The sequence below is a fragment of the Streptococcus sp. 2021WUSS126 genome (assembly GCF_044427255.1).
Taxonomy (GTDB): Bacteria; Bacillota; Bacilli; order Lactobacillales; family Streptococcaceae; genus Streptococcus; species Streptococcus hashimotonensis.
The window spans coordinates 1-53,324 of record NZ_JAOTGI010000013.1 but is presented as its reverse complement, the minus strand read 5'-3'; the positions used below and the strand labels follow the sequence as shown (position 1 = coordinate 53,324).

Sequence of the window (53,324 nt, the reverse complement as noted above, 5' to 3'; positions counted from 1 at the left end):
GACTCAGTAGTTAAGTGACGATAGCCTAGGAGATACACCTGTACCCATGCCGAACACAGTAGTTAAGCCCTAGAACGCCTGAAGTAGTTGGGGGTTGCCCCCTGTTAGATACGGTAGTCGCTTAGCAAGTTGGAGAGAGATCTCCATTTGGGAGTTTAGCTCAGCTGGGAGAGCATCTGCCTTACAAGCAGAGGGTCAGCGGTTCGATCCCGTTAACTCCCATAGGTCCCGTAGTGTAGCGGTTATCACGTCGCCCTGTCACGGCGAAGATCGCGGGTTCGATTCCCGTCGGGACCGTTCGAGATGTCTAGTAGACATTTTGAAGTTTATATGAAGTAAGCGTAGCTTACGTCCTCTTAGAAAAGAGAGAAGACTCGTTAGCTCAGTTGGTAGAGCAATTGACTTTTAATCAATGGGTCGCTGGTTCGAGCCCAGCACGAGTCATATGCGGGTTTGGCGGAATTGGCAGACGCACCAGATTTAGGATCTGGCGCTTTCGGGCGTGGGGGTTCAAGTCCCTTAACCCGCATAGAATAGAAATAGGCCGGCTTAGCTCAGTTGGTAGAGCATCTGATTTGTAATCAGAGGGTCGCGTGTTCAAGTCATGTAGCCGGCATTAGGAAAGATTGCGAACGTAGTTCAGTGGTAGAACACCACCTTGCCAAGGTGGGGGTCGCGGGTTCGAATCCCGTCGTTCGCTTTGAGAGGCCGGGGTGGCGGAACTGGCAGACGCACAGGACTTAAAATCCTGCGATGGCAACATCGTACCGGTTCGATTCCGGTCCTCGGCATGAAGGAATTATCATATAAGCACCCTTAGCTCAACTGGATAGAGTACCTGACTACGAATCAGGCGGTTAGAGGTTCGAATCCTCTAGGGTGCATCACTCGCTTAATGGAGACGTTAGGGGAGCTTTATTTTTAATAGTATCGGGAAGTAGCTCAGCTTGGTAGAGTACTTGGTTTGGGACCAAGGTGTCGCAGGTTCGAATCCTGTCTTCCCGATTATTGGGCTCTTTGTCAACTGTAGTGGGTAGATGAAAAGCTAAGACCTAGAGAGGACGAACTTCGTTCTCTCTTTCTTTATCTCTTTCTTATTTTCAGGAGATAAGCTGAAAAGGGCTATTCCCAGCCCTTTTCACTGTTCAAAGCAATCAAAATCCGTTTTTCTAGTTTTCATCTTCCTGAAACCAAAGGCATTTCTTTTAATGACTTTGATGAGATTATTGGTAGCTTCCAGTTTGGCGTTGGAATAAGGCAATTCCATGGCGTTTAAAACCTTGTCTTTATCCTTTAGAAATGTCTTAAATACCGTCTGGAAAATAGGATTAACAGTGGCCATTTCCTGTTCGATGAGACTGAAGAAATGATCTGAATTTTTCTCTTGGAAATGGAACAAGAGAAATTGATAGAGTTCATAGTGCTGTCGGAGTTCATCTGAGTAGGATAGGAGTTTTTCTAGAATTTCCTTGTTGGTTAAATGCATCCGAAACATAGGGCGATAAAATCGTTTATCGCTGAGTTTACGACTATCCTGTTGAATCAATTTCCAGTAGCGTTTCAAAGCTCGGTATTCCTGCGATTTTCTATCAAGTTGGTTCATAATTTGAATACGGACACGGTTCATAGCACGACTAAGGTGTTGCACGATATGAAAGCGATCCAGAACAATCTTTGCGTTTGGGAGTGAAACAGTCTGGGAATAGACTGTTTCAGCCTGAGCTTAGAAATTGGAGAGCGAAGGGGTTAGCCAATTTGTAGTAGGGACTAAACATATCCATGGTAATGACTTTGACCTGATTTCTAACCTTTCTAGGATAGCGTAGAAAGTGGTTTCGGATGGTTGCTTGAGTTCTTCCGTCCAGAATAGCAATGACGTTTAGGGAGTTGAAATCTTGAGCGATAAAGCTCATCTTCCCTTTCTTAAAGGCATACTCATCCCAGCTCAACACCTCAGGTAAGGTGTTCCAATCTGTTTCAAACTTGAACTCATTGAGCTTTCTGATAACTGATGATGTTGAGATGGATAGCCTGTGTGCAATATGTGTCATTGCTTGATTTTCGATGAGTAATTGGGCGATCTTCTGGTTAACAGCGACGGAGATTTGGTGGTTCTTCTTGACAAGAGGAGCTTCAGCGACAGCCATTTTCGCACATTCTTTGCACTTGAAACGACGCTTTCTAAGACGGATAAGTAAGGGATAGCCAGCTGTTTCTAGATAGGGAATTTTGGAGGCTTTTTGGAAATCGTATTTTGCCATTTGTCCCTTGCAGGAAGGGCATTTAGGGGCTGTGTAATCCAAGTGACCGTGGAGTTCTAAGTGAGTTCCCATATCATATTCATCAGTGATAACGATATTTTTGTCTTTAATTCTGAGAAAATTTGTGATAAGATTTAGTTGTTCCATATGAGTCTTTCTAATGTGAGTTTCGTCGCTTTTCATTATAGGTCATATGGGACTTTTTTTCTATACTCAAAAATGGCTCCATAATCTCCACAGTGGTTTTACCCACTACAGAAATTATAGAGCCCCTTTTCACTGTTCAAAGTAATCAAAATCCGTTTTTCTAGTTTTCATCTTCCTGAATCCAAAGGTATTTCTTTTAATGACTTTGATGAGATTGTTGGTAGCTTCCAGTATGGCGTTTGAAAATGTGAGTTTTGTTGTTTTCCAGTGTAGGTCATATGGGACTTTTTTCTACACTCAAAAAGGCTCTGTATGACCAGAGTGGGTTTACCCGTCATAGTCTTACAGTGCCTTTCATTTTTTGCTTAGTTTAACAACCGCCTCGGTCCGTGCTGTGTGGGGAAACATGTCGACAGATTGAATGTATTCTACCTTGTAGGCTTTGCTTAGCTCAACAAGGTCCCTTGCAAGAGTGGAGACGTTGCAGGATACGTAAACCATTTTAGCTGGTTTGTAATCCAAAATGGTTTTGAGGAGCTTTTCATCGAGTCCAGTTCGTGGAGGATCAACTACCAAGGCATCGGCCCTGTAGCCTTCTTGGTACCACTTTGGAATGATTTCTTCTGCTTTACCTGCTTCATAGTGGGTATTGGATAGTCCCATTCGCTTAGCGTTTGCTTTAGCATCCTCGATGGCTTCTGGAATAATGTCCATACCTCGAACAGATTTGACCTTTTTAGCAAAGGCGAAGCCGATTGTGCCCACGCCACAGTAGGCATCAATCAAGTTTTCATTTCCTGAAATGTCCAAAGCTTTGACGGCCTCGCCGTAGAGAATTTCTGTTTGTTGGGGATTTAGTTGGTAAAATGCCCGTGGAGATAGTGAGAATTCGTAATCTAAAACAGCCTCATCGATAGCTTGTTCTCCCCATAAAATTTCTGTTTTTTCACCATAAATATCACTCGTTTTTTGTCTATTCCAGTTTAGAGCAATAGTGATTATACTTGGAAATTGACTGGTGAGTTCATCAATTAATTTAAGAAGATTAACCTGACAAGAGGTGATAAAGATTACTTGAACTTGACCTGTTTTTCGAGCCTTGCGGACCATAACCGTGCGGATTCCATGTTGCTTGCGCTCATTATAAATAGGAATGCGGTGCTTGGTGAGTAGCTTTGCGATTCCGTTGATAATCTCTTGTGTTTCGGCATCTTGGACGTAACAATTCGTAATTCCAATCAAGCGATGGGAATTTTCTGCATAGAGACCGGCCTTGACTTGATCTTTGAAAGATCGAGTCTGGAACTGTAATTTGGCACGATAGTGGCTAGGCTTATCCATACCGATTGTTGGATAAATAGTGTAGTTTTCGTAGCCAGCTGGTTTGAACTTTTTTAGGGCCTGCTGCAAGAGATCTTGTTTGAAGTCTAATTGTTTATCATAGCGGAGGTGCATGATTTGACAACCACCACAGGCTTGATAGATGCCACAGGCAGGCTTGACTCGGAATTTTGATTCCTTGTTGATTTTTAACAATTTTGCTTCAACGAAATTTCGTTTGACTGAGGTAATTTGACAAAAAATTTCTTCCCCCTTAAGGGCACCAGGGACAAAGACTAGCGTTTTTTGATAAAATCCGATGCCTTCTCCGTTGATGCCCATTCGTTTGATTTTTAAGGGGATTCGTTGGTTTACTTGTAGATTCATATTATTATTTTACCGAAAAATCCTGTATAATGAAAGAATGAGAATTACAAAAATTGAAAAGAAGAAACGTCTTTATTTACTTGAAGTGGATGGTCAGGATAGTTTGTATATTACGGAAGACACAATTGTTCGCTTCATGCTTAGTAAGGGAAAGGAAATCACGGAGCAGGAGTTTCGTGAGCTTCGTGATTTTGCTCAGTTTTCTTATGGGAAAAATCTAGCACTTTATTACCTTTCTTTCAAGCAACGTACCAAAAAAGAAGTTAGTGATTATCTAAAAAAATATGAAATTGAAGAAAACAATATTGTCAAGATAGTGACGGTATTAGAAGAGGAAAAATGGCTGGACGATGGGAATTATGTTGATAGCTATGTTCGTCAGAATGCTCTAAATGGAGATAAAGGTCCAGCTATGATTCGTCAGAAGTTGATGCAGAAAGGAATTCCTAAACCGCTGATTGATAAAAGGCTGGCTGAGGAAGATTTTTCAGAGCTTGCTGGGAAGATTGGGGAGAAATTGGTGGGTAGATACCAAAGAAGATTGCCTCTTCGAGCTTTGCAAGATAAAGTTGTACAGGGATTGATGGGTAAGGGGTTTTCTTATGAGACGGCCAAACAAAGCCTCGGTCAGTTGGAACTTGTGGCTGATGAGGAAAATGAAGATGATTTAATCGCCAAGGAATTGGATAAGCAGTATAGAAAATATAGTCGTAAATATGAAGGCTATGAATTGAAGCAAGGGTTGATACAGGCTTTAGCTCGAAAGGGTTATGACTTTGATCGGATTCAGACTGTCCTTCGTGATTATCTGTGAAAAAATTTAGCCTAGGTTAGAAAAATATGATATAATAGTCAAGATAAATTGTAATTGTAGAAAGTTGGTAACAAAGTGAAATTACCAAAGGAAGGCGACTTTATTACAATTCAAAGTTATAAGCATGACGGTGAAATTCATCGCACTTGGCGTGACACCATGGTATTAAAAACAACGGAAAATGCTATTATTGGAGTCAATAATCATACCTTAGTGACTGAAAATGATGGTAGGCGTTGGGTAACAAGAGAGCCAGCAATCGTTTATTTTCATAAAAAATACTGGTTCAATATCATTGCAATGATTCGTGAAAACGGAGTTTCCTATTATTGTAACCTTGCTAGTCCATATGTTCTCGACAATGAGGCACTCAAATACATTGATTATGACCTAGATGTTAAGGTCTTTGCTGATGGTGAAAAGAGACTACTGGATGTGGATGAATATGAGCGTCATCGTAAGGCGATGAAGTATTCGGATGATATTGATTTTATTTTGAAGGAAAATGTCAAGATACTGGTTGATTGGATTAATAACCAGCGCGGACCATTCTCTCCAGCCTACGTTAATATCTGGTACAAACGCTATTTAGAACTGAGAAGTAGATAAAGTTAGAAAAGAAAATCCTGTTTTACAGGCTTTTTTCTTATTGTAAAGGAGGGGCTTATGGCCTTTGAACAAACAAATGGGCGCTATGCAAGTTTTGGAGTTGTGACCTCGCTTCCCGGGGAAGTGATTGATAGTTTCTGGTATGTTATTGATCACTACTTAAAAGGAGTTATTCCTTTGAAAAATGTAATCCGTTTTTCTATCAAAAATCGTCGTGGTAAGATTACGCTGGTCTTTTCGCAGGAAGGTTATAAAAATGTACTGGCTGTAGATTTAAGTAGTCGTTTTGATCCATTTTATCCCTCAACAATCTTGGTAATGGACAAGCAGGGAAAAGAGACCATTACTTTGCCAGATGAGGTGACCTTGCTTTAGCTTGAAGAGCTGGTATTTTATCACCTAAGATATTGTTAATATATGAAATTTGGTGTAAAATAGATTTGTAAGCTTATGTGGGTTAGAAAGGAGGAGTCTATGGTTAGTCAAACTGTTGAGAAACCTCTCTATTTGCAGTTGGTTGATGAATTGGAAGTTGCAATTCGTGAGAGGATGGCTCCGAATGACAAGTTATTTTCAGAGCGTGAGTTGACACAGGTTTATGGTGTCAGTCGTATTACAGTTCGTTTGGCTTTGCAAGAATTGGAAAAACGTGGCTTAGTCTATAAGAAGCATGGTAAGGGAACCTATGTATCTGAGATTTCAGATACTGCAGTTGATTTGTCTCAGGCCTATAGTTTTACTGAGCAAATGAAAAAAATTGGGAAAGTACCGAGGACATCTATTTTATCCTTTGAATTGGTTAAGGCGTCGGACTATATTGCGCAACATCTACAACTTAGTCAGGGTGAGGAAGTGTTTGAAGTTGAACGTTTGAGACTTGCCGATGAGATTCCGATGATGCTGGAAAGGACATATGTTCCTGCCTCGCTATTTCCTGGATTAGCTGCTCAGCGAATGAAGTCAACTCCCTTGTATGAAATTTTTTCAGAGGATTATCATCAGGTGATTCGTTTGGCAGAAGAAGAGTTCTATGCAAGTATTGCTTTGGATAATGAAGCTAAGATACTCGGAATTCCAAGCAATAGTCCAGTGCTTCATTTGGTAAGAAAAACCTATAATGATAAGAATAGAATTATCGAGTTTACGTTTAGTATTGCTAGAGCGGACCAGTTTCGTTACAAGATTACCCATCAACGGGGATATTAGAATTAATACTCTTCGAAAATCAAAATTATTCGTTGTCAACTTGCCTTGATGAAATCCAGTTCTATTTTTGGTTTCGTTTCCTAGACTACTTTTGATTGTTATTGGATATGAAAAAACGCGGACGTTAGTCTGCGTTTTTTTAGCGATGATTGGCTGTAATTTCAAATTTGTAATACTTCCAGTGTTTGTAAGTTTCAGTATATTCCATCACTTCACCGCTAGTACTGTTAGTAGTTGTTTTGTTTTGTAGTACAGCTGGTTCAGTCGCTTTTAATTTCAAATGAGTGGCAACCTCTTTTGGACATGGGCTGACAATTTCATTCGTTTCTACAAATGGTTCCTCGGACATGTGGATATTGTAGTCCAGTTTGAAGCGTTGATAGATTGATTGATAGTGCTCGAGTGGAGCATCTGGATTTTGGATATATCGTTGAGGGATGTATGAATTGTGGAAGATGTATGGAGTGTCTTCTGCTGCGCGGACGCGTACAATTTTATAGTAAAACTCATTCTTGTCAAGATTTAGTTTTTCAAGGATATCGGGTTTATTGCCTTTTTCGCACGAGAGAACAGTAACCTTATCCTTATCCATAGGAAAAATCTCAATATCAGAAAATTCTACAAGACGCCCTTTGCGTGAACGAGATACAAAGGTTCCTTTACCTTGTTGGCGAACGAGGTAGCCGTCTTTAACTAGTTCGTTTACTGCACGGATAACGGTAATGGAGCTAACATTAAATAGTTTTGTTAATTCAGATTCTGTGTAAAATTTGTCGCCATTTTCAAATTTGCCAGAAACAATCTGTTGGCGTAAGTCGTTTTGTATAAGTTGGTACTTCGGTACTTTCATACTTATTTCCTTCCTTTCCACAGCTTATTATACTAAATTAGTTGATGAAAATCAAAAAATATAGCTAAAATACCCACAAAAATATACTTTTTCACTTTATAAAGGTGATAAAAAATGGTAAAAAATTTTTTAAAAAGTACTGGACATAACCACAAAGAAGTGTTAGTATATTAATAGAAAAGTAAGCGGTTGCATCGGAGGAAGAAATGAAAGAATTTTATATTGGAGACCAATTTTATTTGGACGGTGAACCCTTTAAGATTTTATCAGGCGCGATTCATTATTTTCGTGTCCATCCTGATGATTGGTACCATTCTTTGTATAACTTAAAGGCCCTTGGTTTTAATACAGTTGAAACCTATGTCCCTTGGAATATGCATGAACCTCGAAAGGGTGAGTTTTGTTACGAGGGTATATTGGATATTGAGCGATTTTTGAAATTGGCTCAAGAATTAGGGCTTTATGCAATTGTACGTCCTTCTCCTTATATTTGTGCGGAGTGGGAATGGGGTGGCCTCCCTGCTTGGTTGATGAAGGAAGAGCTTAGAGTACGTTCGAGTGATTCGGTGTACTTGCAGCACTTAGATGAATATTACGCTTCTCTTATTCCTAAATTGGCCAAGCTCCAACTCGCACAGGGTGGAAATGTACTTATGTTCCAAGTGGAAAATGAGTATGGCTCTTATGGCGAGGAGAAGGAGTATCTAAGATCGGTGGCTGGCTTGATGCGTAAACATGGTCTAACTGCTCCCTTGTTTACCTCGGATGGTTCTTGGCGAGCAACATTACGTGCAGGAACACTGATAGAGGATGATGTATTTGTAACAGGAAACTTTGGTTCTAAAGCTAGAGAGAATTTTGCAAATATGACGGCATTCTTTAATGAACATCAGAAGAATTGGCCACTCATGTGTATGGAATTTTGGGATGGTTGGTTCAATCGTTGGGGCGATGAAATTATTCGTAGAGAGCCGGAGGAAATGGTTGATTCGGTTATGGAATGTATCGAATTGGGCTCCTTGAATCTGTACATGTTCCATGGTGGAACAAATTTTGGTTTCATGAATGGTTGCTCTGCTCGTGGTCAAATTGATTTGCCTCAGGTAACTTCTTATGATTATGATGCTATATTGGATGAAGCTGGAAATCCTACTAAGAAGTTTTATCTTTTGCAACAACGTTTGAAAGAAGTCTATCCTGAATTAGAGTATGCAGAACCGCTTGTAAAAGAGGCAAAAGCTTTTTCAGATGTGTCGCTTCATGGTAAGGTGAGTTTATTTGCTACTCTAAAAAATGTAAGCGGTTGCGTGAAAGGGTTTTATCCTAAGAATATGGAAGAACTTGATCAGTCAACAGGTTATATTTTATATAGAACAGAGCTGGAGCGGGATAAGACAGAAGCGGAACGTTTCCGAGTGGTTGATGCGCGTGACCGTATCCAAATTTATGCAGATGGAAAATTCGTTGCAACTCAGTATCAGACTGAGATTGGTGACGATGTTGAATTGGATTTTAAAGATGACAAGCTAAAATTAGATATTTTGGTAGAAAATATGGGACGTGTCAACTATGGGCACAAACTAACGGCTCCTACCCAGTCTAAAGGGCTTGGTCGAGGTGCGATGGCTGATTTACATTTTATTGGTCATTGGGAAACCTATCCTTTGCATCTTGAGTCAGTTGAGGACTTGGATTTTAGTAAGGGTTGGGAGGAAGGTCAAGCTGCTTTCTATCGTTATCAGTTTGAACTGGGTGAACTTGCGGATACTTACTTAGACATGACAGGTTTTGGTAAGGGAGTTGTTTTCGTTAATAATGTAAATATTGGACGTTTTTGGGAAAAAGGGCCAATCCTCTATCTCTATATTCCAAAAGGATACTTAAAGAAAGGAGCGAATGAAATAATTGTCTTCGAGACAGAAGGAAAATATAGAGAGAAGATTCATTTTTCACAAAGACCCGTTATAAAAGATTTATGAAGAAAAGGAGAACACTGTATGGCAATTATTGCTACACGTATTGATGGTCGTTTGATCCACGGTCAGGTTGCTAACTTATGGACGACGAAATTGAACATCGGTCGTATCATGGTTATCGATGATGCTGTTGCTCAAAATGACATTGAAAAACAAGGACTGAAATTAGCATGTCCTCCAGGTGTAAAATTATCGATTTTACCGATTGAAAAGGCTGCTAATAATATTAAGGAGGGCAAGTATGATAGTCAACGTCTCTTGATTGTTGCTCGTCGTCCAGAAAACTTCCTTCGCTTGGTAGAGTACGGGGTTGAGCTCCCTGAGTTGAACGTAGGGAATATGTCTCAAACTCCGGAAACTCGTTCTGTAACTCGTTCTATTAACGTTGTAGATAAGGATATTGCAGATTTTGATGCCTTGGCGGCTAAGGGTGTAAAATTATTTGCACAAATGGTACCTGGCGATTCACCAAAAGACTTTATGCCATTATTGGATAAGGTTAGATAACATTCGGATATTTTTGAAAAATTTAAAGGAGGATCACTATTATGCAATGGTGGCAAATATTACTTCTAACGCTCTACTCTGCTTATCAGATTTGTGACGAGCTGACAATTGTATCGTCAGCAGGTTCACCAGTCTTTGCAGGGTTTATCACTGGTTTAATCATGGGGAACATGGAAGTTGGCTTGCTAATTGGTGCAAGTTTGCAGTTAGTTGTCTTGGGAGTTGGTACTTTCGGTGGTGCGTCACGTATTGATGCAACATCTGGTGCGGTTCTTGCAACAGCTTTCTCTATTTCACAAGGTTTAGATCCAGAAATTGCCATTTCCACTATTGGCGTACCAGTTGCAGGGTTGTTGGTTTATACAGATATTTTGGGTCGTTTCACTACTACTTTCTTTGCCCATCGTGTAGATGCAGCAATTGAACGTTTTGACTATGCTGGTATTGAACGCAACTACCTTCTTGGTGCAATTCCTTGGGCACTTTCTCGTGCACTTCCAGTTTTTCTTGCCCTTGCTTTTGGTGGTGGTCTTGTAGAAACTCTTGTCACTACGATTGAGTTGCCTGAATACAAATGGATTGCAGCAGGCTTAACTCTTGCAGCTCGTATGCTTCCAGGTCTTGGATTTGCAATCTTACTTCACTATCTTCCACTTAAACGCAACCTTCACTACTTGGCATTCGGTTTCGCCCTTACAGCGATGTTGACTGTTCTTTACGGTAACGTATCAGCTTTGGGTGGTGCAGTTGCTGGTATCGTTGGCACTCTTCCTGAAGATGCAGGCGTAAGCTTTGTCAATAACTTCAAAGGTTTGTCAATGATTGGTATCGCTATTGTGGGTGCATTCCTTTCAGTGCTTCACTTCAAAAATAGCCAAAAAGTAACTGTAGTTGCTCCATCAAATTCAGAAAGTGGGGAAATTGAAGATGACGAAATCTAATTACAAATTAACAAAAGAAGATTTTAATCAAATCAACAAACGTAGCTTGTTCACTTTCCAACTTGGTTGGAACTATGAGCGGATGCAGGCATCTGGCTACCTCTACATGATTTTGCCACAATTGCGTAAAATGTATGGAGATGGTACTCCTGAGTTGAAGGAAATGATGAAATTGCATACTCAGTTCTTCAATACTTCACCATTCTTCCATACCATCATTACAGGTATTGACTTGGCACTTGAAGAAAGTGATGGCGTCGCTTCTAAAGATGCGGTTAACGGTGTTAAGACAGGTTTGATGGGACCATTTGCCCCAATTGGTGACTCAATATTTGGTTCTCTTGTTCCAGCGATTATGGGGACTGTGGCTGCTACTATGGGTAAAGAGGGATCTCCAGTTGGTATCTTCCTTTGGGTAGCAGTAGCCATTGCCTATGATATTTTCCGTTGGAAACAGTTGGAAGTTGCCTACAAAGAAGGTACTAAGTTGATTACAACCATGCGCGATCGCTTGACAGCTCTCGTTGATGCAGCATCTGTAATGGGTGTCTTCATGATGGGTGCCTTGATTGCAACTATGATTAACTTTGAAGTAACTTGGGCTCCAGCTATTGGAGAAAAAGTGATTGATATTCAAGACATTCTGAATACTATCTTCCCACGTCTAGTACCTGCAATCTTTACAGGATTTGTCTTCTGGCTTCTTGGTCGTCGTGGCATGACTTCGACTAAAGCTATCTTGATTATTATTGTGCTCGCACTTGGCTTGTCAGCAATCGGTCACTTCCTATTTGGTATGGTATAATGGTTAGAAGTTTAGTATTAGTAAGTCATGGTATCTTCTGCGAGGAGTTGAAAAAATCTACTGAAATGATTATGGGTCCTCAAGAGGACATCTACACAGTAGCTTTATTACCAGAAGAAGGTCCAGAAGACTTCCAGAAAAAATTTGAAGAAACAATTGCAGGATTGGAAGATTTCGTTGTCTTCGCAGACTTGTTGGGTGGTACACCAGCCAACGTCGTATCACGAAAATTGATTGAAGGTGGGCAGTTTGACCTCTATGCAGGTATGAATATGCCAATGGTTATCGGATTCTTGAACGGCGTCCTGCTGGGAGAGGCTGTGGATTATGTAGAATTTGGGACAAGCAACCTAGTTCATGTCAATAGTCTATTAACAAGTGATGAAGATGACGATGAGTGAGACAGTCAGGGAAGTTGAAACAGTTTGGGGAACTGTTTCAACTGGTCACCTTGAAATGAAAGAGTGACCAAAGACAGCCTGAGCCTAGAAACGGGAGAGCGAGGTAACTCCAGTGGAGTTTTTCAGCCCGAGCCTAGAAATAAGAGAGCGAGGCTAACTCAGCCTATTGTTACAGACGGATTTGATTTTCGTTAATTATAAAATGTTCTATAGTTGATAGGCTTTAAGTATCCTGAGGCTGGGCAGAAAGTCCAGCCTCGCTTCTCAGAGTTCGAGTCAACAACTAGAAATAAAGACTTGTTGACGAACTCTTTTTAGACTGGTCGAGTTCTTTCCCACTCCCATTTGGCTTATGAGGAAAAGAAATGATTGAAGTAAAAACATTTGGTGAAAAAGCAAAACTGTATTACTTGGAAAACAAGAATGGCATGCAGGTAACCTTGACAGATTTTGGTGCCAGAGTGGTGGGAGTGTTCCTTCCTGTGGAAGAGAATGGCGGTTTACGAAATGTCAGTTTGGCGGCTAAGTCGGATGAAGATTACCGCAAGACAGATTTGTATCCTGGTTCAACAATTATCCCAGTAGCGGGGCGTATTTCAGGAGCCCAAGCTGAGATAAAGGGAACAAGCTACCATTTTACAGAAAATGAACCTGGTAGGACTCTACACGGTGGGGTTGACACGGCAAATGAGCAGTACTGGGACGTTGAGCTAGACCATGAGAGAAATCAAGTGACCTTTGCTATGGTCCTAAAAGATGGTTTTAATGGCTTTCCTGGTGATGTGAGGGTCAAGGCTATTTATTGTTTGACGGATAAAAATGAATTGACAGTTGACTACCAGGCTGTATCGGATAAGGATACGATTTTTAATCCGACCAACCATATCTATTTCAACTTGACTGGTGATTTTCAACGGTCAGTTGCCGAGCACCGTATTAAAATTGCTGCGAATCACTATGCTCCGCTTGGGGAGGATAACCTGCCAACGGGTGTCTTAGAAGATGTGACAGGGACGCCGTTTGATTTTAGAGATTTTGCGCCTTTTGCTCAGGGATTTGATAGCCAATATCCTCAAAATGTATTGGTAAAAGGCTATGACCACCCATGGTTATTGGAAGAGGTGGATATTCCGGTAGAAGTTTTGAGTCCAGATGGGAAAATTGGACTCAGTGTCAAAACCAACCAGCCTGCGGTCGTTATTTATACATATAATTTTCCTGTTGAAGCTTTGACCTGTTACCACGGTGTCTTTAGTTTAGAGTGTCAGGCCTTGCCGAATGCGTGCAATGTCGATGGATTTGGTTCGATTTTGTTAGAGCAAGGAGAAGAATTTCTGTCTAAAACGACCTATCGTTTTACTTGGTAAAAAAATGGGGACTCTAACTGTGTTGCAGTTAGGGTTTTCTTGTGTTTTCTAGAAAATATGGTATAATAAACCGGTGTGTTTCAATCGAAGCAGGCGAAAGAGGAAAATAATGACAAAAGAACAAGAATTTTTAAAAGAATTTGAAGCTTGGGTCAACACTCAGGTCATGGTAAACGAGATGGCGGTTGAAGAAAGTCGTCGTGTCTTGGAAGAAGACAAAGATGAGCGTGCAGCGGATGCTTATATTCGTTATGAGAGCAAGCTGGATGCCTATCGATTCATTCAAGGGAAATTTGCCAACTACCATGCTGGCAAAGGTTTTCATGATTTACCAGATGAGTTGTTTGGTCAAAGGCATTATTAATCAGACGGGAGAGAGATGAAAAATGGGAAAAAAGAAAGTAAATCGAAAAAAACAATTGAAAAAACAATTAGCAGACTTGAAACGTGCAGGTCGTGTAGGTCTTGAAACTGCTCGCGGAGCTGTTGAGACAGTCGCACATCAGGCTGAAACTTTCGTAGAACATTCTGTGGAACAAGTGAAAGAAGTTGTAGCAGAGGTGATTTCTTCAGCGACTTCATTGGAAGACTTTTTGGCACTTCCTGAGTTGGAAGGCATTGCGGCAGCACGTTTGGAAACCTTCTACGAAGCAGGTATTCAATCTGTGGCTGATTTTGCAAACCATACAGAAAAAGAGCTCTTGGCTCTTAAAGGCATCGGTCCTGCAACCATCAAGCAGTTGAAAGAAAAAGGGATTGAGTTGAAAGCCTAATATGGTGTAAACCAACTGAATGGAGTTGGTTTTTTCGTTCTTCTTGCTATAATAGAATTAGAATATTCAAGGAGAAAAGCTGATGGCAAAGAAGAAAAATCGGAAGAAAGAGATGAGACACGCTAAACATAATGGAGATAATATTATACAGTTTAGTGATTTTCAATCTCCTAATTCTCTAAGCCAATTGTCGCAAACAGATATGCGTAAAGCATTGGAGTTGACTAGAGGATTTTTTGTAACAGATGATGAGTTTTATATTGATGAACTAAGGGAGCTGTTGTATTCGGCAGGAAGTAAGGATGCGGAAACGGAGTGGTTCGAGGAGATTATGGAAATATCCCAGAAAAAGCACCGCATTCGAGAGTTAAAAAAACTGCTTGCAACTTATCCCAATTATCTGGAGGCAAAATTTCAATTATTGTTGGAAACTGGGGATGGAGTGATTGATCGAGCATATTTAGAGAAAATGCTGGTGATACAGGATGAAATAGTTGAACAATGGGCAGAACTAGATTACTCCGATTGGTTTTCCGTTGAGGCTAGGTCAGTCTTGCAAATGATTGGTTTTTTAACAGAAATTTACCTGCTCAACGGTTTTTCAAATTTAGCTTTAAAACTGGTTGAACTTCTTCGTTCCAAAATTGAGGAAGGATTTCCACCGGGCTATTTTCATACCATGTTAGCTACCTATCTTCATTTGTATCAATTTGATGAAATTGAAAGTCTTTATCGGTGGTCACTTGAGAAGGACTGGGAGGACGATGGCGTTTTGGTTTATCAGATTATGGCCCAGTTATTACAAGGAAAATTTACAAAGGCGGAAGAGTTGTTTAAGCGATTAGCTGACTTAAATAGCAAAGCGGTTGAGGCCTTTCAATCAGACAGTTGGCTGGATCTTGTGACTGTATCCACGCAACTGTCTTATTACAAACCATACACGGTTCACTCTATCTATATTGCTTTAAATACCGCAACCATGTTCTTAGAAACAAAACCGTTTTTAGTTGAGGGAATGGTAGCCTTGGCGGAATCCTATGCGAATACATTGCCAAATTCTCCTAAGAAATTTAGAAAATTTTTGGATTTAGAAGGGTTAGGACATTCAAGAGCAATAAATCTCTTTTACGGAGGGATACATAGCAAGGCTGATTTTAAGAAAAGGACAGAGCAGGAAATATTGTCCATAAAAGGAATCGGTCCAGGAACAATCAAAAAATTAAAGGAAAATGGTGTTGTTTTCAAAAAAGAGAGTTGATTGCTTTTTTCTAAATATTTTGATAGAATAAAGCCAATCAGAGGTGTTTTGGGCTCCATTTGTTACAGGAAGCGGTGGTACTGAGAAATCCGCACAAATGTCAAAACTGGTTGCTGATGGTGTGAATCGAATAAGCAAAGTGCAGATAATGTATCTGAACAAGGGTGGTACCGCGGAATAATTTCGTCCCTGTCTAGCAAGTCTAGGCGGGGATTTTCATTTGTAAAGGAGAAATATGCTACATCATGTTGAAATTTATGTTTCTGACTTGGAAACTTCGCGTGCATTTTACGATTTTCTTCTGACCAAGCTGGGCTACTCGCTCTATCAGGAGTGGGAGGAAGGGTTGTCTTATAAAAAAGCAGAGCAATACCTGGTCTTTGTCCAAACGCCACAGGATTTCCTAGAGGCAGGTTATCACCGGTGCCGTACAGGTCTCAATCATCTAGCCTTTCATGCAGGCACACCTGATGAGATTGACCAATGGCGGAAGGAATTTTTGACCAGACGAGTCAAACTGCTCTACGACGACCGTTATCCCCACGCAGGAGGGCCAAATCACTATGCCCTCTATTTGGAAGACCCAGATGGGATTAAGATAGAGTTGGTGGGGGAGGAAAGATGAATCTAATTATTATTGGAGCACAAGCTTCTGGCAAGATGACCATTGGGCAGGAAGTTGAGAAGTTAACTGATTTGGTTTTGTTTCATAATCATGAATCAATCGATTTCGTAACAAAATTTTTTCCAATGTCTGACGAAGCGAGAGAACTTATTAATGATATTCGTATGAAGTTTTTTGAAACCTCTGCGAAAACTGATTTGGGTTTGATTTTTACAGTTGTTATTGACTTTAATGATCCAGCAGATATTTCTTTTTTAGAGAATATTCAAGAGATTTATCACAGTAGGAATCAAGCTGTTTTGTTTATTGAATTGGAAACAGAGCTGCAAGAACGTTTAAGAAGAAATGTGACCGAAAATCGTTTGCAACATAAACCTTGGAAAAGAAATATTGAGTGGTCTGAAAAAGATATTTTAGATACAATGAAGTTTGCAAACTTTAATCCAGAATTTGCGCCGAAGCAACTTGACCATTATCATAAAATTAATAATACCCACCTTACTGCCAATGACGTAGCTCAACTGATTATCCAAAAAATAGAAGAACTTGAGCAAGAACAAACGAAATAGCCAGCCCAAAGGACTGACTATTTCTAGGAGATTATATGAAAAAGAAAAGTTTTGCTATTTCTAGCTTGAAGATAGTATAAACCAATTTTCTTAAAGAATACTAAAGGAGAAAAAATAATGTCAAAAGAATTATCACCGAAATACAATCCAGCCGAGGTTGAGGCTGGTCGTTACCAAACTTGGTTGGACCAAGATGTTTTTAAGCCGTCAGGCGATGCGGAGGCTAAGCCTTATTCGATCGTCATTCCGCCGCCAAACGTAACTGGTAAGTTGCACTTGGGACACGCTTGGGATACCACTCTTCAAGACATCATCATCCGTCAAAAACGCATGCAGGGCTTTGATACCCTCTGGCTTCCAGGTATGGACCACGCGGGGATTGCCACTCAGGCTAAGGTTGAGGAGCGCTTGCGGGAGCAAGGCGTGACCCGTTATGACTTGGGTCGTGAAAAATTCCTCGATAAAGTCTGGGAATGGAAGGATGAATATGCAGCGACCATTCGTGAGCAATGGGGCAAGTTGGGTCTGTCTTTGGACTACCAACGTGACCGCTTCACGCTGGACGAAGGCTTGTCGAAAGCCGTTCGCAAGGTCTTTGTAGAACTCTACAAAAAAGGCTGGATCTACCGTGGCGAATTTATCATCAACTGGGACCCAGCAGCCAGAACAGCTCTTTCTGATATTGAAGTTATCCATAAAGATGTCGAAGGTGCCTTCTATCACATGAATTATATGTTGGAAGATGGTTCTCGTGCCCTTCAAGTTGCAACAACTCGTCCGGAAACCATGTTCGGTGACGTTGCGGTGGCGGTTAACCCAGAAGACCCACGTTACAAGGACTTGATTGGCAAAAACGTTATCCTGCCAATTGTTAACAAGTTAATTCCAATCGTTGCGGATGAACATGCAGATCCTGAATTTGGTACAGGGGTTGTAAAAATCACTCCTGCCCACGATCCAAATGACTTCCTCGTAGGTCAACGTCACAATCTGCCACAAGTCAACGTTATGAATGAAGACGGTACCATGAACGAGTTGGCAGGTGAATTTGCAGGTATGGACCGCTTTGAAGCCCGTAAAGCAACGGTTGCGAAGTTACAAGAACTGGGTGCCCTTGTCGAAATCGAGAACCGTGTGCATTCAGTAGGTCACTCTGAACGTACAGGTGTGGTAGTCGAGCCTCGTTTGTCAACCCAGTGGTTTGTTAAAATGGACCAGTTGGCGAAGAATGCCATTGCCAACCAAGACACAGCTGACAAGGTAGAATTTTACCCACCACGTTTCAACGATACTTTCCTACAATGGATGGAAAATGTACACGACTGGGTAATTTCACGTCAGCTTTGGTGGGGGCATCAAATCCCTGCCTGGTACAACGAGGCCGGTGAGATTTATGTGGGAGAAGAGGCACCAAAAGGAGATGGCTGGACTCAGGACTCAGATGTGCTTGATACTTGGTTCAGTTCTGCCCTTTGGCCATTCTCAACCATGGGTTGGCCTGACGAAAATGCGGCTGACTTCCAGCGTTACTATCCAAATTCAACACTCGTAACTGGTTATGATATTATTCCCTTCTGGGTATCTCGTATGATTTTCCAAGGAATCGAATTTACAGGAAAGAGTCCATTTAAAAATGCTCTTATCCATGGTCTAATTCGTGACGAAGAAGGTCGCAAGATGTCCAAGTCGCTCGGAAATGGTATCGACCCAATGGACGTCATCGAGAAATACGGTGCGGACGCTTTGCGTTGGTTCTTGTCAAACGGCTCTGCTCCTGGTCAAGATGTTCGCTTCTCTTATGAGAAGATGGATGCTTCTTGGAACTTCATTAACAAGATTTGGAACATTTCTCGCTATATCCTCATGAACAATGAAGGGGTGACCTTGGATGCGGCACGTGAGAATGTTGCCAAAGTTGCAGCTGGAGAGGCTGGCAACGTGACGGACCGATGGATTCTCCACAATCTCAACGAAACCATTGCCAAAGTCACTGAAAACTTCGACAAGTTCGAGTTTGGTGTGGCTGGTCACATCCTCTACAACTTCATCTGGGAAGAGTTCGCCAACTGGTATGTCGAGCTGACCAAGGAAGTGCTTTACAGCGACAACGAGACTGAGAAAGTCATGACTCGCTCTGTTCTTCTCTACACGCTGGACCAAATCCTTCACCTGCTCCACCCAATCATGCCGTTTGTGACGGAAGAGATTTTCGCCCAGTACGCAGAAGGCTCTATCGTGGTGGCGGCTTACCCTGTGGTCAACCCAGCCTTTGACAATGCGGAAGCCCATAAGGGAGTGGAAAGCCTCAAGGATCTGATTCGTTCGGTGCGAAATAGCAGAGCAGAAGTCAATGTTGCGCCATCTAAGTCGATTACCATTTTGATTAAGACGGCAGATAGCGAGCTTGAAACCTTCTTCAAGTCAAATGAAAACTACATCCGCCGCTTTACAAATCCAGAACATCTGGAAATCAGCTCAAGCATCGCTGTACCAGAATTAGCCATGTCAGCCGTTATCACCGGCGCTGAAATCTTCTTGCCACTCGCCGACCTCCTCAACGTAGAAGAAGAGTTGGCTCGTCTAGACAAAGAACTTGCCAAGTGGCAAAAAGAACTAGATATGGTCGGAAAAAAACTCAGCAACGAACGCTTCGTCGCCAACGCCAAACCAGAAGTCGTTGAAAAAGAAAAAGAAAAACAAGCCGACTACCAAGCTAAGTATGATGCGACAGTAGGACGGATTGAAGAGATGAAGAAGTTGGTGGGGTAAGTTACAGAATATAATTTTATATAGTTTTTATGAGATAAAAAGAATGTTAGGAGACAAATGAAAAATATTATGAACATATTAATTGTATTTATCACATATGGTATACCAGTGCTGTCTTTTGTTTATCAGATTTGTAAAGACTTGGCGGACAAAAAAGCAGTGGAGAATATTGTAAATAACTACCGTAATACCAATAATTCTCAAATTGATTTAAAAGATGTAAATGTGCAAAATGGGAATATCGTAATAAATAATTCTCAAAATATAAATACAGTACAAAAGAAAGAAATTGATAAATTTAATGAGGAAAGACTTGAGAATTTGAAATTTTTAGCCAAAATATTATATAATTTGTCAACTATCTTTATATTAATATTGTTTGGATTCAATACTTATATGGTTCTAGAAACAAATAATGCAACAATTCCTTCTCTGTTTGAAAGTTTAAGAAATCGGGAATTCAGTTTATTAGCAAATGTTTTGATGATGGCTTTAAATAAAACTATTAATAATTCTTTTGCTATGCTTTGCTCATATTCAATTTTAATATTTTCCAAGTATATCATTCAAAAATATAAAAAATCATCTATTATTGGCTTTTTTATAAATATTATTTCCTATATTTTTGCTTTAGCATTTTTGAACAATAATGTACTAGATAAATTGAACATTGCTATAGCAATTATAATTTATATTATTGTTATTTTGAGTATTTTCTTCTCGTTAAGTATTTTTGTTTATAGGCTAGCTGGTTTAGAGCGGAAATATCAAGCTTCCTATAAAAGCAGAGTGGTGAATTACTTTCAAACCATTTGTACTTTAATTCCTCCTATAATAGTTATCTTGGTAAATTTCTTTATCAATTAGAAGATGTTGTAAAGCTTCCTGATACGGAATAGTGAACGGCCTGACTGAGGGTGCTTTGGTTTTATGGAAATGAGCGAGTCTATTGTCTTGCACTCCGCTTTCTATCTTCAGGCGATGCCATCCAAGCCTATATCAACCAAGAATCAGGTAAGGCTATTCAGTCGGTTAACAAACAAGATATTCTTGGAGAGTGGTTGTTAAGAGGTGTTTTCCAACTAGCTGAGCGTGAGGTACTGACAGGGAAAAAATTAGAATCTCTGGAAATAAATGGTATTCGATTAACCAAATTCAAAAATGGTGAAATCGGTATCGAATTCATCTGGATTGATACGGAAAATCCACCAGCAGATGCGATTGGCTGGGTTAGTAGAAAAGGAAAAAAATGACAAATATAAATAGCAAACTAAAGGTCCACCTCCCCTCCCTCATCCCTTTCGGTTTTATCCTCTCCAACAATCGTTACATCTACCGTGAGGTGTTCATGGAGGGGCAGTTTGAGGCGGTGGTGGAGGTTGATGAGGCTGGTCAGCTGTCGTCCTTTGTCTGGGATTGTGAGATGGAGGAGGTCTATACTGCTCATCTGGTGACTGCGCCAGCTGGGGCTTTTGTGGGGCAGGTGAGAGAAAGCTATCAGTCCATTTTGGTTCGAGTAGAGGAGGCTTGCTGTATCGCTCTGCCATTTTCCAAAGACCAAAGCAACCGCATAGCCCAGCTCATCAAGGAGAAGTGGGGTGACCTACCTGATTATCCCTTTGCCAAGTCGCCAGAGACAGGTTCTTTTCGCCACCCCTCCAATAATAAGTGGTACGCTTTGGTGACTCAGGTCAAGCGGGGACAGTTGGATGGGAGCACTGACCAAGAGCTTGTGGAGATTGTCAATCTCAAGGTTGATGGTCGGGAAATAGCAGAGCTGCTGAGTCAGTCGGGCATCTTCCCAGCCTACCATATGTCCAAGAAGAGCTGGGTGTCGGTCTTGCTCGATGATACTGTGGAAGATGAAGCGATATTAGCCCTCCTTGAGAAGAGCCGCTATCTTATAGGACCAAAATCCTACAAGGCGGAGCAAGGGCCTGATTACTGGGTCATTCCAGCCAATCCAAAGGTCTATGATATTGATACTGAGTTTGCGGAAAATAAGGTAGTCTATTGGTCGCAAAAATCAACCATTCAAGTTGGGGACATCGTAGCCATCTACGTGACGGCACCTGTACAGGCTATTCGCTATGTCTGCCGTGTCTTGGGGGCGAACTTGGAAAATCATGCACAATCAGACATTCCTACAGAAAAGAAACTCATGCAGGTGGAATTGCTCGCTCAGTTTTCCGATGATGTTTTGCCGAGAGCGCGCATGATGGACTTGGGGGTCAGGGCAGTGCGTGGTCCTAGACGCTTGACAGAGGGTGTGATAGAAGTACTGACATCCGAAGTGAAAAAACCTCCATTAAATTATCAGAATATTTAATAAAAAGACTTTACAAGTAGGTAAAAAAGAGTATAATAAGGTGTATAAATTTTAAGGAGGTAAGGTATGAAGAAAAGCTTCATTCATCAGCAAGAGGAGATTTCTTTCGTCAAAAATACATTTACGCAGTATTTGAAAGACAAGCTAGAAATTGTAGAAGTGCAAGGACCGATTTTGAGTCGTGTCGGGGATGGGATGCAGGATAATTTGTCCGGTGTGGAGAATGCGGTTACTGTTAATGTGAAGTTGATTCCAGATGCGACCTATGAAGTGGTTCACTCGCTTGCTAAGTGGAAGCGTCATACCTTGGCTCGATTCGGTTTTAATGAGGGAGAAGGGCTCTTTGTTCACATGAAGGCTCTTCGTCCTGACGAGGATTCCTTGGATCCCATTCACTCAGTATACGTGGATCAATGGGACTGGGAGAAGGTTATTCCTGATGGCCGTCGGAATTTAGCTTACTTGAAAGAAACAGTGGAGCAGATTTACAAGGCTATCCGTCTGACAGAATTGGCAGTTGAAGCTCGTTATGACATTGAGTCTGTTTTGCCTAAGAAAATCACCTTTATCCACACGGAGGATTTGGTCAAGAACTTCCCAGAATTGACACCAAAAGAGCGTGAGAATGTGGTTGCCAAAGAATACAGCGCAGTTTTCCTAATCGGTATTGGTGGTGAACTGGCAGACGGTAAACCACATGATGGACGCGCCCCAGACTATGATGACTGGACAAGTCCATCAGAAGCAGGCTACAAAGGACTCAATGGAGACATCTTGGTTTGGAACGAAGTACTTGGTTCAGCATTTGAGTTGTCCTCAATGGGGATTCGTGTGGATGAAGAAGCGCTTAAGCGCCAGGTTGCTATTACAGGCGACGAGGACCGTTTGGAATTTGATTGGCATCGTGCCCTTTTGAATGGTCTCTTCCCGCTTTCGATTGGTGGCGGTATCGGTCAATCCCGTTTGGCCATGTTCTTGCTTCGTAAGAAACATATCGGTGAAGTGCAGTCAAGCGTTTGGCCACAAGAAGTGCGTGATAATTTTGAGAACATTTTATAAGAGATTGGCTTCAATCTCTTTTCTTCTGCTTTCAATCTGCTATCTGAAAACATTTACAACAAGATTATCTGTGATTTTTACGCCAATCTATGATATACTTTTTTAGTTAAATTAAAATATACAGAGGATATTATGACAAAACTTAGAGAAGACATCCGTAACGTAGCCATTATTGCCCACGTTGACCACGGAAAAACAACCCTCGTTGATGAATTATTGAAACAATCCCAAACGCTTGATGAGCGTACGCAATTGGATGAGCGTGCCATGGACTCAAACGATATCGAAAAAGAGCGTGGTATCACTATTCTTGCTAAGAACACTGCCGTAGCTTATAACGGTACTCGTATCAACATCATGGACACACCAGGACATGCGGACTTCGGTGGTGAGGTTGAGCGTATCATGAAAATGGTTGACGGTGTTGTACTTGTCGTGGATGCTTACGAAGGGACTATGCCACAGACTCGTTTCGTATTGAAAAAAGCCCTTGAGCAAAACTTGACTCCAATCGTGGTTGTTAACAAGATTGACAAACCTTCTGCTCGTCCAGAAGAAGTTGTAGATGAAGTGCTTGAACTCTTCATCGAATTGGGTGCAGATGATGACCAGTTGGAATTCCCAGTGGTCTACGCATCAGCTATCAACGGTACTTCATCTTTATCTGACAATCCAGCAGACCAAGAAGAAACAATGGCACCAATCTTTGATACCATCATCGAGCATATCCCTGCACCAGTGGATAACTCAGATGAGCCTTTGCAGTTCCAAGTATCCCTTTTGGACTACAATGACTTCGTAGGTCGTATCGGTATCGGTCGTGTCTTCCGTGGTACTGTTAAAGTTGGTGACCAAGTTACTCTTTCTAAACTAGATGGCACAACGAAAAACTTCCGCGTTACAAAACTCTTTGGTTTCTTCGGTCTTGAGCGTAAAGAAATCCAAGAAGCAAAAGCTGGTGATTTGATTGCCGTTTCTGGTATGGAAGACATCTTCGTTGGTGAGACTGTGACTCCGACAGATGCAGTTGAGGCACTTCCAGTTCTTCGTATCGATGAGCCAACTCTTCAAATGACTTTCTTGGTGAACAACTCACCATTTGCTGGTCGTGAAGGTAAATGGGTGACATCTCGTAAGATTGAAGAGCGCCTTTTGGCTGAGTTGCAAACAGATGTTTCTCTCCGTGTTGACCCTACTGACTCTCCAGATAAATGGACTGTTTCAGGTCGTGGTGAATTGCACTTGTCTATCTTGATTGAAACCATGCGTCGTGAAGGCTATGAGCTTCAAGTATCACGTCCAGAAGTTATTATCAAGGAAATTGACGGCGTGAAAATGGAGCCATTCGAGCGCGTGCAAATCGATACTCCAGAAGAATACCAAGGTTCTATTATCCAATCCCTATCTGAGCGTAAGGGTGATATGTTGGATATGGTTGCGACAGGTAATGGTCAAACTCGTCTTGTTTTCCTAGTGCCTGCGCGTGGTTTGATTGGTTATTCAACAGAATTCCTTTCAATGACTCGTGGTTATGGTATCATGAACCATACTTTCGACCAATACTTACCAGTAGTTCAAGGTGAAATCGGTGGCCGCCACCGTGGTGCTTTGGTTTCTATCGATCAAGGTAAGGCAACGACCTACTCTATCATGCGTATTGAAGAGCGTGGAACGATCTTTGTCAACCCAGGTACTGAAGTGTACGAAGGAATGATTATCGGTGAAAACTCACGTGACAATGACTTGACAGTTAACATCACAACTGCTAAACAAATGACCAACGTTCGTTCAGCTACCAAAGACCAAACGTCTGTAATTAAGACACCACGTATCTTGACCCTTGAAGAATCACTAGAATTCTTGAACGATGATGAATACATGGAAGTAACGCCAGAATCTATCCGTCTTCGTAAGCAAATCTTGAACAAGGCAGAGCGTGATAAGGCTGCGAAGAAGAAAAAATTAGCGACTGAGGAATAATTTCTAGGAGAAGAAGCATGTTTTATTTAATCCTTGCCATCATGTTAGTACTTTTTTATATTTTTATTGCACCTCGCAATATTAAGGGGACTATGAATTTGATTGCGGCAGTATTTTTACTGGTAGCATTAGCGATTGCCTTGGTACTTGGATTTTTAAGAATCATGCAATTTCCAAAGGAAATTTGGGTTGGTCTACTAATGATTCTGATTGGTTTTTGGGCGATGCGGGATATTTATCAATTAAATGACGATACAAAATTTTAGCAGAGTCTTTGATTTTTGAATACCGTAATACGATATTACTAAGGAATTTTATCCAGCTTTTTGGACAGTAGTGGCAATCTATTAGCTAAAGAAATTATATTCTGTGATACATCTTGAAGAAGCTCTCGTTATTTATAATAAATGACAAGCGCATTTTCAAGGTGTTTTTATGTAGATAAATTTTAATACTCAATGAAATCCCCAAAACCCAAAATAGCAAGTTCTTAGTACAGTCATTTAAATTAACTCTGATACATCGCCACTTTCGGCTTGCCATACTCTACGAAAGTGACTTGTTTCGCAAGTCTTATTTCCAACCTAGAACAGCCTCTAGGCTGTTCTAGCTACCTGCACCTCGGTTCCTTGTCTGAAAGCTAATTCATTCGACCATACAAGGCAATGAGCTGCCGCCGCCAACTTTTGTCAACATCTTAGCAATTTGCGTTTTACAGTCCGAAGCTGATCTCTATAATTGACGGAAGCGGGAAAGACATCCATACATTAAAGTAATTAAAGACAAATTAAATAACTATATTAGCCATTAACACCTAAATGAGAGGGATTCGTTTTATAAAATATTGCTAACAGTTTTCCCTTAGAAAACTCATATTACTAGACAATAAATGGAAACTATAGTAAAATACCAAATATTGTTATTAAGTTGCACCTCAATTTAATTGTATAATATTTTGGTAAAAGAGAGGAAACGCAGATGGATGTAAAAGATCTTCGGAAATTAAAGCGAATTGAGTTATATGAGATTATGTTGGCTCAAAGTGAAGAGATTGATTGCTTGAGAAATCAACTTGAGAAGATTAAAACAGAGTTGGCTGATAGAAGAATTATGATTAGTCAATCTGGCTCCATAGCGGAAGCTTCAATAAAACTGACTAATATTTTTGAAGAAGCGCAAAAAGCTGCTGATCTATATCTCTATAATGTGAAAAACAAAATTGGTGATGTTCATGAATAGTTCAAACCTCAGGGGAAAGGAACTTCCAAAAACTTCAGAATTAAAAGAGCTATATCAGCATGAAAGATATAGACATACATTTTGGAGGACAGTGAAAAGTACAGTGTTTATGTTGGTAGTAGTTGCAGCATTTGCAATACTAATCGCTGTATTATTTTTGCCTATTTTGAGAATATACGGAGATTCAATGAAAGGAACCCTGAATAGTGGGGACATCGTTGTATCAGTAAAGAGCAATGATTTTGAAAGCAGTGATGTTGTTGCTTTTTATTACAATAACAATATTCTGGTCAAGCGCGTCATCGCTGAAGCTGGGGATTGGGTGGATATGGATAAACAAGGGAATGTTTATGTCAATAATCAAAGATTGGACGAGCCATATTTGGTAAATAGGGATTATGGTCATACAGATATTGAGTTTCCCTATCAGGTACCGGAAAATCGAATCTTTGTCATGGGAGATAACCGGAAAGAGTCCATTGATTCGCGAAACAACGCTATTGGTACAGTCTCTAATGAACAGATTGTTGGTAAATTGGTTTTTAGAGTATGGCCTTTGACAGAGATGGGAGTAATTGATTAAAAATGATGAACTTAAAGTTAGATAGTTAAAGCAATTTAGGGGGAGGAACATGCAAAATAATTTTAAGTTTAAAAGATTATCTTTATGGCAGAAAAAATATAGAAAATTTGTTAATTTTGTAGCTGTTGTGGTTGTATTTGTAACAACGTATGCATTGATTTTACCAGCTCTGACACTGGACCAAGATAAGGTAAATCAAACTTCTGGTATAAATACTGGCTTGGAACAGTTACCATCAGACAGTAGTAGTATATTAGAAACGAGCACTGAATCTGGGATAAAAGCTGTTGTCGAACCACATCAAACGGAAGCTTCTACCCAAGTTGATTCACCGGTATCAGTATCTGCAGACGAGAGTAGTAAGAATATTTTTGACCAAGAACGGATTACCGAACCAACTACAATGGTTTATAGTTCTCATGATTATGAATTGACTGCGGAATTTGATGCTACTGCTCAATTTCCAAAAGGCGTTGAGTTGATTGTTAGAGAATTGGATAGCCAATCAGAAGAATACCAAGCACATTATGAGAAAACGAAGGAGAATCTTGGGGTTAAAAACTTGGTATATGCACGATTCTTTGATATTCATTTTTCTTTTCGGGGGCAAGAGGTCGAGCCGGCAGCCCCTGTGAAGATTAAGATTATAAACAAGGAATTGGTTCGACGACCTGATGATAGTAAGCTGAAAATTGTCCACTTTGAAGAGAATAGCCAGATAGAGGTTCTAGAGGCTGAAACGAAGGAAAATGAGCAACAAATTTCCGAGATTAGTTTTGACGCTAGCCATTTTTCTGTTTATGGTGATGTATTAGCAAATTATTATACTGTCAAGTTTACCTATATTGACACAGTGGGTCAAGAACAAGTCATTACGAGCTTGATTGATAAGACTGTAGGGACGACACTCGGTAGTTTGCCAGAAGCGCCTTTTAAAAACGGTTATGTATTTTCGCATTGGATTAATAAAGCTACTGGTGAGCGGATTGATGAAAATACGGTGATTACCGGCGATCTGACTGCTGAAGCGGTATTTAATAATATCAATATTTATACTATTGATGTTACATACTTCTACCACAATGTTTCTAAAAACCGAGATATTACGATTGATAAGGAAACTGTTCAGCTGGAAGTTAGTGATACTCCGTATCAACTGACGCCACCTGCTTCTACGGAGGTGAGCAATAAAGAGGACTCCTCCTTACCAGCAGTGGCTATTTACTACCCTGAAAAACCCATTCTTGAGTTCACTGGAGATAAGTTAGAAGAACTAGACTTAGCAGATGGAGTAGATGATAATCGCATTTCTGAACGTGTCAAGTTTGTTCCATATAATGCTGAGTATGAAGTTGTTTATAAACTTAAGAATCTGACTGGTTCAGGATATTCTGATATTCAGACAGTTCCTACTCGTGGAGTTCTAGGTTCAACTGTTACGCCACAAATCTTAACATACAGTTATGCTGACTTTGAGCGCGTTGATACTAAAAAAATCGATAGTGCTAGTGGTCAAAAAATGTATGTTTATTATACTCGAAAAAACTTTACACTTTCTTATAATTCCAATGGTGGGAGTAATGTTTCACAACAATCTGGTCTGTATGATAGCCGGATTAAGATTTCGACAACTACCCCAACTAAAGAAGGATATACATTTGAAGGTTGGTATGATAATCCTGACCTGACTGGTAGCAAGATTACGAATTCCCTCGCTTTAAAGAAAGATACAACTTTGTATGCGAAGTGGACACCGAATTCAGTTGCTTATACAGTTGTTTATTATAAGCAACAATATGATAATGTTACGGGAACTATTAAGTGGGTTTACGATAGTGCCAAAGAAGCTACGGCAAAAGTAGGTACGACTGTTTCTGCAACAAATGCACCGACTATTTCCACTAATCTGCCTTATCATGAAGTAGATGCTACTGAAAATGCTACCTCAACTGTTGAGATAGCAGCAGATGGCAGTTCAATTTTGCCGGTTTACTATAAGTTAAAGAGATACACCTTTGTGTTCAACTTGAACGGACCTGCTTATTGGAATACGGGCCGTATCAGAATTAACAATGTGACCTATAATCTTTCGAATTACACTATCCCGAATGTAGTTTTAGGACAAGATATTTCTAGTCTTTGGCCCTCTTCTTCAGAAGAAGTTTATGATGAGTATGGAAATTATTTTTTTGATTACTGGAGGGAGTCACGTTCTAAAACTAAGCGGTTCGAGGTAACACCTGATCTATTGAACTTAGCAAGTGAAAATAATCTAATCTTTCAAACGGCAGTTTGGATAAATTCTGGGACAAGAGCCTCTGTTGAGTATTGGCTACAATCAGCTGATGATCCAAATCTTTATGTCCTGTCGAATAAATACAGCCAGTCCTTTATTCGGACAGGTGGACTGACAGCTAAGGAAATCTTTGGATATACTTATCAGGGGAATTATACCCCTCCTGGTTATCAAGCGTCTCAAACAAGATGGAATCCCTATGTATATCGCTTTTACTATAACAGAACAAATTACAAGATAGATTATTACTTTAATGGTAGTCGGTTAAGGACAATTGATAGGATTCCGTTCGAGCGTAGTATTGATGATTCTACTCATAATTACATACCAGAACGACCAAACAATGTTGACCCAGACTATACATGGGGTGGTTGGTATACAGATTCGTTATTGACAGAGAAGTATAACTTTAATAAAATGCCTGCCAATAACTTAGTTCTCTATGCTAAGTGGATTGCTCCAAAATTTAAGGTTACTTTTGATATCAACGGTGGTAATGGAACCGCCCCTGCCGATCAAAGTGTTGAAAAATACAAATACGCTAAGGCCCCTGCCGATCCAACGAGGGAGCATTATAATTTCCTTGGTTGGTATACAGAAGATGGTAAGCTCTATAGTTGGAGTGACCAAGTAACCAAAGATGTCAAATTAACTGCTAAGTGGGAGTTGAAACCATTATCGTATACTGTTCGTTATCTGGAGGCTGGGACAAATGCGAAATTGGCTGCCGATAAAATGGTCACGAGTTCAGCACTTGCGTTGAACCAGATAATCACAGAAAAAGCATTAGGGATCACTGGTTATCGTCCAGATAAGAATAGCCAAACGATTAACCTGAATTTTAATGGGAATGAAGTAACTTTCTACTATACACCGAAGGTCAAAGATGTTACCTATACTGTCAAATATGTTTTGAAGGATAATCCTGCTATTGAGGTTGCACCATCTGTGACCCGCCAGGTTGATGGAAGTATCATCCACGCCAAAGAAGCTGCTGCAGATGTGAATAAACAGCATATGAAAAATCAGTCAGGTATTACGGATGATATGCTGGAAATGGATTACTATCCAACTGTAAATACTCAAGGCTTGGTGCTAACTTCTAATGCAGCAAATAATGTGATTATTTTTGAATATGTCGGATTTGATACTCAAACCTTTACGGTAAATTATTTGGATATGGATGGTAAGAAAATCGATGGACAAGAACCATTGGTGATTTACCGAAAGAAACCGGGGAGTTTTGTGGTGGATCATAAAACCATAAGTGGTTATACCTATAATCATTCGTTAGACAGTGAGAAAGTAGCTGATAGGACAGTGTACCGTGTAGGTAAGGGTGGTCACATAACCATTAATCTCTATTATAAGAAAAACTTAATACTGACTGCATTAGACAAGTCTAAAGTTTATGATGGCACTGCTCTATCAAGTTCGGGTCTATCTGATTTAAAACCTACTTACAGTGCAGCATTGAAAGCAGGAGACAATCTGACTGCCGTCCGTTACGATGGTAGCCAAACAGATGCAGGAGTTAGTGCTACAACGCCTAAAAATGCTAAAATTATTGATGCGACTGGGGTTGATCGAACCAACTTCTATCATATAACCTATCAGCCTGCTAATCTGACTGTAGAGCAACAACCAGTTGTCGTAGTGATTAAAGGTGAGAAGAAGTCGAAGGTCTATGATGGCGAGACAGCAACTATAGGATATAAAGTCACCGAAATCCAAGATACTAGCGGTCTCTATAAAGAATCTGACATCAGCTTTAATGGTGCAAGCGCCGAACAGACAGTTAAGAAAAAGGATGCTGGTATTTACCCACTATCTTTGCAAAATAGATTCTCTAATAGTAATCAAAATTTCAAGGTTGATTTCTTGATTTCTGATGGGGAATTACGGATCGACAAACGTCAGCTGACCATAACATCTGATTCTGCTAGCAAGGATTATGATGGCAGCGAGCTTCGTGTTGACAATATCACTGTATCAGTACCCGCTGGAGTTGACTACACAGATTTTGTCGATGGCGAAGGAGTTGTTCCAACCTTCCTGGAAGGTCCAATTGATCCCGGAATGAAGCCAAACTACTTTGATTACGCTCCAAAATCTGGCACCAATTTAGCCAATTATGAACTAGACATTCAGTTTGGCCGGTTAAAGGTTAAAGATGTCATTAACATTCAGAAAACGGATTTAACATGGCAGGCTTTGTCAGGTGGCAAGTTTGAATTGACCAAGTGGGATGGTTTGAACTGGGCTCAGGTGGACGGGACGCAGGAATTTGCCATTACCAGCAAAGATGGTATTCGGATACCAGTAGGCTTAGAAGCAGGACGCTACCGTCTGCAAGAATTGGCAGCACCTGATGGTTTTATTGTCTTGGATAGTTATATCTACTTCAGCATCAAGGAAAACTTTAACGAAGATAAAACATCTTCCTTCTACACTGTTGCCTTGTCTGATGAAGCGGGCAATGATGCTAGTCCAGAACGAGCAACGCTTACCAAGGTTAGTGGTGATGCCAGCCATCGCATCCAAGTGGCCAATGAGCAGGGCAGAGCCTTGCCAAGCACAGGTGGAGATGGACAGAAGTGGTTTATTCTTTCTGGCCTTGTCCTCATAGTCATCTCCTATCTGATGCATCTGTTTGTTCAACGTAATCGGGAAAAGAGGTCCTAGGACTGATTTCATGCTTACATAATTAAAGTATCACAATGGGAGTTGCAGGATTTCATATCTGCTTCTCTTTAATAAAAAATGAAAAAGGAAAAAGAAAATCATGAATAAATTAAAAAGTCTCTTCATGACCGTGTTGGCAGTGCTAGCTATGGTCTTGCCTGCCACTTTCGCTAGTGCGCAAGAGGTAAATACAAATGCAGGTGGTACAGGAAAAATTACTGTGCGCAATGCTTCGCAAAGCCAAACTTATGAACTTTACAAGCTCTTTGATGCAACTGTAACAGCAGATGGTTCTGGTATCTCTTATAAACTCCCAAGCGGTAAAACCGCACAAAATTTCGGTGGAGAAACCTGGTTTGATGTGGACAGCAAAGGAAATATCACTGCAAAACCAAATGCGGATGTTACAACGCCAGAATTTGCAGCATGGGCAAAAAGCTTCGGTACAAAGGTCACCAGTTCGACTGCAACAGATAATACTCTAGTATTTACAAACTTAACATTTGGTTACTATTTTGTAACTTCATCACTTGGGGCAGTCCTGACTGTTGACAGTACAACTCCAAATGCAACTGTTATCGATAAAAATACTACTAATCCAACCATTCCAGACTCAAATAATGGTGGCGGTAAGAAAATTCTAGCAGCGGACGGAAAAACAACAACATCAACAACAACTGCAAAAATTGGTGATACAGTACCTTTCCAATTCAAATTTAACGCTACAAACTTTGTTACTGCAGATGGTGTCACTAAACAAATCAAATCTTATACTATCACCGATACCCCTACAGCATTAACTATTATTCAAGATTCAGTAGCTGTTAAGGTAGGAACAGAAACACTTGTTAAAGATAAAGACTACACAGTTTCTTTTGATGATACAGGTAAAATGACAGTTGTCTTGTCATGGATCAAGGACGATAAATCAACTATTTACAACTCACCAATTGAAGTGAATGTAACCTATTCAGCTGTTGTAACCAAAGATGCAAAAGAAGGTCAAGCAGCCAACACAGCAACACTTGGTTACAACTCTTTTGACCCAACAAATCCAACAGATCCAAATCACCCAGACACTCCAGATACCCCAGATACCCCAGATACCCCAGTAGATCCAAAAAATCCAGAAGATAATAAAACGACTGTAACCACTCACCGTTTCACTTTGAAGAAAACAAACGAAGCAAAAGCTACTCTGACTGGAGCAGAATTTAAGCTTTATGATGCTTTAAGTGGTGGTACTGAGATTAAAGTTGTAAAAGATGGAGATGCATACCGTGTAGCGGAAGCTAACGAAATAGGCGTTGCGATTGAAGCTGGCGAAGTTGTGATTAAAGGTCTGAAACATAGCACGACCTATTATCTTGAAGAAATGAAAGCACCGAATGGTTACAATATTTTGACAGAACGTCAATCCATTGAAGTGAAAGAGAATAACACAGCTCAAGCAAATATCGTCAATAAAAAGGGTGGTGTCTTGCCAAGCACTGGTGCGATTGGAACAACTTTATTCTATCTAGTTGGTTCAATCCTACTCTTGGTAGCATTGGTTTATACTATTTCAAAACGTCGTATGAACAATATCTAATTGTCCATACAATACCTAATATTTAGAATCTATCTTCGGAAGTGCAAAAGCAAGAGTGGAAGTATTTCCGAAGATATTTCTTTGGTCTTAACATAAGGAAAGGAGGGGATTTCATGATCAAATGGCTCAAAAAGAAAGGTCCGTCTTTTATCATGCCATTAATTTTTATATTGGGGATTGGACTATTGGCTTATCCATCGGTCAGTGATTATTGGAATTCCTTCCACCAATCAGAGGCTATTATGTCCTATTCTGACACAGTATCAGATATGACAGAGGATCAATACAAAGAAATCATTGATAGTGCGCGCCAGTATAATCAAGAAAACCCCTTAAACTGGAATGTGACTGCATCCGACATTGAAGCCTATAATCAGGAATTGAATTTCAATAAAGATGGCATCATGGGCTATATTGAGATTCCTAAAATTGATGTCAAGTTATCTATATTTCATGGGACAGACGAAACGGTTTTAGAGACTTCTATTGGACATCTAGAAGGAACATCGTTGCCTGTAGGAGGTTTGGGAACTCATAGTGTACTTTCAGGGCATCGTGGGCTTCCATCTGCCCGTCTGTTTTCTGATTTAGATAAGTTGAGAGAAGGCGATATATTTACCATTCACATTCTCAATGAAACACTAACTTACAAAGTGGACCAGATTCGAGTGGTTGAGCCATCAGATTTATCGGCTCTTACCATAGAACCTCAGAAAGACTTATTGACTTTGGTAACATGTACACCCTACGGTATTAATACACATAGGCTATTAGTTCGTGGCTATCGTATTGAAAATGTTAATGGTAGTGCTTTGGTTACCTCTGATGCTATCCAAATTAAAGCAATCTTTATTGCTCCATTTATCGCAACTCCAATTCTATTTGTAATCTTAATTTATATTTTTATAACAACTAGTAAAACATTTCGTTTTCGGAATAGGAATCAAGTGTTGGATGATTTTTTAGTTTCCAAGAAATTTTGAACTATTGAAAATGTTTCAAAGTCGATTTGACTCTGGAACATTTTTCTATTATAGACAATAGACAATATGGCTGAATGAGGTAATTGTTCAACTTCAAGAGCTTATTCAAACTTTAACCTTCTGTCAACTTAAATCAATTGCCTAGACCGACGATTGAAACGACTTCTTTCTAGTAACAGACCACGAGGAAAGAGGTGGCAGATATTGTAGAAATGGCGTTGAGATGTCATACCTAGTTCAGCTTATAACAAAAGCAAGACAAGGAGTAATCTATCTGAAAGCCTATATTACGCCGAAGTTTGAAGGAATCTGGGCAATAGTTTTGGTAGAAATGATGACAAATTTGTGATAATTGGCGTACATTCCATTGCAAATGATGAGATTTAGCAGTATACTGTAGCTCATTTGGACTATCCTTCTGTATGTTTCGTCGCTTACAGTATAGTCCATTTGGGCTTTTTATTGTATTTTGAAATGAACTAGCACCACGGGTAGAGTTTACTTTTCTGTCCTCTGGCTTGAAAAAGGTCTTCGTAAAGGGTAAAATAAGGTGTTAGAAAGTAAAGGTAATTGAGATGAAGATGATTGATATTGTAAAAAATAAGAAAGTGCTGGTACTAGGTTTAGCTAAATCAGGAGAGTCTGCGGCTCGTCTTCTAGATAAATTGGGTGCTATCGTCACTGTTAACGATGGAAAGCCTTTTGAAGAAAATCCGACTGCTCAATCTTTGTTGGAAGATGGTATCCGTGTTATTTGCGGGAGCCATCCCTTGGAATTATTGGATGAAGATTTCGCTTTGATGGTAAAAAATCCAGGAATTCGCTATGATAATCCTATGGTTGAAAAAGCAATTGGAAAAGGAATTCCAGTATGGACAGAGGTTGAATTGGCCTACTTGGTATCAGATGCTCCAATCGTGGGGATTACAGGTTCGAACGGCAAGACAACGACAACGACCATGATTGCAGAAGTCTTGAATGCAGGAAATAAACCTGCAAAATTATGTGGAAATATTGGTTACCCAGCATCTTCGGTCGCTCAAACTGCAACTGCAGAGGATACCTTGGTCATGGAATTATCGTCTTTCCAGTTAATGGGGACAGAATCTTTCCGCCCACATATCGCCGTTGTGACCAACCTCATTGCCAGTCATATTGATTATCATGGGACTTTTGAAGACTACGTAGCAGCTAAATGGATGATTCAGCGTCAGATGACGGCTGAGGATTTTGTGGTGCTCAACTTCAACCAGAAAGAAGCCAAGGAATTGGCTGGACAGACCAAAGCAACGGTAGTTCCTTTTTCTACGCTGGAAGTGGTTGATGGAGCTTATTTGGCAGATGGAAAACTCTATTTCAAGGATGAATACATCATGGATGCTGACCAAATTGGTGTTCCAGGTTCACACAATGTTGAAAATGCCTTGGCAACAATTGTGGTTGCAAAATTGTTGGGAGTAGACCACCAAGCGATTCAGGAAAGTTTGTCTGCCTTTGGAGGTGTCAAACACCGCTTGCAATTTGTAGGTGAGATCAATGGGGTTTCCTTCTACAATGATAGTAAGTCTACCAATATCTTGGCGACTCAAAAAGCTCTTTCAGGGTTTGACAACAGCAAGGTCATTTTGATTGCAGGAGGCTTGGACCGTGGCAATGAATTTGATGAATTAGTCCCTGATTTGGTCGGACTAAAGAAAATGGTGATCCTTGGTCAATCAGCTCCCCGTGTTCAACGTGCAGCAGATAAGGCAGAAGTGGAAACGATAGAAGCTCTTGAAATTGCGGATGCGACTAGAAAAGCCTTTGCCATTGCAGAAAAAGGAGATATTGTCCTGTTAAGCCCAGCCAATGCAAGCTGGGATATGTATGCCAATTTTGAAGTGCGTGGTGACGTCTTCTTACAGACCTTTGAGGAGTTGAAATAATCATGAAAAAAATTGTTTTTACAGGCGGAGGGACTGTTGGGCACGTGACGCTCAATCTCCTTTTGATTCCGCGATTTTTGGAAGAAGGCTGGGAAGTCCACTATATTGGTGATGGGAACGGTATTGAACATGAGCAGGTTGTGAAATCAGGTTTAGATGTCCATTTTCATTCTATTTCGACTGGAAAATTGCGCCGTTATTTCTCTTTCCAAAATATGTTGGACGTGTTTAAAGTTGGTTTTGGTGTTCTTCAATCCTTGGCCATCATTGCAAAAATTCGTCCGCAAGCTCTTTTTTCAAAAGGTGGATTTGTATCGGTTCCGCCAGTTATTGCTGCTAATTTGTTGCGGGTTCCGGTCTTTATCCATGAATCAGACTTAACAATGGGACTGGCCAATAAAATAGCCTATAAATTTGCGACAACCATGTATAGTACTTTTGAGCAGCCTGCCAGCTTGACTAAAGTAAAACATGTTGGTGCGGTTACAAAAGTGGGGCAAACGAATGACAAAGTTACACCAATTCAGTTGCCAGAAATTCTCAGTCACTTCGATAAAAGTCTGCCGACCTTACTGTTTGTAGGTGGTTCGGGCGGTGCTAAGGTCTTTAATGATTTAATCAGTCAGAATAGTGCTGCTCTGACCGAACGATTCAATATTATCAACTTGACAGGGGACAGTAGTCTCAATCAATTAGATAAAAACCTATATAGAGTTGACTATGTGACAGAACTTTATCAACCGTTGATGGATTTAGCGGATGTCGTTATTACCCGTGGTGGTTCCAATACTCTGTTTGAGTTGATTGCCATGCAACAACTCCATTTGATTGTGCCACTAGGACGTCAGGCCAGTCGAGGGGACCAGATTGAAAATGCTCTCTATGCAGAGAAAAAGGGATATTCTAAGCAGATTGATGAAAGTCAATTGACATTTGCCAGCCTGTTAGTAGAAGTCGATGAGCTATTGAAAAATAAGGAATTTTATATCCAAAACATGGCAAATTCTAATGAAATTCAGTCAGTAGATAGTTTTTACAATTTGCTTAGAGAAGATATGGGAAGGTAGGTTCTATGACGGAAAAAGATTCAAATATAGAAGAACCAGTGCTAGAAGTGGAACAGGCACCCCAAGTAGAATTGGATTCAGAACAAATTTCACCAGTAGAGAAAGAATCTGTATTAGCCGAAGAAAAAGGACTTTCTACGGATGTAGACATACCTGAGATGACTGCTCCGGATGATGAAAAAAGTGCCTTTTTCGAACAATGGAAAGCACGCCATCAAGCCTACCTTGCTCATAAAGATGAGGCAGATATTCAGGCAGTTGATGAGGGACAGACAGAACAGGAGAACCCAGAAGCTAAAAAGAGTAAAAGGGTCCTTTTTCAGGGAATAGAAAGAAAAACAGAGAGTCTGGAATCTAAAAAGGAAACAGGGGAAAAGGTTCAAACTTTAAAAGTTGATATTCCTTCCAAAGTAGTCTGGAAAGCTATTCCGGTTCTTGTGACGAGTTTGTTACTGGCAGCGTTGGCTCTGTATTTTATCTCTCCAACCAGCAAGAAAAAACAGATAGAGGTCGTTGGAAATGAACGACTGACTGCTGAACAGGTGGAAAATTATAGTCTGATTTCTCCAGATGATTACATTGTAACCATAGCTTTGCATGCAGATGCTTACGCAAAGAATATTAAGAAGAATAGTTCGTCCGTTGAGACAGCAACAATCAAGTTCCAGTTTCCGGCTACCTTTACCATTCACATCAAAGAATACGCTATAATAGGCTACATTCAGCAACAAAACCAGTGGTATCCGGTATTGTCTAGTGGAGAGATTGGCGGTGAACCGATTTCACAGGATTCCTTGCCAGAAGGCTACACAACAATCAATTTATCCGACAAGGAATTAATCAAGGAACTAGCCATTGAATTGGGGAAAATAGATGCAGGAATTCGTTCTGCTATTCAGACAATAAATTTAACGCCGAGTAAAGTGACTGCGGATTTGTTGACATTCAATATGAGAGATGGAAATACTGTATTAATCCCGTTGGGTGAGATTAGCCAGAAGATGTCTTACTATACAAAAATAGCAGCAGAAGTGACAGTTCCAACGACAATTGACATGGAAGTTGGTATTTATAGATATGCAAGCTAAAATAGATAATTTTGTAAAGAAAAAGTAATAAAAAAATCCTTTAAAAACACCATAATTCGATATAATATGGTATAATGAATGATGACTAATTATACTATTTTTCAAAATGGAAGATGATTTGTTAAAGTTGGAAGTAAGAGAGGACTGATAGAATGGCTAGAAACGGCTTTTTTACGGGATTAGATATTGGTACAAGCTCCGTTAAAGTCTTGGTTGCAGAATATATTGATAACGAAATGAATGTGATTGGGGTAAGCAATGTAAAAAGTGCTGGCGTCAAAGATGGAATTATTGTAAATATTGAGGTGGCTGCGGGATCGATTAAAAAAGCGATTGAGCAGGCAGAAGAAAAATCAGGTATCCGAATTGAAAAGGTAAATGTTGGATTACCTGCCAACCTTCTTCAGATTGAACCGACTCAAGGGATGATTCCTGTTACAACAGATTCACAAGAAATTACAGACTTGGATGTTGAGAATGTTGTAAAATCAGCATTGACAAAGAGTATGACTCCGGAACGCGAAGTGATTTCATTTATTCCAGAAGAGTTCACTGTCGATGGATTCCAAGGCATTAAGGACCCTCGTGGAATGATGGGAATTCGCTTGGAAATGCGTGGTATGCTGTACACAGGACCACGTACCATTCTTCACAATCTTCGTAAAACGGTGGAGCGTGCAGGTGTCCAAGTTGAAAATATTGTAATTTCTCCGTTGGCACTAACTCGCTCTGTATTGAATGAAGGTGAACGTGAGTTTGGTGCGACTATCATTGATCTTGGTGGTGGTCAAACGACTGTGGCTGTTATGCGTGGCCAAGAGTTGCAATACACAAACATCTACCAAGAAGGTGGAGATTATATCACAAACGATATTTCAAAAGTATTGACAACATCAAAGAGTATTGCTGAAAACTTGAAATACAACTACGGCATTGCCTATCCGCAAGATGCAAGTGATAAGGAAAAGTTCACTGTCGAAGTGATTGGAGAAAACGCCCCAGTTGAAGTGACCGAGCGCTACCTTTCAGAAGTGATTGCGGCACGTTTACGTCAGATTTTTGACCGTGTGAAACAAGATTTGGAGCGTACACGTGCTCTAGATTTACCAGGCGGCATTGTTCTTGTAGGTGGTGGTGCTATCTTACCAGGAATTACAGAATTGGCCCAAGAAGTATTTGGTGTTAACACTAAACTTTTTGTTCCAAATCAAATTGGTATCCGCAATCCAGCATTTGCAAGTGTGATTAGCTTTGTTGAGTATGTTGGTGAGTTAGAAGATGTTGAAAATATTGCCCAACATGCAGTAAATGGCGAGACTACCTTGAGACATAAGCCGGTTGAAATTCCTGTTGCTCGTCCTCGAATTAGTCAGCCAATTCAAAGAGAAATCGTGAACGAATTGAACACAGTCGATCAGGTAGAGGAACAAGTTGCTCCTACTTACCATGATGAGGAAGAAGAAGTTCGTCCAGCTGCTAAGGGAAACATCACAGATCGCATTCGTGGTTTGTTTGGCAGCATGTTTGAATAAGAGAAAAGAAAAGGTGATTTAAACTATGGCATTTTCATTTGAAGCAGCAGCTAGTCATGGTGCTGTCATTAAAGTAATCGGTGTCGGAGGTGGTGGCGGAAACGCAATCAACCGTATGATTGAAGAAGGTGTTGCTGGGGTTGAGTTCATTGCAGCAAACACAGATGTACAAGCGCTAAGTAGCTCTAAAGCTGAAACAGTTATCCAACTAGGTCCTAAATTGACTCGTGGCTTGGGTGCTGGAGGTCAACCTGAGGTTGGTCGTAAAGCTGCTGAGGAAAGCGAAGAAGCATTGACTAATGTATTAACTGGTGCAGATATGGTCTTCATCACTGCTGGTATGGGCGGTGGTTCAGGGACAGGTGCGGCTCCTGTTATTGCACGTATTGCTAAAAACTTGGGTGCGTTGACTGTCGCAGTTGTGACTCGTCCGTTTGGTTTTGAAGGAAATAAACGTGGAAACTTTGCGATTGAGGGAATTGAAGGTCTTCGCGAACAAGTAGATACACTCTTAATTATTTCAAACAACAACCTTCTTGAAATTGTTGATAAGAAAACACCGCTTTTAGAAGCACTAAGCGAAGCTGATAATGTTCTTCGTCAAGGTGTTCAAGGAATTACAGACTTGATTACAAATCCTGGTTTGATTAACTTGGACTTTGCAGATGTGAAGACAGTTATGGAAAACAAAGGGAACGCCTTGATGGGTATCGGTATCGGTACTGGTGAGGACCGAGTGATTGAGGCGGCTCGTAAAGCGATTTATTCTCCTCTTCTTGAAACAACAATTGATGGTGCAGAGGATGTCATTGTCAATGTTACAGGTGGTTATGACATGACTCTGACAGAAGCAGAAGATGCTTCAGAAATCGTTAATCAGGCTGCGGGTCAAGGTGTTAACATTTGGTTGGGTACATCTATTGATGAAACAATGAAAGATGAGATTCGTGTGACTGTTGTGGCTACAGGGGTTCGTCAAGATACTGCTGATAAACCAGCCCGCCATCGCACGGAAGCTGTTTCACCACGCCCTTCTCAACGCTTTGATCATTCAGTAGCATCAGCACCAACTCGTGGAGCTGCACAACAAACTGAAGCGCCGAAAGCTTCTGCCTTCGGAGAGTGGGATTTGCGTCGCGAAAACTTGATTCGTCCAACTGACGCAGAACCAACATCCACTGTTTCAGTCGAAAAATTTACAATGGATCAAGATGAGGATGAATTGGATACACCACCATTCTTCCGTAATCGCTAAACTAAAATGAATTTTCAAAAGAATAAGGATGCTATCTTTTCAGCAGTTGCAAAAGCTGCTGAGAAGGCAGGTCGTCCGAGTGAATCAGTAAAGGTAATAGCTGTCACCAAATATGTTGACAGCTCTATTGCTAATCAGCTAGTGAATACTGGGATTACCCATATTGGAGAAAATCGAGTCGATCAGTTCTTAGAAAAGTATAGTGCCCTAGCAGACAAACAATTGACATGGCATTTGATAGGGACTTTACAGAGAAGAAAGGTCAAGGACATTATTCAATTTGTTGATTATTTCCACGCCCTAGACTCTGTCAAACTAGCTCAGGAAATAGATAAACGTGCTATTAAAATAGTCAAGTGTTTCCTCCAAGTCAACGTTTCCGGTGAGGAGAGTAAGCATGGCTTTGCAGTATCTGAGATTGATGCGGCACTTGCTGAAATTAGTTTATTGGAGAACATTGAACTTGTTGGATTAATGACGATGGCACCGATTGATGCTACAGATGATGAATTAGACGAGATTTTTTCTAAAATGCAGGAAATCCAAGAAGAACTAGCTGCAAGGAACTTACCACGTATGCCCTTTACAGAGTTGAGTATGGGAATGAGTGGGGACTTTGAACGCGCCATTGCTCACGGAGCTACATATGTGAGAATTGGCTCAGCATTCTTTGAATAATGGAGAGGAGGAAAATATGGCATTAAAAGATACATTTAAGAATTTATTTAATTACTTTGAAGTTGACGAAGTCAATGAAGTTGAAGAACAGGCTGATGCCTATTCAATGCCTAATGATCGTCCTAAAATGCGTGTTGCCAATACTACTACAGCTGCACCTGTGCGCGAACAGCAGCCAAAAGTAGAGACGCGTCGGGAAGCACGTTCAGAAAGTCAACTTCAACGCCTACATGAAAGGCAGCAAGAATTGATGACTAATAATAACGAAAAAGAGATTGTCAAAACTACAATTGATATTAAGTTTCCAAAACGTTATGAAGATGCACCAGAGATGGTAAATCTTTTATTAGACAATGCGAGTATTCTCATTGATTTTCAATATATGTCGGAGCAACAAGCAAGACGTTGCCTAGACTACTTGGATGGTGCTCGTTCGGTATTATCTGGAAATTTGAAAAAGGTCTCAAATACCATGTGGCTGTTAACTCCAGTAAATGTCACAGTCAATATTGAAGAATTGCGCAATGCTAATGCTGGTACAACTACTGGTGTGGCGGATTCAAATTTTGACTTTGATATAAAACGGTAACGCTATGCAAATTTTGATTTTTTTACTATTAAAAATTGTAGAGATTTATTCTTATCTCTTATTGGCATACGCTTTGCTAAGTTGGTTTCCTAGCCTATACACAAGCTCGATTGGTCGTTTGATTCAATGGCTGGTAGCACCGATTTTAAAACCCTTTAGGCGGTTTAATCTGCAGTTTATGGGATTGGATTGGACCGTAATGGCAGCCATGATTGTGCTTAATATGGGAACTCGCCTTTTGATTCAATTATTGCTACTGTTAGCATAGTTATGAAAAATGACAAAAACTTATTGCAACATTTTTCTAGGGAAGAAAGAGAGTTTGTAGAGAAAATAATGGATATGTGTCAGCAAGTTGAAGATACGTATTCATATAGATTAACTCACTTTTTACATCCTAGACAAGATGAAATTGTATGCAAAATTGCTAACTACTACCAGTTACAAACGTTTTCTAGTCGGGATTTTGTTTCGACTGAACATTCGCGGGTTATAATTGCCCCGGCTTATTATGAGTTGGACATCAAGGACTTTGAGTTAACCGCTCTTCATTTGTCCTATGCTAGAAAATTTCACACCTTATCCCATTCACAAGTTCTTGGAACTTTTCTCAATCAACTAGGGATTAAAAGGGAGTATTTGGGTGATATTTTGATTGATGAGGAACGATTGATTGTCTTTATCGATCAGAAATTTGGGCAGATTGCCTTACAATCTATCACTAAAGTTGCTCGTGTCCCTGTTAAGGGAAAGGAAGAAGAATGGATGACTGTTCGACTACCGATTGGACAGGAATGGCGTTCAAAGGATGTGTTGGTTTCCAGTATGAGATTGGATAAATTGATTTCGGTCGCATTTAATCTTTCAAGGGCAACTGCAAATAAGTTGATTGAGGCTGGACATGTGAAGTTGGATTATGTTCTGACAGAACAAACCAGTAAATTAGTTGAAATAGGGCAATTAATTAGTGTTAGGAGATATGGTAGAGTTCGCCTAAATGAATTTTTAGGTTTTTCTAAGCAAGGGAAGATAAAATTAAAGTTAGACATTGTTAAAACTTAGGAGGAAAGATGGCACTTACAGCATTAGAATTAAAAGATAAAACCTTTGCTACAAAATTTAGAGGATACGACGCAGATGAAGTTGATGACTTTTTGGACATTGTAACGCGTGATTATGAGGATTTAATTCGTAAAAATCATGACCAAGAGTTAGAATTGAAAAATTTGCGGGAACGTTTGGCTTATTTTGATGAGATGAAAGAATCATTGAGTAAATCAGTTCTTTTAGCTCAAGATACAGCTGAGAAAGTAAAGGTTGCGGCCGAAGATCAAGCGGCAAATATTATTAAACAAGCTGACTATGATGCGGCAACATTGTTACATGAAGCTAAAGATAAGGCAAATGAAATTCTTCGTAATGCGACTGACAACGCGAAAAAAGTTGTCATTGAAACTGAAGAATTAAAAAACCAGACACGTATTTTCCATCAGCGTCTGAAATCAACAGTAGAAAGCCAATTATCATTGGTTAATTCATCTGAATGGGAGGAAATCCTTCGCCCAACAGCAAGTTACATTCAAACAAGTGACGAGGCTTTCCGTGATGTTCTTCATAAGGCTTTGGATGAAGAATTACCTGTTGAAGAAGAAAGTTTGGATTATACACGTCAATTGACACCAGAAGAGATTGCAGAATTAACTCGTCAGGCAGCAGCTTTTGAGAGTGGAGAACCTGTAGTACTTTCAATAGAAGAATAATAGAAATCATAAGCAAAGACAAGGTCGTTAGAAATATTTTAAGCGAGTAGGAGATGGTGGAAGCCCTACAATCTCTTTCTATGGATCATCACTTTGTTTGATTTTTCCTGAAAATAGTAAGGAGAGACGTCCGTTCACGTTACGAACATAGAGGGATAGGGGAAACTCTATCTAAACTAAGGTGGTACCACGAACTTTCGTCCTTATTTGGCGGGAGTTTTTTTATTTTTATGATACGATTAGAATTAGTAAACAAGGACAATTTTGAAGCAGTGTTACAAGTTCAACTTGCACCTGAGGACCAGCGCCGAGTGGCATCGGTTGAATATTCTTTAGCCCAGGCTTGGCTATATAAAGATTTGGGAATGATTCTACCATATGCTGTGGTATCTGGCAGAAAAGTTGTTGGTTTTGCAATGTTATCTATTGAACCCAAAGATAATAGTTATTATTTATGGCGCTTGTTGATTGATAAGGATTTTCAAAATCGTGGATGCGGAAAGGAAGCCATCCAGCAAATGATTGGAAAGGCGAAGGCGGATCCGCTTTGTCATAAAATTTCTATAAATTATGTCATTGGCAATCATAAAATGAGGTACATTTTAGAAAAACTTGGTTTTCAATCCGTTGGTTTAGAAGGCCAAGAAATGAAAATGGAATTAATTATAAGATAAAGGAGTTATGATGAAACTAAAAGAAACACTCAATTTAGGTAAGACAGCATTTCCTATGCGTGCAGGCTTACCAACTCGCGAACCAGAATGGCAAAAGGCTTGGGATGAAGCAAACTTGTATGCTCGTCGCCAAGAACTCAATGAAGGCAAACCTGCCTTCCACCTCCACGATGGCCCTCCATACGCAAACGGAAATATCCACGTTGGACATGCTTTGAACAAGATTTCTAAAGATATTATCGTTCGCTCTAAGTCAATGTCTGGCTTCCGTGCACCATTTGTACCGGGTTGGGATACGCATGGTCTTCCTATTGAGCAAGTCTTGGCAAAACAAGGTGTTAAGCGCAAGGAAATGGACTTGGTAGAATACCTTGAAATGTGCCGTGACTACGCTCTTAGCCAAGTTGACAAGCAACGTGATGATTTCAAACGCTTGGGTGTTTCTGCAGACTGGGAAAATCCATACATCACCTTGACGAAAGACTATGAAGCAGCTCAAATCCGTGTCTTCGGTGCTATGGCAGACAAGGGCTATATTTACCGTGGTGCCAAGCCTGTCTACTGGTCATGGTCATCTGAATCTGCCCTTGCAGAAGCTGAAATCGAATACCATGACATTGACTCAACATCTCTTTACTATGCCAACAAGGTCAAAGATGGCAAGGGGCTCTTGGATACAGACAGCTACATCGTTGTCTGGACAACGACTCCATTTACAGTAACGGCTTCTCGCGGTTTGACAATGGGAGCAGATATTGACTATGTCTTGGTTCAACCAGCTGGTTCTGACCGTAAGTATGTCTTGGCAGAAGCCTTGGTTGACAACTTGGCAGCCAAATTCGGTTGGGAATCTTTCGAAGTGATTTCAAAACACAAGGGTGCTGAATTTGAATACATCGTGACCGAACACCCATGGGATAGAGAAGTTGATGAATTGGTTATCTTGGGTGACCATGTCACAACGGACTCGGGTACTGGTATCGTCCATACAGCTCCAGGTTTTGGTGAGGATGACTACAATGTCGGTGTCAAATATGACTTGGAGGTTGCGGTAACTGTCAACGAACGCGGCTTGATGAATGAAGCTGCGGGTCCTGATTTTGAAGGGCAATTCTATGACAAGGTTGTACCAACGGTTAAGGAAAAATTAGGCGACTTGCTCCTTGCAAGTGAAGTGATTAATCACTCATACCCATTTGACTGGAGAACCAAGAAGCCAATCATCTGGCGTGCAGTGCCACAGTGGTTTGCCTCTGTCTCTAAATTCCGTCAGGAAATCTTGGACCAAATCGAAGCAACGACCTTTATTCCTGCTTGGGGTAAAACACGTCTTTACAACATGATCCGTGACCGCGGTGACTGGGTCATCTCTCGTCAGCGTGCTTGGGGTGTGCCGCTTCCAATCTTCTATGCAGAAGATGGTACAGCGATTATGACCAAGGAAGTGACAGACCACGTTGCTGCCCTTTTTGAAGAGCATGGTTCTATCATCTGGTGGAAATCTGAAGCCAAAGATCTTTTGCCAGCTGGTTTCACTCATCCAGGTTCACCAAATGGCGAATTTACCAAAGAAACAGACATCATGGACGTATGGTTTGACTCTGGTTCATCTTGGAATGGTGTCATGAACGCCCGTAAAAACCTTGCCTACCCAGCAGACCTCTACCTAGAAGGTTCTGACCAATACCGTGGTTGGTTTAACTCATCCTTGATTACTTCTGTAGCTGTAAATGGTCATGCGCCATACAAGGCTGTCTTGTCACAAGGTTTTGTCTTAGATGGTAAAGGTATGAAGATGTCTAAATCCCTAGGAAATACCATTCTACCAAGTGATGTTGAGAAACAATTTGGTGCAGAAATCTTGCGTCTGTGGGTGACATCCGTTGATACTTCAAACGACGTACGTGTGTCTATGGATATTCTTGGACAGGTTTCTGAAACCTACCGTAAAATCCGTAATACCCTTCGCTTCTTGATTGCCAACACTTCTGATTTCAATCCTGCAAGTGATGCGGTGGCTTACGAAGAGCTTCGTTCTGTTGACCAATATCTCTTGGTGAAATTTAACAAATTGGTAGCTCAAATCCGTGAAGCCTACGACAATTATGATTTCATGGGCATCTACAAATCTGTAGTAAACTTTGTAACACTTGACTTGTCAGCCTTCTACCTCGATTTTGCCAAAGATGTTGTCTACATTGATAGCGCTAAATCACTTTCTCGTCGTCAGATGCAGACAGTTTTCTATGACATCTTGGTGAAAATTACCAAGCTCTTGACTCCGATCTTGCCACACACAGCAGAAGAAATCTGGTCATACTTGGAACACGAAGCAGAAGAATTTGTACAATTGGCGGAAATGCCAGAGGTGGAAACCTTTGCCGATGAAGCGCAGCTTTTGGCTGATTGGGAAAACTTTATGAACTTCCGTACTCAGGCACAAAAAGCCTTGGAAGAAGCGCGTAATGCCAAAGTCATCGGTAAGTCACTTGAAGCTCATTTGACTGCCTATGTCTCAGCTGAAACCAAGTCCTTCTTGGAGAGCTTGAATGCAGACCTTGCTCAGTTGCTCATTGTTTCTAACCTTACAGTAACCACGGAAGCAGCTCCTGAAAGTGCTGTTCTGGTAGAAGAAGTTGCCTTTACTGTAGAGCGTGCAAGCGGTGAAGTATGTGACCGTTGCCGCCGTATTGATACTAGCGTTGTAGAACGTAGCTATGGTGTGACAATCTGTGACCACTGTGCAAGCGTAGTGGAAGAAAACTTTGCTGAAGCAGTAGCTCAAGGTTTTGAAGCTTAAGTAATCACAATACATTTGTTAAAGTCTATCTAGCGATAGGCTTTTTTTGTAATACTCTTCGAAAATCAAAATTATCCGTTTTCAAGAGCCTTGATGAGTGAAAAGCTCCAGTGGAGGTTTTCAGCCTGTTACCTTGAAATAAGAAAGTAACAGAGTTCTATCTTCGGCTTCGTTTCCTAGGCTACTTTTGATTTTCATTGAGTATAATATAATAGAAAAAAGAAGCCAATTGGCTTCTTACACTTCTGCGATAATGGGAATAGACATTTCAATCAAACGGTCTGTGTGAATCGTTTGAATGGCAGCCTTGTTAATAGTTCGTTCATCAATTTTTCGATGAAGGAAGAAATCACGAATTTGCTCGATTTCATTTTGTTGTACTGCACGGTATTTATTACTGATCAAGAGTTCATAATGACGGGGTGCCTGTGTGAAAATAACGTCTGTATTCCCTGCAGAATAAGTCTCTACTAGGAAAGCATCAGTATTAGCCAACTGGCTTTGGACAAGATTGGGATGACTATTTGTCGTGTTAATGATTTTCATGTGGAACCTCCTCTATCTCTTTGGCTACATTATAGCACGATTAGAGTGTTTTTACTAGTTATTGAATGAATTTTCTTGCAATTTCCATTGTTCAATGCCCCATTTGTGACTACCACGTTTGAGTTTATCGATGGCTTCATTGACTGGGAACCAGGCAATATGGTTGAAATCTTCTAGTGGTTGCCCTATTTGATGGTAGCTAGTTACTTCATAGATGTAGGCTGGATTATAGAAATGGGTATCGCGGTGGCTAGAGTAGAAGTATTCGTCAGCCTGACCAAAGTATTTTCCGATTTCAGCGGTGAATCCAAGCTCTTCCATCAATTCGCGCTCCAAGGCAATGAGGTGATTTTCTCCCTTTTCAATTTCTCCACCAGGAAGAAACCAAGCTCCGTTTGGCGCTTGAACGAGTATGATCTGTTCTTTCTTTTCATCTGGGATAACTGCGTAAACACCAAAGCGACTCTGGTAGCTGACGCCAGCCTTCTTTTCTCCAAATACAGCGATTTTCTCCATAGGCAATTCTATCCTCTTTCATAATTGGAATGAGTTGTATACATTATACCACTTTTTTATTATTTTTCCTTGTGATAGGCTTTACAAAGTAAAGTTTTTTTATAGGATGGAGATGGGGAAAAATTTAGAAAAATAGAATATCAAAACAGTAAAATAGGCTACTCGTAGGGAGCAGCTCTATTTTCTTATTTTGTCTTTGTTTGTGCCTTGATTTGAATTGTACCTTTACTTGACATGACAGCACGTAGGTCTTTTTCTGCTGGATGTTCTAAGTAGAAGTCGGTGATAGCATCTTCAATCTGATCTTGGATGGTTCTGCGTAGTGGACGAGCTCCCATCTTTGGATTGTAGCCAAGGTCCACTAATTTCTCCTTAACTTTATCTGTTACATGGAGGCTGATGCCATTGTGAGAAAGGCGTTTGTTTACATCGTCTAGCATGAGGCTGACGATTTCAAGTAGGTTTTCCTTGCTCAGTGGTTGGAACTCAATAATGCCGTCAAATCGGTTCATAAATTCAGGTGTGAAGAAATTGCTAAGTTGGCCAAGGACTGATTGAGTCCGCCCTTCCATAGCCGCACCAAAACCGACACTTGCTTCAACTTTTCCAGTACCAGCATTTGATGTCATGATGATGATGGTATCTTTGAAGCTGACTGTCCGCCCTTGTCCATCTGTCAGACGCCCATCGTCTAAGACCTGAAGGAACATGTGCATGACATCTGGGTGGGCTTTTTCAACTTCGTCAAGGAGGATGAGTGAGTAAGGATTACGACGGACTTTTTCAGTCAATTGTCCAGCCTCCTCATAGCCTACATAGCCTGGAGGAGCTCCGACGAGTTTAGCGACAGCGTGTTTTTCCATGTATTCGGACATGTCGAAGCGGATCATGCTGTCCGCCGAACCGAAGAGTTCGATAGCTAATTGCTTAGACAATTCGGTTTTACCGACACCTGTTGGTCCGACAAAGAGGAAGGATCCAATTGGACGATTTGGAGCACCGAGACCGACACGATTACGGCGGATGGCTTTAGCTATCTTATCAACTGCTTCATCTTGTCCGATAACATGGGCTTTTAAGTCACTAGCGAGGTTCACGAGCTGGGACTGTTCCTTTTCTTTTAAATCACCAACTGGGATATTTGTTTTTTGCTCAACGATGGCCTCAATTTCTTTCTCAGTAATGAGTGGAATATCTTCCTCGCTGATAGTTGCCTTTTGCATCTCCTTGTACTTAGCAATTTGGTCACGGAAATAGGCCGCTTTTTCATAGTCCTCATCCCGTGTAGCTTGTGCTTTACGATTTTCGGCATCAATTAGGCGTTGGTCAATTTCTTTTGGATCAATAAAGTTGAGGGTCAAATTCATTTTTGAACCAGCTTCATCCAGAAGGTCAATAGCCTTGTCTGGTAGGAAACGGTCTTGAATGTAGCGGTTGGACAGTACTGCGGCAGCTTCGATAGCTGCATCGGAGTATTTAACATGATGGTAATCCTGGTATTTATTTTGGATACCTTTGAGAATGGTAATGGTTTCTTCGACACTTGGTTCTTCAACTTTTACAGGTTGCATACGGCGCTCTAGGGCGGCATCTTTTTCGATAATACGGTATTCGTTGAGCGTTGTTGCACCGACTAGTTGCATTTCACCACGTGCGAGGGCTGGTTTGAGGATATTGCCAGCATCCATGTTGCCATCGCCTGCAGAACCAGCACCGACAATTTCGTGAATCTCGTCAATAAAAAGAATGATTTCGCGACGATTACGGATTTCTTCCATGAGTTTTTGCATGCGTTCTTCAAATTGTCCGCGGATACCTGTTCCTTGTACGAGGCTGACAACATCCAGACGAATGACTTCCTTGTCTCGTAATTTCTGTGGGACATCGCCATCGACAATTTTTTGAGCCAAGCCTTCAACAACCGCTGTTTTACCTACTCCAGGCTCACCGATAAGAACAGGGTTATTTTTTGTACGACGGTTGAGAATTTCGATGACACGGGTAATTTCTTGATCGCGACCGATTACTGGATCAATGTCCCCACGACGGGCAATTTCGGTAACGTTGATACCAAATTCTTCAAGGAGCCCATTTGGTTGTTGGGGTTGTTGCGGAGGAGGGGTCTGTCCACCACGTCCATTATGCCCACCGGCTTGAGTGGGAGGAGTCTGTTCGCGATTTTTTCCAGCAGGGGTATTGCCAGGATAGCCACCTAGGTGATTGAAGAATTCACTAAAGGGATCCATATTGTTAGGATTTGTTAAATCTCCCAACCCACGTAGGATAGCATTATTAGGGTCTGTTTTCATGATTTGGTAGCAGTTGTGACAGAGGTCTACCTGCTGCTGTTTACCGTTTAAGTTGGTGTAGAGATGGATCGTCGCGTCGTTGATATTACAATTTTTGCAGAGCATAATTCTACCTCTTTCTATGAAAAATGTGACCTATTGTTAAATAGTCAAAAAAGGTCAGTTCTAGCTTTATTATAACAAGATTCATAGAAAAATCAAGAAAATGCTACGCTTGGAAAAACTTTCTATGAAAAATAGGGTGATAGGAAGAAAATAGGGAAAAAATAAGACTTTTTTGGCAATATGTGGTAAAATATTCCTATAAAAAGGATTAGGAGAACGAATATGGAATCACATTTGGTGAGAATTATCAATCGTCTGGAAGCTATGGCTAATGACGGCGGTACGTTGAAACGTAATTTCGAACGTGATGGTATTGTTGTTGCAGAAGTGGCTTATAGCTATGACGAGGAAAATGGTTCAGTATTTACCTTGCGTGATGTTGCTGCTCGTGAAACGTACGCGTTTGACAGCATCGACTTGATTGCAATGGAAATCTATGAGCTATTGTACTAAGAAGAAGTGAGAGGCACCTAAGGGTGCTTTTTTCTTGTGTAAAATGAATATTATAAACAAAAGTATTGCATAAATATTCAAAAATGGTATAATAGACTCTAAATGACAGAATTGGAGTAGGATGAATGAATTTTTCTTTTTTGCCTGAGTATTGGGCTTATTTTAATTATGGGGCAATTGTTACCCTCATTATTGCATTTTTCTCAGTATTTTTTGGTAGTATTTTAGGTGTGTTGCTTGCCTTTGCTCAGCGTAGTAAGTATAAAGTTTTAGCTTGGACTGCTAATATCTATGTCTGGATTTTTCGTGGGACACCGATGATTGTCCAGATTATGATTGCTTTTGCGATGACACATTTTGTAGCACCAACTTTTCAGCTAGGAATTTTGACGGTAGATTTGACACGCTTGATTCCAGGTATCATTGTTATTTCGATGAACTCGGGTGCCTATGTATCTGAAACTGTTCGTGCAGGTATTAATGCTGTACCAAAAGGACAGCTGGAAGCTGCTTATTCGCTTGGTATTAGACCAAAGCAGGCGATGCGTTATGTTATCATGCCACAGGCTATCAAGAATATCCTTCCAGCCTTGGGAAATGAATTTGTGACTATTGTTAAGGATAGTTCACTTTTGTCAACCATCGGTGTGATGGAATTATGGAACGGTGCTCAGACAGTTCAATCCACTTCTTATATTCCTTTAACACCACTTGTATTTGCAGCGAGCTATTATCTAATTATGACAACGGTGCTAACAGTGATTATTCAGTCGTTTGAGAAAAAGTTGAACAAGGGAGGGCAGTTCCATGTCTAATGCGATTATTTCTATCAAGGATTTACATAAGTACTTCGGAAAGAATGAGGTTCTAAAAGGAATTGATTTAGATATTCAACAAGGTCAGGTAGTCGTTATTATCGGTCCATCAGGGTCAGGGAAATCGACTTTCTTACGTACAATGAACCTCTTAGAAGTACCGACCAAGGGAACTGTTACATTTGAAGGTGTTGATATTACTGACAAGTCAAATGATATTTTCAAGATGCGTGAAAAGATGGGAATGGTTTTTCAACAGTTCAATCTTTTTCCGAATATGACGGTATTAGATAATATTACTTTATCACCTATTAAGACAAAGGGAATTGCAAAGGATGAGGCTGAGAAGAAGGCTAAGGAATTACTTGAAAAGGTGGGATTGCCAGATAAGGCGAATGCCTATCCACAAAGCCTTTCAGGTGGTCAGCAACAGCGGATCGCTATTGCACGTGGTCTGGCCATGGACCCAGATGTCCTACTTTTTGATGAACCGACCTCTGCACTAGATCCTGAAATGGTTGGTGAAGTTCTTGCTGTTATGCAGGATTTGGCTAAGTCAGGGATGACCATGGTTATCGTGACTCATGAGATGGGATTTGCGCGTGAGGTAGCTGACAGGGTTATCTTTATGGATGGTGGTGTCATCGTGGAGGATGGAACGCCTGAAGAAGTCTTTGAACATACCAAGGAAGAACGGACCAAGGATTTCTTGTCTAAGGTCTTGTAATAAATGAACAAATAAGTACGACTCCGATTGAACTGCTCCCTGTCAAGTGGACAATGAAATAATAAAAGATTAGGCGACGGCCTTGTTCCTCATTTCAAGAGGGGCAAGGCCGTTGTTGCGTTCTTGAAATCGTTGATGATTATAAAAATAGATGT

At 40.6% G+C, this 53,324-nt stretch carries 46 protein-coding genes, 9 tRNA genes, 1 rRNA gene and 4 pseudogenes; 52 read left to right on the top strand and 8 right to left on the bottom strand.

Annotated features, from left to right (window positions below):
* Positions 1-10 precede the first annotated feature (10 nt).
* The 10 genes from rrf (at position 11) to ODU39_RS06565 (ending at position 1,005) form a co-directional block, all read left to right on the top strand.
* Positions 11-126 (top strand): 5S ribosomal RNA (gene rrf / locus ODU39_RS06610).
* A gap of 23 nt (positions 127-149) precedes the next feature.
* Positions 150-222: transfer RNA gene (locus ODU39_RS06605), tRNA-Val, on the top strand.
* A 2-nt stretch (positions 223-224) separates the two neighbouring features.
* Positions 225-297, top strand: a tRNA-Asp gene (locus ODU39_RS06600).
* Between the two features lie 74 nt (positions 298-371).
* A tRNA-Lys gene (locus ODU39_RS06595) sits at positions 372-444 on the top strand.
* A gap of 3 nt (positions 445-447) precedes the next feature.
* Positions 448-529, top strand: a tRNA-Leu gene (locus ODU39_RS06590).
* 14 nt (positions 530-543) lie between these two features.
* A tRNA-Thr gene (locus ODU39_RS06585) sits at positions 544-616 on the top strand.
* Between the two features lie 12 nt (positions 617-628).
* Positions 629-700 (top strand) — tRNA-Gly (locus ODU39_RS06580).
* A 7-nt stretch (positions 701-707) separates the two neighbouring features.
* Positions 708-791: transfer RNA gene (locus tag ODU39_RS06575), tRNA-Leu, on the top strand.
* Between the two features lie 19 nt (positions 792-810).
* Positions 811-884: transfer RNA gene (locus ODU39_RS06570), tRNA-Arg, on the top strand.
* A 47-nt stretch (positions 885-931) separates the two neighbouring features.
* A tRNA-Pro gene (locus ODU39_RS06565) sits at positions 932-1,005 on the top strand.
* 117 nt (positions 1,006-1,122) lie between these two features.
* On the opposite strand, the pseudogene ODU39_RS06560 reads toward ODU39_RS06565, so the two are convergent.
* From ODU39_RS06560 to rlmD, 3 genes and pseudogenes are all read right to left on the bottom strand, one after another.
* Positions 1,123-2,408 (bottom strand): annotated as a pseudogene (locus ODU39_RS06560) (transposase); the annotation flags it as partial.
* 98 nt (positions 2,409-2,506) lie between these two features.
* Positions 2,507-2,660, bottom strand: a pseudogene (locus ODU39_RS06555) (transposase); the annotation flags it as partial.
* 102 nt (positions 2,661-2,762) lie between these two features.
* Complete coding sequence (rlmD, locus tag ODU39_RS06550; RefSeq protein WP_398580124.1) at positions 2,763-4,115, bottom strand: 23S rRNA (uracil(1939)-C(5))-methyltransferase RlmD; 1,353 nt, start codon at positions 4,113-4,115, stop codon at positions 2,763-2,765.
* Positions 4,116-4,152: 37 nt separating this feature from the next.
* Between rlmD and recX the strand changes: the two genes are divergently transcribed.
* From recX to ODU39_RS06530, 4 genes are all read left to right on the top strand, one after another.
* Positions 4,153-4,929 (top strand): recombination regulator RecX, encoded by a 777-nt coding sequence (recX, locus tag ODU39_RS06545; protein ID WP_398580123.1) that lies wholly within the window; start codon positions 4,153-4,155, stop codon positions 4,927-4,929.
* Between the two features lie 75 nt (positions 4,930-5,004).
* Positions 5,005-5,538, top strand: coding sequence for a DUF402 domain-containing protein (locus tag ODU39_RS06540; RefSeq protein WP_004194106.1), 534 nt, complete (start codon positions 5,005-5,007; stop codon positions 5,536-5,538).
* Positions 5,539-5,595: 57 nt separating this feature from the next.
* Positions 5,596-5,913 carry a DUF960 domain-containing protein gene (locus ODU39_RS06535; RefSeq protein WP_002942715.1) on the top strand — a complete coding sequence of 106 codons (318 nt, stop codon included), beginning with the start codon at positions 5,596-5,598 and terminating at the stop codon, positions 5,911-5,913.
* Positions 5,914-6,012: 99 nt separating this feature from the next.
* Positions 6,013-6,744 carry a GntR family transcriptional regulator gene (locus ODU39_RS06530; RefSeq protein ID WP_014735520.1) on the top strand — a complete coding sequence of 244 codons (732 nt, stop codon included), beginning with the start codon at positions 6,013-6,015 and terminating at the stop codon, positions 6,742-6,744.
* 139 nt (positions 6,745-6,883) lie between these two features.
* Here ODU39_RS06530 and ODU39_RS06525 read toward each other — a convergent pair whose 3' ends face one another.
* Entirely contained in the window at positions 6,884-7,594 is a 711-nt protein-coding gene (locus ODU39_RS06525; RefSeq protein WP_004194099.1) for a GntR family transcriptional regulator, read from the bottom strand.
* Between the two features lie 206 nt (positions 7,595-7,800).
* Here ODU39_RS06525 and ODU39_RS06520 point away from each other — a divergent pair, with 206 nt between their 5' ends.
* The 23 genes and pseudogenes from ODU39_RS06520 (at position 7,801) to ODU39_RS06410 (ending at position 34,330) form a co-directional block, all read left to right on the top strand.
* Complete coding sequence (locus ODU39_RS06520) at positions 7,801-9,573, top strand: beta-galactosidase family protein (RefSeq protein ID WP_398580122.1); 1,773 nt, start codon at positions 7,801-7,803, stop codon at positions 9,571-9,573.
* A gap of 18 nt (positions 9,574-9,591) precedes the next feature.
* Positions 9,592-10,077 (top strand): PTS sugar transporter subunit IIB, encoded by a 486-nt coding sequence (locus tag ODU39_RS06515; protein ID WP_004194095.1) that lies wholly within the window; start codon positions 9,592-9,594, stop codon positions 10,075-10,077.
* Positions 10,078-10,115: 38 nt separating this feature from the next.
* The gene (locus tag ODU39_RS06510) at positions 10,116-11,018 is read left to right on the top strand and encodes a PTS mannose/fructose/sorbose/N-acetylgalactosamine transporter subunit IIC (RefSeq protein ID WP_024399825.1); all 903 of its coding nucleotides are present in this window, start codon (positions 10,116-10,118) and stop codon (positions 11,016-11,018) included.
* Complete coding sequence (locus tag ODU39_RS06505; RefSeq protein WP_004194091.1) at positions 11,005-11,823, top strand: PTS system mannose/fructose/sorbose family transporter subunit IID; 819 nt, start codon at positions 11,005-11,007, stop codon at positions 11,821-11,823. The genes ODU39_RS06510 and ODU39_RS06505 overlap by 14 nt, the downstream gene beginning before the upstream one ends.
* Positions 11,823-12,224: a PTS sugar transporter subunit IIA gene (locus ODU39_RS06500; RefSeq protein ID WP_004194089.1), complete on the top strand. Its 402-nt coding sequence runs from the start codon at positions 11,823-11,825 to the stop codon at positions 12,222-12,224. Before ODU39_RS06505 ends, ODU39_RS06500 begins: the two co-directional genes overlap by 1 nt.
* Before the next feature lie 365 nt (positions 12,225-12,589).
* Positions 12,590-13,591 (top strand): aldose epimerase family protein, encoded by a 1,002-nt coding sequence (locus tag ODU39_RS06495; RefSeq protein ID WP_136647402.1) that lies wholly within the window; start codon positions 12,590-12,592, stop codon positions 13,589-13,591.
* Positions 13,592-13,700: 109 nt separating this feature from the next.
* Complete coding sequence (locus ODU39_RS06490; RefSeq protein WP_002943432.1) at positions 13,701-13,955, top strand: DUF1912 family protein; 255 nt, start codon at positions 13,701-13,703, stop codon at positions 13,953-13,955.
* 22 nt (positions 13,956-13,977) lie between these two features.
* Complete coding sequence (locus ODU39_RS06485) at positions 13,978-14,364, top strand: helix-hairpin-helix domain-containing protein (RefSeq protein WP_398580121.1); 387 nt, start codon at positions 13,978-13,980, stop codon at positions 14,362-14,364.
* Between the two features lie 82 nt (positions 14,365-14,446).
* Positions 14,447-15,622, top strand: a complete 1,176-nt coding sequence (locus ODU39_RS06480) for a helix-hairpin-helix domain-containing protein (RefSeq protein ID WP_398580120.1) — start codon at positions 14,447-14,449, stop codon at positions 15,620-15,622.
* Positions 15,623-15,857: 235 nt separating this feature from the next.
* Positions 15,858-16,247: a VOC family protein gene (locus ODU39_RS06475; protein ID WP_398580119.1), complete on the top strand. Its 390-nt coding sequence runs from the start codon at positions 15,858-15,860 to the stop codon at positions 16,245-16,247.
* Positions 16,244-16,816 carry a shikimate kinase gene (locus ODU39_RS06470; protein WP_105106264.1) on the top strand — a complete coding sequence of 191 codons (573 nt, stop codon included), beginning with the start codon at positions 16,244-16,246 and terminating at the stop codon, positions 16,814-16,816. Before ODU39_RS06475 ends, ODU39_RS06470 begins: the two co-directional genes overlap by 4 nt.
* Positions 16,817-16,933: 117 nt before the next feature.
* A complete protein-coding gene (locus ODU39_RS06465; protein WP_398580118.1) occupies positions 16,934-19,585 on the top strand; it encodes a valine--tRNA ligase in 2,652 nt (883 codons plus the stop codon).
* Between the two features lie 57 nt (positions 19,586-19,642).
* The gene (locus ODU39_RS06460) at positions 19,643-20,452 is read left to right on the top strand and encodes a hypothetical protein (protein WP_105178976.1); all 810 of its coding nucleotides are present in this window, start codon (positions 19,643-19,645) and stop codon (positions 20,450-20,452) included.
* Between the two features lie 92 nt (positions 20,453-20,544).
* Positions 20,545-20,838 (top strand): annotated as a pseudogene (locus ODU39_RS06455) (hypothetical protein); the annotation flags it as partial.
* Complete coding sequence (locus ODU39_RS06450; RefSeq protein WP_105256655.1) at positions 20,835-21,914, top strand: MmcQ/YjbR family DNA-binding protein; 1,080 nt, start codon at positions 20,835-20,837, stop codon at positions 21,912-21,914. The pseudogene ODU39_RS06455 and the gene ODU39_RS06450, both read left to right, overlap by 4 nt.
* 66 nt (positions 21,915-21,980) lie before the next feature.
* Positions 21,981-22,973: an aspartate--ammonia ligase gene (asnA, locus tag ODU39_RS06445; protein WP_105256656.1), complete on the top strand. Its 993-nt coding sequence runs from the start codon at positions 21,981-21,983 to the stop codon at positions 22,971-22,973.
* 132 nt (positions 22,974-23,105) lie between these two features.
* Entirely contained in the window at positions 23,106-24,953 is a 1,848-nt protein-coding gene (gene typA, locus ODU39_RS06440; protein WP_398580117.1) for a translational GTPase TypA, read from the top strand.
* Positions 24,954-24,970: 17 nt separating this feature from the next.
* Positions 24,971-25,219 (top strand): DUF3165 family protein, encoded by a 249-nt coding sequence (locus ODU39_RS06435; protein ID WP_004194480.1) that lies wholly within the window; start codon positions 24,971-24,973, stop codon positions 25,217-25,219.
* Positions 25,220-25,931: 712 nt separating this feature from the next.
* Positions 25,932-26,192: a DNA repair protein gene (locus tag ODU39_RS06430; RefSeq protein WP_398580116.1), complete on the top strand. Its 261-nt coding sequence runs from the start codon at positions 25,932-25,934 to the stop codon at positions 26,190-26,192.
* Positions 26,185-26,775, top strand: coding sequence for a signal peptidase I (lepB, locus tag ODU39_RS06425; protein WP_398580115.1), 591 nt, complete (start codon positions 26,185-26,187; stop codon positions 26,773-26,775). Before ODU39_RS06430 ends, lepB begins: the two co-directional genes overlap by 8 nt.
* 49 nt (positions 26,776-26,824) lie before the next feature.
* Complete coding sequence (locus ODU39_RS06420) at positions 26,825-31,756, top strand: InlB B-repeat-containing protein (protein WP_398580114.1); 4,932 nt, start codon at positions 26,825-26,827, stop codon at positions 31,754-31,756.
* 100 nt (positions 31,757-31,856) lie between these two features.
* Positions 31,857-33,347 (top strand): SpaH/EbpB family LPXTG-anchored major pilin, encoded by a 1,491-nt coding sequence (locus tag ODU39_RS06415; RefSeq protein WP_398580113.1) that lies wholly within the window; start codon positions 31,857-31,859, stop codon positions 33,345-33,347.
* A gap of 113 nt (positions 33,348-33,460) precedes the next feature.
* A complete protein-coding gene (locus ODU39_RS06410) occupies positions 33,461-34,330 on the top strand; it encodes a class C sortase (protein WP_398580112.1) in 870 nt (289 codons plus the stop codon).
* Positions 34,331-34,461: 131 nt separating this feature from the next.
* Here the strand turns inward: ODU39_RS06410 and ODU39_RS06405 are convergent.
* Positions 34,462-34,754 (bottom strand): annotated as a pseudogene (locus tag ODU39_RS06405) (IS982 family transposase); the annotation flags it as partial.
* A 151-nt stretch (positions 34,755-34,905) separates the two neighbouring features.
* Between ODU39_RS06405 and murD the strand changes: the two are divergent.
* From murD to ileS, 12 genes are all read left to right on the top strand, one after another.
* Positions 34,906-36,255: a UDP-N-acetylmuramoyl-L-alanine--D-glutamate ligase gene (gene murD / locus ODU39_RS06400; RefSeq protein ID WP_105202244.1), complete on the top strand. Its 1,350-nt coding sequence runs from the start codon at positions 34,906-34,908 to the stop codon at positions 36,253-36,255.
* Positions 36,256-36,257: 2 nt separating this feature from the next.
* Positions 36,258-37,322 (top strand): UDP-N-acetylglucosamine--N-acetylmuramyl-(pentapeptide) pyrophosphoryl-undecaprenol N-acetylglucosamine transferase, encoded by a 1,065-nt coding sequence (locus tag ODU39_RS06395; protein WP_032500041.1) that lies wholly within the window; start codon positions 36,258-36,260, stop codon positions 37,320-37,322.
* Between the two features lie 5 nt (positions 37,323-37,327).
* Positions 37,328-38,410: a cell division protein FtsQ/DivIB gene (locus tag ODU39_RS06390; protein WP_174854142.1), complete on the top strand. Its 1,083-nt coding sequence runs from the start codon at positions 37,328-37,330 to the stop codon at positions 38,408-38,410.
* A 152-nt stretch (positions 38,411-38,562) separates the two neighbouring features.
* Positions 38,563-39,942 carry a cell division protein FtsA gene (ftsA, locus tag ODU39_RS06385; protein WP_398580111.1) on the top strand — a complete coding sequence of 460 codons (1,380 nt, stop codon included), beginning with the start codon at positions 38,563-38,565 and terminating at the stop codon, positions 39,940-39,942.
* Between the two features lie 25 nt (positions 39,943-39,967).
* Entirely contained in the window at positions 39,968-41,197 is a 1,230-nt protein-coding gene (gene ftsZ, locus ODU39_RS06380) for a cell division protein FtsZ (RefSeq protein ID WP_024385822.1), read from the top strand.
* A gap of 6 nt (positions 41,198-41,203) precedes the next feature.
* Positions 41,204-41,875 (top strand): YggS family pyridoxal phosphate-dependent enzyme, encoded by a 672-nt coding sequence (locus tag ODU39_RS06375; protein WP_398580110.1) that lies wholly within the window; start codon positions 41,204-41,206, stop codon positions 41,873-41,875.
* Between the two features lie 16 nt (positions 41,876-41,891).
* Positions 41,892-42,464 (top strand): cell division protein SepF, encoded by a 573-nt coding sequence (locus tag ODU39_RS06370; protein WP_205015016.1) that lies wholly within the window; start codon positions 41,892-41,894, stop codon positions 42,462-42,464.
* 4 nt (positions 42,465-42,468) lie between these two features.
* Complete coding sequence (locus ODU39_RS06365) at positions 42,469-42,732, top strand: YggT family protein (RefSeq protein WP_029752575.1); 264 nt, start codon at positions 42,469-42,471, stop codon at positions 42,730-42,732.
* A 2-nt stretch (positions 42,733-42,734) separates the two neighbouring features.
* A complete protein-coding gene (locus ODU39_RS06360) occupies positions 42,735-43,526 on the top strand; it encodes an RNA-binding protein (RefSeq protein ID WP_105159187.1) in 792 nt (263 codons plus the stop codon).
* 8 nt (positions 43,527-43,534) lie between these two features.
* Entirely contained in the window at positions 43,535-44,224 is a 690-nt protein-coding gene (locus ODU39_RS06355) for a DivIVA domain-containing protein (protein WP_029752573.1), read from the top strand.
* Between the two features lie 230 nt (positions 44,225-44,454).
* On the top strand, positions 44,455-44,898 hold the full coding sequence (locus ODU39_RS06350) for a GNAT family N-acetyltransferase (protein WP_114866262.1): 444 nt from the start codon (positions 44,455-44,457) through the stop codon (positions 44,896-44,898).
* Positions 44,899-44,908: 10 nt separating this feature from the next.
* Positions 44,909-47,698 (top strand): isoleucine--tRNA ligase, encoded by a 2,790-nt coding sequence (gene ileS, locus ODU39_RS06345; RefSeq protein WP_398580109.1) that lies wholly within the window; start codon positions 44,909-44,911, stop codon positions 47,696-47,698.
* 237 nt (positions 47,699-47,935) lie between these two features.
* Here the strand turns inward: ileS and ODU39_RS06340 are convergent, their stop codons facing one another.
* The 3 genes from ODU39_RS06340 to ODU39_RS06330 all read right to left on the bottom strand — a co-directional run bounded on the left by ODU39_RS06340 (position 47,936) and on the right by ODU39_RS06330 (position 51,174).
* On the bottom strand, positions 47,936-48,244 hold the full coding sequence (locus ODU39_RS06340; protein ID WP_002938710.1) for a DUF1827 family protein: 309 nt from the start codon (positions 48,242-48,244) through the stop codon (positions 47,936-47,938).
* A gap of 54 nt (positions 48,245-48,298) precedes the next feature.
* A complete protein-coding gene (locus ODU39_RS06335; RefSeq protein WP_002938708.1) occupies positions 48,299-48,760 on the bottom strand; it encodes an NUDIX hydrolase in 462 nt (153 codons plus the stop codon).
* Positions 48,761-48,945: 185 nt separating this feature from the next.
* Positions 48,946-51,174, bottom strand: coding sequence for an ATP-dependent Clp protease ATP-binding subunit (locus ODU39_RS06330; protein ID WP_044681830.1), 2,229 nt, complete (start codon positions 51,172-51,174; stop codon positions 48,946-48,948).
* A gap of 222 nt (positions 51,175-51,396) precedes the next feature.
* On the opposite strand from ODU39_RS06330, the gene ODU39_RS06325 reads away from it, so the two are divergent.
* The 3 genes from ODU39_RS06325 (at position 51,397) to ODU39_RS06315 (ending at position 53,169) form a co-directional block, all read left to right on the top strand.
* On the top strand, positions 51,397-51,627 hold the full coding sequence (locus ODU39_RS06325) for a DUF1797 family protein (RefSeq protein WP_002938704.1): 231 nt from the start codon (positions 51,397-51,399) through the stop codon (positions 51,625-51,627).
* Between the two features lie 125 nt (positions 51,628-51,752).
* Complete coding sequence (locus ODU39_RS06320; RefSeq protein ID WP_002938702.1) at positions 51,753-52,442, top strand: amino acid ABC transporter permease; 690 nt, start codon at positions 51,753-51,755, stop codon at positions 52,440-52,442.
* On the top strand, positions 52,435-53,169 hold the full coding sequence (locus tag ODU39_RS06315; RefSeq protein ID WP_002943067.1) for an amino acid ABC transporter ATP-binding protein: 735 nt from the start codon (positions 52,435-52,437) through the stop codon (positions 53,167-53,169). Before ODU39_RS06320 ends, ODU39_RS06315 begins: the two co-directional genes overlap by 8 nt.
* The last annotated feature ends 155 nt before the right edge of the window (positions 53,170-53,324 follow it).

Coding starts and splice junctions, on each gene's coding strand:
- rlmD (WP_398580124.1), bottom strand. CDS start 4,115: ATGAATCTACAAGTAAACCAACGAATCCCCTTAAAAATCAAACGAATG.
- recX (WP_398580123.1), top strand. CDS start 4,153: ATGAGAATTACAAAAATTGAAAAGAAGAAACGTCTTTATTTACTTGAA.
- ODU39_RS06535 (WP_002942715.1), top strand. CDS start 5,596: ATGGCCTTTGAACAAACAAATGGGCGCTATGCAAGTTTTGGAGTTGTG.
- ODU39_RS06530 (WP_014735520.1), top strand. CDS start 6,013: ATGGTTAGTCAAACTGTTGAGAAACCTCTCTATTTGCAGTTGGTTGAT.
- ODU39_RS06525 (WP_004194099.1), bottom strand. CDS start 7,594: ATGAAAGTACCGAAGTACCAACTTATACAAAACGACTTACGCCAACAG.
- ODU39_RS06520 (WP_398580122.1), top strand. CDS start 7,801: ATGAAAGAATTTTATATTGGAGACCAATTTTATTTGGACGGTGAACCC.
- ODU39_RS06515 (WP_004194095.1), top strand. CDS start 9,592: ATGGCAATTATTGCTACACGTATTGATGGTCGTTTGATCCACGGTCAG.
- ODU39_RS06505 (WP_004194091.1), top strand. CDS start 11,005: ATGACGAAATCTAATTACAAATTAACAAAAGAAGATTTTAATCAAATC.
- ODU39_RS06500 (WP_004194089.1), top strand. CDS start 11,823: ATGGTTAGAAGTTTAGTATTAGTAAGTCATGGTATCTTCTGCGAGGAG.
- ODU39_RS06495 (WP_136647402.1), top strand. CDS start 12,590: ATGATTGAAGTAAAAACATTTGGTGAAAAAGCAAAACTGTATTACTTG.
- ODU39_RS06490 (WP_002943432.1), top strand. CDS start 13,701: ATGACAAAAGAACAAGAATTTTTAAAAGAATTTGAAGCTTGGGTCAAC.
- ODU39_RS06485 (WP_398580121.1), top strand. CDS start 13,978: ATGGGAAAAAAGAAAGTAAATCGAAAAAAACAATTGAAAAAACAATTA.
- ODU39_RS06480 (WP_398580120.1), top strand. CDS start 14,447: ATGGCAAAGAAGAAAAATCGGAAGAAAGAGATGAGACACGCTAAACAT.
- ODU39_RS06475 (WP_398580119.1), top strand. CDS start 15,858: ATGCTACATCATGTTGAAATTTATGTTTCTGACTTGGAAACTTCGCGT.
- ODU39_RS06470 (WP_105106264.1), top strand. CDS start 16,244: ATGAATCTAATTATTATTGGAGCACAAGCTTCTGGCAAGATGACCATT.
- ODU39_RS06465 (WP_398580118.1), top strand. CDS start 16,934: ATGTCAAAAGAATTATCACCGAAATACAATCCAGCCGAGGTTGAGGCT.
- ODU39_RS06460 (WP_105178976.1), top strand. CDS start 19,643: ATGAAAAATATTATGAACATATTAATTGTATTTATCACATATGGTATA.
- ODU39_RS06450 (WP_105256655.1), top strand. CDS start 20,835: ATGACAAATATAAATAGCAAACTAAAGGTCCACCTCCCCTCCCTCATC.
- asnA (WP_105256656.1), top strand. CDS start 21,981: ATGAAGAAAAGCTTCATTCATCAGCAAGAGGAGATTTCTTTCGTCAAA.
- typA (WP_398580117.1), top strand. CDS start 23,106: ATGACAAAACTTAGAGAAGACATCCGTAACGTAGCCATTATTGCCCAC.
- ODU39_RS06435 (WP_004194480.1), top strand. CDS start 24,971: ATGTTTTATTTAATCCTTGCCATCATGTTAGTACTTTTTTATATTTTT.
- ODU39_RS06430 (WP_398580116.1), top strand. CDS start 25,932: ATGGATGTAAAAGATCTTCGGAAATTAAAGCGAATTGAGTTATATGAG.
- lepB (WP_398580115.1), top strand. CDS start 26,185: ATGAATAGTTCAAACCTCAGGGGAAAGGAACTTCCAAAAACTTCAGAA.
- ODU39_RS06420 (WP_398580114.1), top strand. CDS start 26,825: ATGCAAAATAATTTTAAGTTTAAAAGATTATCTTTATGGCAGAAAAAA.
- ODU39_RS06415 (WP_398580113.1), top strand. CDS start 31,857: ATGAATAAATTAAAAAGTCTCTTCATGACCGTGTTGGCAGTGCTAGCT.
- ODU39_RS06410 (WP_398580112.1), top strand. CDS start 33,461: ATGATCAAATGGCTCAAAAAGAAAGGTCCGTCTTTTATCATGCCATTA.
- murD (WP_105202244.1), top strand. CDS start 34,906: ATGAAGATGATTGATATTGTAAAAAATAAGAAAGTGCTGGTACTAGGT.
- ODU39_RS06395 (WP_032500041.1), top strand. CDS start 36,258: ATGAAAAAAATTGTTTTTACAGGCGGAGGGACTGTTGGGCACGTGACG.
- ODU39_RS06390 (WP_174854142.1), top strand. CDS start 37,328: ATGACGGAAAAAGATTCAAATATAGAAGAACCAGTGCTAGAAGTGGAA.
- ftsA (WP_398580111.1), top strand. CDS start 38,563: ATGGCTAGAAACGGCTTTTTTACGGGATTAGATATTGGTACAAGCTCC.
- ftsZ (WP_024385822.1), top strand. CDS start 39,968: ATGGCATTTTCATTTGAAGCAGCAGCTAGTCATGGTGCTGTCATTAAA.
- ODU39_RS06375 (WP_398580110.1), top strand. CDS start 41,204: ATGAATTTTCAAAAGAATAAGGATGCTATCTTTTCAGCAGTTGCAAAA.
- ODU39_RS06370 (WP_205015016.1), top strand. CDS start 41,892: ATGGCATTAAAAGATACATTTAAGAATTTATTTAATTACTTTGAAGTT.
- ODU39_RS06365 (WP_029752575.1), top strand. CDS start 42,469: ATGCAAATTTTGATTTTTTTACTATTAAAAATTGTAGAGATTTATTCT.
- ODU39_RS06360 (WP_105159187.1), top strand. CDS start 42,735: ATGAAAAATGACAAAAACTTATTGCAACATTTTTCTAGGGAAGAAAGA.
- ODU39_RS06355 (WP_029752573.1), top strand. CDS start 43,535: ATGGCACTTACAGCATTAGAATTAAAAGATAAAACCTTTGCTACAAAA.
- ODU39_RS06350 (WP_114866262.1), top strand. CDS start 44,455: ATGATACGATTAGAATTAGTAAACAAGGACAATTTTGAAGCAGTGTTA.
- ileS (WP_398580109.1), top strand. CDS start 44,909: ATGAAACTAAAAGAAACACTCAATTTAGGTAAGACAGCATTTCCTATG.
- ODU39_RS06340 (WP_002938710.1), bottom strand. CDS start 48,244: ATGAAAATCATTAACACGACAAATAGTCATCCCAATCTTGTCCAAAGC.
- ODU39_RS06335 (WP_002938708.1), bottom strand. CDS start 48,760: ATGGAGAAAATCGCTGTATTTGGAGAAAAGAAGGCTGGCGTCAGCTAC.
- ODU39_RS06330 (WP_044681830.1), bottom strand. CDS start 51,174: ATGCTCTGCAAAAATTGTAATATCAACGACGCGACGATCCATCTCTAC.
- ODU39_RS06325 (WP_002938704.1), top strand. CDS start 51,397: ATGGAATCACATTTGGTGAGAATTATCAATCGTCTGGAAGCTATGGCT.
- ODU39_RS06320 (WP_002938702.1), top strand. CDS start 51,753: ATGAATTTTTCTTTTTTGCCTGAGTATTGGGCTTATTTTAATTATGGG.
- ODU39_RS06315 (WP_002943067.1), top strand. CDS start 52,435: ATGTCTAATGCGATTATTTCTATCAAGGATTTACATAAGTACTTCGGA.